Source organism: Antrihabitans stalactiti, assembly GCF_012932915.1.
GTDB classification, from domain to species: Bacteria; Actinomycetota; Actinomycetes; order Mycobacteriales; family Mycobacteriaceae; genus Antrihabitans; species Antrihabitans stalactiti.
In genome coordinates this window covers 1023584-1080094 of record NZ_VCQU01000001.1, presented here as the reverse complement: position 1 = coordinate 1080094, position 56511 = coordinate 1023584, and the positions used below count along the sequence as shown (strand labels likewise).

Here is a 56511-nt window from a genome sequence, read left to right as displayed (position 1 = left end):
TCGTCATCACGTCGTCGAGGGAGCCCGCTGTCAGTGCCTGCCGCAACGGTCCGTCGGTGGTGAGCGTCGCGTCGCGCAATGCGCCGAGCGTTCGAGGGGCCATCAGGTCGTCGCAGATTCCGGCGAGCACTCGCACACTCGGGTCGAGACCGGCCAAAAAAGCGCGCACCAGCGTCGTTTTACCGATGCCTGCTTCACCGCTGATCAGGACGACGTTTCCACGCTTGGCCTGGGCTTCCGCGAACGCAGCGGCGATTTCGGCGAGCTGACCGTCCCGTTCGAGTGCCCGCAAAGCCATACCCAATCGTGCCACGGCGGTTGTGCGCCTCCGGCCCTCGTGCGCGAATTTCACCCCTAGGGGGGTCAAACTCGCACACCGTCGCCGGAGGCGCAAAATTGGCGCGTGGCAGCAAAAGGCGAGGTCCCGATCGACCCCGCGCGCAGTCTCTCGTTGCTCTGGGGCACGCACGGAAAAGTGGGCAGATCGGGCCTGACTGTGGACGCGATCGTCGACGCTGCGATCGATATCGCCGACCGTGACGGGGTCGACGCGGTGTCGATGCGTCGGATCGCCGAGCAACTCGGCGTCGGCGCGATGTCGCTCTACACACATGTTCCGGGCAAGTCCGACCTGATCGACCTCATGACCGACCGGGTCGTCGGTGAGCTGTACGACGATGTCGATGAACCGAGTCGAGTCCACGGTGGCTGGCGCGGTGCGCTGACCTATATCGCGGAGCGCAATTGGGAGCTGTACCAACGGCATTCCTGGTTGCCGCACCTGGATCACCACAGACCGGTCCTCGGCCCGAACACCACGGGCAACTACGAAGCCGAGCTTCGACCGCTCGACGGACTCGGGCTCACCGACGTGGAAATGGATTCGGCCTTGAGTCTCGTTCTCACCCACGTCGCAGGTACCGCGAAGGCTCTGACGACGGTCAAACAGACGACTGCCGAGTCCGGGATGACGGACGCGCAATGGTGGAGCGTGACCGGTCCGATTCTCGCCGAACTCGTCGACCCAGAGCGGTATCCGGTCTCGTCACGCGTCGGGACCGCGACGGGCGTCGAATTCGACGCGCCGAGCAGCCCCGCCCACGCGATGCAATTCGGGCTGGACCGAATTCTCGACGGGATCGGTGTGCTGATCGACCAAAGACGCTCTAGCTGACCGGCACTCGGGCGAGAGGTCTCGGCAGCCCTTCGATCCCGACGTCGGCGAACAGCACCGCGCCGATGGTGGTGACGAACAACCCGCCACTCCCGAAGGCAACGGACGACACGAATGCTTCTGGGATATCTAGGACTTCGCTGAGCTGCCCATCAGGGGTGAACCTCGCAACACCGGCACCACTGCCGAGCGCGACCCACACGCCACCCTCGGCGTCGACGGCGAGCCCGTCGCATTCGCCGCGTGGGGCACTGGCGAAGATGTCGCTTCGCGACCCACGGACCGCGCGAATGCGCGATGCGGCGTATTCGGCCACGTACAGGGTTTCGCCATCCGGCGAGAAGCCCATGCCATTGGGCCACAACAGATCTGACGCAACTGTGGTCACGTCGCCGGCAGCGTCGAGCCGCAGCACCTCGGTCGGGCCTGCCGGTTCGCCTTTGGTGGGGTAGTGGCGAAGTACGCCGACGACGACGGAACCGTCTGACGCGACCGTCAAGTCGTTGAGCCCGGCCGCGCCGTCCGGCGCGAGCAGTGAGTGCACATCGGTGTCGCGTGCGTAGGCCAGGTCACGCCCGGAAACCACGAAACCGCCTGCTTCGTGGACGGCGATTCCACCGATTCCGCGCCTTCGGGGGACGACGAGTTCGGCGGTGTCGCCGGTCAATCGGTAAACGCCACCCATCGTCGTGTTCGCGAACACGAGTGAGCCGTCAGGCATCGGCGTGGGTGCCTCCAGGAGGCCCTCTGATCGGTACAGGGTCCGAAAAAGAGTCACTCGCTATTTCTAGCCCAGAACGGTGGCGACGATGCCCGCGAGGTAGCCCAGTCGGAGAACTTCGGAGGGTCGGAAGTCCGGGCCGCCGGGGCGCCCGAGGACGAGCACTTTGCCGGTTCTGCCGAGCGGCGCTGCTGCGAGCTTCGTGTTCATGTCGCGCCAGATCTGGGGGACCCAGTCGGCGTCGCCGTCGAGGATCGTCGGCGATTCGAGCGGCATCCACGGGATTTGGGTCGCGTGGGTTTCGGGCGCGCCCGCACTGCCGACCAGGCGGTATGCGCCCTGTGAGCCCATTCCGATCACGGTGCTCCAGCCGACTCGCAGGATTCGGGGGGCGCCGTCGACCAGCACCTGCAGGCGATCGTCGTGAGCCGTCGCGACCTGATCGATCAGCTCGAGTTCGCGATGAGTATCGAGAATCCCCGAGTACGGCCGGATCGAATCGACGCGCACGCCTTCGAGCGCTTCGGCGGCGGTGAGCAGCGTGTCCGGCAGCGAACCGGGCTCGACGTCGACCACGAGATCGTCGACGGCGTAACCGTCGACACGGTCGACGACGTCGAGGGACAAGATGTCCGCACCGACTGAGCCGAGCGCGAGTGCGAGCTGTCCAAGGCTGCCGGGACGGTCGGGGAGCTGGACGCGAAGCAGGTAAGACACGTGCGTCCTTTCTAGGGGCCTGCCCACTGTCGGGCACGCAGATTCGGCAATCCTTACACTTCGAGCCCCGGACCGCTCGGTCGGAACCAGTGACGTGATCCAACAGACAAGAGCTGGTCACGGGTCCGATACAAACTGCCGATCGCTAGGCTGTGCGGTGACTCTCCCACGAAAGGGGCTAATCGCGGTGCCTGCCATTTCCCGTGACGAGGTCGCTCACCTCGCGCGGCTTTCCCGGCTCGCCCTCAGCGACTCCGAGCTCGACCAGTTCGCTGGCCAGCTGGATTCGATACTGAATCACGTCAAAACGGTCGCTGAGGTTGCGGCTGACGATGTGCCACCCACCGCGAACCCGAACCCGGTCACCAACGTCACGCGACCTGACGTCATTGTGCCGTCGTTGACGCCCGAACAGGCGTTGTCGGGCGCGCCCGCTGCCGAAGAGGGCCGTTTCCAGGTGCCGCAGATTCTGGGGGAGGAGCAGTGACCGGAGTCGATCTGACGCAGCTGGACGCATCCGACCTCGCTGCCCGCATTCATTCCCGCGAACTGTCCTCGGTCGAGGTCACGCGGGCGCATCTGAGCCGGATCGCCGCCACCGACTCCGAATACAACGCCTTCCTGTACGTCGGTCGTGAGCAGGCACTCGCCGCTGCGGCAGACGTCGACAAGGCGCTCGCCAACGGTGAGCCGGTCTCGGCGCTTGCCGGTGTTCCGTTGGCGCTGAAGGACGTCTTCACGACGACGGACATGCCGACCACCTGCGGCTCGAAGATCCTCGAGGGCTGGGTATCGCCGTACGACGCGACGGTCACCTCGCGCTTGCGTGCCGCCGGAATTCCGGTCCTCGGCAAGACGAACATGGACGAGTTCGCGATGGGGTCGTCGACGGAGAATTCCGCCTACGGGCCGACGAAGAATCCCTGGGATACCACTCGCATCCCCGGTGGCTCGGGCGGTGGCTCGGCGGCTGCGCTGGCGTCGTTCCAGGCACCGCTGGCGATCGGCACCGACACCGGTGGCTCGATTCGGCAGCCAGCAGCAGTGACCGCAACGGTCGGGACGAAGCCGACCTACGGAACAGTGTCTCGCTACGGACTTGTCGCGTGCGCATCGTCGCTGGACCAAGGCGGTCCGTGCGGTCGCACAGTGCTCGACACCGCATTGCTGCACGAAGTCATCGCAGGCCACGATCCGCGCGATTCGACGTCCCTCGGCGCTCCGGTTCCGCCGGTGGTCGCCGCCGCGCGCGAAGGCGCGCGTGGTGATCTGAAGGGCGTGCGCGTCGGCGTCGTCAAGGAACTGCACTCCGACAGCTACCAGCCGGGCGTCATCGCGTCGTTCGACGCCGCGGTCGCGGTGCTGACGGATCTCGGTGCCGAAGTCGTCGAAGTCTCTTGTCCTCATTTCGAATACGCGCTCGCGGCGTACTACTTGATCCTACCGAGCGAGGTGTCGTCGAACCTTGCGCGTTTCGACGCGATGCGTTACGGCCTGCGCGTCGACGACGGAAACATGAGCGCAGAAGAAGTCATGGCAGCCACCCGCGCGGCTGGATTCGGTCCAGAAGTCAAGCGGCGCATCATGATCGGCACCTACGCGCTGTCCGCTGGATACTACGACGCCTACTACGGTCAGGCGCTGAAGGTCCGTACGCTTATCGCCCGCGATTTCGACAAGGCCTACGAACAGGCCGACGTCCTCATCTCGCCGACCAGCCCGTTCACGCCATGGAAGCTCGGCGAGAAGGTCGACGACCCGCTGGCCATGTACCTCTCGGATCTCTGCACCCTCCCGACCAACCTCGCCGGCCACTGCGCGATGTCGGTGCCCTCGGGCCTGAGCGCGGACGACGGACTGCCCGTCGGTCTCCAGATCATGGCTCCCGCACTCGCCGACGACCGCCTATACCGTGTCGGCGCCGCGTACGAGCTCGCCCGCGGTCCGGTGGTGCGGGGCTAGGTCGCTTCCACCCCTCGTGAGTCTTTTTGGAGTCCAGGGACTCCAAAAAGACTCACGAGGGTGTGATCAACACCCGGGCATCGCGGTGCCCTGGTCCACCGCGTACCGGTGGCCATGGCCGGCCGGGGCGTCGAGGGCGGCGAGCAGGTCGACCGCGGTCTGGAGGAAGCTCACCACCGGAAGCCATTGCGGTGCCGGGGCGTCGGGCCTGGCTCCGGACAGGTCCGGCGGTGCGTACAGCAGTCGCGGCGACCAACGAATCACCGGGTCCGAGCTGTTGGCCAGCACGGTCGCCGACCCACGCTCGACGGCTCCCGCAGGCGGACCGGCCCACAGCGTTCCGCAGGTCGCGACGCCACGGACCGCGTGGCTTCCCCCGATCGCGCCAAGGCTCTGCCCGTAGACGTACAGATTCGGGGGGTGCGGCAACGACGCAATTCGTTCGGCGACCGCCTGCACCACTGCACTGGCCGAATCCTGTGCTGCCCGACGCCCGAAAAGGAACGTCGCCCAACTCGGCGCGTACGAATATTGCACGCCGACGATTGCCACGTCGTCGTGGAAGCGACGCTCGAACCCGGTGACAGCGTTGGCGTCGATCCAGCCGGACCCGGTGGGTATCGCCACGACGATGTTGGACCGCGTCAACCCGCCGGACTGCTCGAGCTCTCGAATCGCCAGTGCGACTCGGCTGGCGAGGTCCGGAGCCGAGGAGATTCCCGCGTACACGCGCACGCTGGAACGAGTAGGCCTGCCGCCCAAGAACTTTCGCCCCTCCGCGCCGAGTCGCTCCCACGCGGCTGGGGCAACCGACAGCGGTCGATGCACGTCGGGATCGACGAACGAGTTGGCAGCGCCGTACGAACTGGTCCGCCAGTCCACCAGCGCCGGGACACCGACAGCTGTTGCGGCGACCGTCACCGCAACCAGCAATGCGGGTCCGAGGGTCCGCGCGGTCGCACCGAGCAGCTTCACAACTCCGTACAGCGCCAGGACGACGACGCCCGCGCCCGCCCACACCTGGACCCAATAGCCCGGACCCAACAAAGGCGCACCCATCGCCGCCCGCAGACCGTCCTGCCACCGATCGGCGGCGACGAATGCCCAACTGACACCGAGCAGCCCGACAACGACGCCGACCAGGCGGACCGCATCGCTTCCTCGAACCACTCGCCCGACACTCAGACCGAGTGCGACGAACACGCCGGTCACGACCGCTTGCATGGTTGCGGTCCGCGGTAGCAAACCAGGGGCCAGCGACGCCATCGTCATCGCCGATACCGCGGCAGACGTCCCCACTCGTGGCAGCGCGACCGTTCGGGCAAGTGCAAATGGCCGCGATGAGGTCTCGACAACTGCGCTCATGCCACTGCTTCTCGAAGTAGTTGTCCCAGAGCGAATGTGCGCGGCCGCCAATGCAGCATGCCGACACCGATCAGCAGGATGCCCACGAACAACGCCGCTGCACAATAGATTCCGACCGGCTCGGGTCCGGGCGTGACGTACCCCTGCCGCCACGAGTTGGCATCGACGAAGCCGATTGCGATGTCGGCCATCGTCGAGCACCCGGCGCGCGCGACGGAGTCGGATCGCGAGCCACACGCGTCGTGCATCCGGGTGCCCAGTTGCGCGTCGATCGCCTGCCGTGCCCACGGACCGAGCGGCTCGCCTGCACGGTCGGCGTATCGCAGCACGTCGTAGCCCAAATCGTGTGCTTTGCAGGCCGAATCGAACTCGGCAGGCAGGGTGACGGGGGAGGAGCAGTCGCCGTCGGGGTTGGCGAGGAAGCCGTCGACCACGGTTGGCCGATACCCGATCACGGACTCGAAATCAGCTGGGATCACAGGTGCCGCGTCCGTCGTCAACGCCGCGATCATGTTCCGCGCCTGCGCACTTTCCGGCCCGGTCCCTGCTGCACTCGCTGCAGGCGCGAGCGCGGCAGACGCGACGGTCAGAATGGCCGCTGCCGCGACCGCACGATTCGTCCACACAGTTCTTCGCATAGCCGACGACGTTAGAAATGCGGCGCACGCGCTCACATCACTCTGCGGTGCCGCGCGCATTTCACTCCCAGGTATGACGACACCGCGCGTCTGGGTTCATAGTGTCGTGTCATGTTGACAATTGGCCGCGTGCGGCGTGTGAATTGGAGCCGAGGGCTGGACTGGCTGATCGTTCTGGTCACCGGGATCTTCTTCGCGATCGCCTGGCCCACCTTGCACGTCACGCACTCGGTGTCGGCGCCGATTCAACCGGTCGTGGCGGCGCTCGCAGCTGGACCGTTCATTCTGATCAGGGCGAATCCAGCACTGGGGTGGGCAATTTCAGCTATCTCGGCGTTGGTGATCCCGATTGCGTTCGCGTCGACGCCGGGCAACGAGATCCCATGGCAAGTCGTCCACATTCTCGTTCTGTTGCCGTTGCTGTTCGCGGTCAGCTTGCGGACCGCATTGCCCATCGTCGGTGTCGCATGGGTTTCGACTGTCCTGCTGTTCGTCGCGAACATGGGTCCTGGTGCACGAGCGGGCTGGACCGTGTTACTCACTGCCACGGTCGTTGTCGCGCTGCTGGTGCGATGGCTCGTCCTGTCTCGTCGCCAGCTCGCCGAACAGGAGGAAGTCAGCGAGCTCGAGCGCGCCCGCCGGACCGTGTTGGAAGAAAAAGCGCGCATCGCCCGCGATCTGCACGACGTCGTCGCACACCACATGTCGCTGGTCGTCGTCCAAGCGCAGACTGCCGCCTACCGCGTACCTGATGTATCGCCTTCTGCTAGAGCCGAATTCGAATCGATCGGCGCGACCGCGCGTGAGGCGCTGAACGAGATCAGGGGCATCCTCGGCGTGCTGCGCAGCGACGGCGTGGGGCCGGAGCATGCGCCTCAGCCTGGCACCGCTCAGGTCGAAGAACTGCTGGAAGGCAGTCTGCGGGCTGGAGTTCCATTGTCCTGGAACATCAATGGCGATCGCAGCGCGATCTCGGAGACGACCGGTCTCGCGGTGTACCGCATCTTGCAGGAGTCGTTGTCGAACGCATCGCGCCATGCGCCGGGCGCACCGGTCCGAGTGACGATCGAATACGGTTTGGCCCTGGTGTCTTTGAGCGTCGTCAACGAGGCGGCCACTGCGCCGCAGCAGGTTTCCCACGATGCGACCGGCGGCAGCGGAATCGGCGGAATGCGCGACCGCGCACTGGCCGTCGGCGGACTTCTCACGGCCACGCCGAGGGCAGAGGGTGGGTTCGAGGTGATGGCACAGTTGCCCGTCGGAGTGGTCGCGGGGTTCGCGCACCACTCGGCATAGGGTGACGGGGTGGCCATAACGGTTTTGATCGCCGACGACCAGGCGATGGTGCGCCAGGGTTTCGGGGCACTCCTGGCCGCGCAACCGGACATCAGCGTCGTCGGAGATGCCGCGGACGGCAAAGTCGCCGTCGCCGAATGCAGGCGACTCCGTCCCGACGTCGTACTCATGGACGTCCGGATGCCGGAGATGAACGGACTCGAGGCAGCACGGGTCATCTTGTCCGCGGGCTTCGATCCGCCTGTCCGGGTGCTGATGCTCACGACGTTCGATATCGACGACTACGTGTACGAAGCGCTCAGCATCGGCGCCAGCGGATTCATGCTCAAAGACGCCCCCGCCGAAGAGTTGGTCCGGGCGGTCCGGGTGGTGGCAGACGGCGAGGCGTTGCTGGCGCCGACCGTCACGCGCAGGCTGATCGCCGACGTCACCAAACGCCGCGCAGTGCCACGGATCAAGTCGACAGCGTTGCAGTCGCTCACACCGCGTGAACGTGAAGTGCTCGAGTTGATCGCAAAAGGCCTGTCGAACACCGAGATCGCCACTGCGCTGTTCGTCGCGGAGCAAACCGTGAAAACCCACGTCGGCAAGGTGTTGTCGAAACTGAGCCTGCGAGATCGAGCGCAGGCGGTCGTGCTTGCGTACGAGAGCGGCCTGGTTACCCCCGGGTAGTGAGCGGACGCCCCCGCGAGGATGCAAGATAAGGGGACGAGCAGAACCTTTCTTCCACGATGGGGTCGGCAATTGCGAATCGGAACACTCACGGGTGGCGGCGACTGTCCAGGTCTGAATGCGGTGATCCGAGCGGTCGTGCGCACAGCGAACGGGCGCTACGGCGACACCATCGTCGGATTTCGGGACGGGTGGCGTGGTCTGCTCGAAGACCGAAAGATCATCATCCAGAACGACGATCGCACCGACCGGCTCCTCACCAAGGGCGGGACGATCCTCGGCACCGCCCGGACCAACCCGGACAAGCTCAAAGCCGGCATCGAGCAGATAAAGCAGACGTTGGACGACAACGGCATCGACGTGCTCATCCCGATCGGCGGTGAGGGAACGCTGACCGCCGCGCACTGGCTGTCGGAGGAAGGCGTGCCCGTCGTCGGGGTGCCGAAGACGATCGACAACGACATCGACTGCACCGACGTCACGTTCGGTCACGACACGGCGCTCAGCATCGCGACCGACGCCATCGACCGGCTGCACACCACCGCCGAGTCACATCAGCGCGTGATGCTCGTCGAGGTGATGGGCCGGCATGCCGGCTGGATCGCGTTGAATGCCGGGTTGGCGTCCGGCGCGCACCTGATCCTGGTGCCCGAGGAGCCGTTCGACGTCGCGGAAGTCTGTGCGACGGTGAAGAAACGCTTTCAGCGCGGCGATTCGCACTTCATTTGCGTTGTCGCAGAAGGCGCAGAGCCCGACCCGAAGTCGATGACGTTGCGCGAGGGCGGAATCGACGAGTTCGGCCACAAGCGGTTCACCGGCGTCGCGCAACAACTCGGAAACGAAATCGAGCGCCGACTCGGCAAAGAGGTCCGGACCACGGTGCTCGGCCACGTTCAGCGCGGCGGAACACCCACGCCGTACGACCGCGTCCTCGCCACCCGATTCGGTCTGCACGCTGCGGAGGCCGCCCATCGAGGCGAATTCGGCAATATGGTCGCGCTGCACGGCACGCGCATCGAGTTGGTCCCGCTCGCCGACGCCGTCAAGCAGTTGAAAACCGTTCCCGCCTATCGCTATCAAGAAGCAGCAGCTTTCTTCGGTTAACCCCACCCCGTGCGCGCGTCTCACCCCTCCAGGGGTGAAATTCGCTCACAGTCGACGGCTGCGGTGTATCGCCTGCCAAGAGTGCGAATGTGCTCGACCAACTCCGGGGGATCGTCGACGCGGAAGTCCATCATCAGCATGCTGAGGTAGATCGCGATGGTTTCCATTGCGTCAGCACCGGTTACGAGGATGCAGGTGTTCGCGTCGACGGCCTCCACGACGCCGACCGCCGGGTTGATCCGGGCGATGACCGTGTCGGCAGGCGCGAGGACCGTGACCCTTGCGTGCACTTTCCACGCCGTCGACGCAATCTCGCGCAGGACGAATGCCACGAGGTCTTCGTTGGGGAGGCTGCGCGGGCGGAAGCGTCGAGTGCCGATGCCGGCCCGCTCGATCAGGGCGACGGGAAGCGCTCGCCAGCGATGTGTCCCGAGGTCGTAGGCGACGAGATACCAACGTCGCTGCCAATTGACCAGGCGATAGGGCTCGACCTCGTCCAGCTCCGAGATTCGTACGGTCGTGTTGTCGCGAATCGCGCCGGCGATCGTGGCGAGAATGTTTGCGGATACGGGCGCGTCAGGCTCGCGCGAGCCGGTCGTGGCCGGACCGATGTCGGTCGCTCGCCGCAACGCAGTGACCTTGCGCTGCAGCCGCTTCGGCAGAATCTGCTCCAACTTCGCCAACGCGCGTGCCGAACTTTCGGTGATGTCGGCGATCCCCGTCGATCCGTCCTCGGCGAGACCGATCGCGACAGCGACGGCGACCGCTTCGTCGTCGTCGAGCAGCAGCGGCGGCATGGTGGAGCCGTGACCGAGTCGATAGCCGCCGACCGAGCCACGCGTGGCATCGATGGGGTAGCCGAGTTCGCGCAACCGCTGGATGTCGTTGCGCAGTGTGCGACCGCTGATGCCGAGACGGTCGGCGAGTTCGGTGCCTGTGCGCACGTTGCGGTCCTGCAGCAGCGACAGCAGTCGAAGGACCCGAGTTGCTGTTTCTGCCATCTTTTTTCGGTCTCCGTTGGTATTAGGAACGAATCTAGCCTAATAGACAAATAGGCTTCAGATATAACGAAAACGACGACCGAAAGGCCTTCTCATGACGAACAACACCTGGCGCGACGTTCTTGCCGCTTCGCACCGCGCACTTGAGACGACAGTCGCTGCAGTGCAGGCCGACCAGTGGAACCTCCCGACGCCGTGCTCGGAGTGGACCGTCACGCAGGTCGTCCAGCACGCCGCAGGCGACCAGCTGGCCTACGCGTCGGCGCTCGGTGTGGGTTCCGGTCCGGACTTCGACCCCTTCTCGCCGTCGGGAACCATCGCGGGCGACCCGGTTGCCTTGGTCGGAGCGGCCATCGAAGAGACCGCGAAGGCGTGGGCTGCCGTCGCCGACGACCGCGAATCTGCCCCGACGCCGTTGCCGCACGGCGAGCTGCCGATCTCGATCGCCTCGGGAGCGTGCGCAATGGATGCGGCCGTCCATGCGTGGGACATCGCGATCGGGACGGGGCAGCCGTCGCCGCTGGGCGACGAACTGGCCGCCCAGCTGCTGGTTGTCGCCCACGCGATCGTCGAACCGTTGCGCAACTACGGCGTCTTCGCCGCGATCGTCGAAGGTGACAACGGCGGTGCCGAGGCAGAGCTGCTGCGTTACTTGGGCCGCAAGCCCTGACCCGAACCGTGCGCGAGTTTCACCCCTTCGAGGGTGAGACTCGCGCACAGGGATAATGGCCACATGACCGCCGCAACCGTCGAGCTGCTCGACTACTCCGACGTCCTCGCAAAGTTCGAGCCGGTACTCGGCATGGAAGTGCACGTCGAGCTCGGGACCGTGACGAAGATGTTCTGCGGTTGCCCGACCGCGTTCGGCGCCGAACCGAACACCCAGGTCTGCCCCGTCTGCCTCGGACTTCCGGGCTCGCTTCCCGTGGTGAACCAGTTGGCGGTCGAGTCCGCGATCCGGATCGGATTGGCGCTGAACTGCGACATCACGCCTTGGGGCCGGTTCGCGCGAAAGAACTACTTCTACCCGGACCAGCCCAAGAACTACCAGATCAGCCAGTACGACGAGCCCATTGCGACCAACGGTTACCTCGACGTCGTCCTCGACGACGGCAGCACCTGGCGGGTCGAGATCGAGCGCGCGCACATGGAGGAAGACACGGGTAAGTCGCTGCACGTCGGCGGTGCGACCGGACGCATCCACGGTGCCAGCCACTCGCTCCTGGATTACAACCGCGCCGGAGTTCCGCTCGTCGAAATCGTCACGAAGACCATCTCGGGCGCGGGGGAGCGGGCGCCCGAGGTGGCGCGCGCATACGTCACCGCGCTGCGCGACCTGCTGAAGGCGCTCGGCGTCTCCGACGTCCGCATGGACCAGGGTTCCCTGCGGTGCGACGCGAACGTCTCGCTGATGCCGATCGGCGCAACGGAATTGGGCACCCGCACGGAGACGAAGAACGTCAACTCGCTCAAGAGCGTCGAGATCGCGGTCCGTTACGAAATGCGCAGGCAGGCGGCTGTTCTGGCCAGCGGCGGCGAGGTCGTTCAGGAAACCCGTCACTTCCAGGAGGCGGACGGTACGACTTCCCCGGGTCGCCGCAAGGAGACCGCCGAGGACTACCGCTACTTCCCAGAGCCTGACCTCGAACCCGTTGCGCCCGACGCGGAGTGGATCGAAACGCTGCGTGCGACCTTGCCCGAGTTGCCCTGGTTGCGGCGGGCCCGCATTCAGCAGGAGTGGGCCATCTCGGACGCCGAGATGCGCGACCTCGTCAACTCCGGAGCTGTCGACCTCGTCATCGCGACCGTCGAAGCCGGTGCACCGGCCGATGCAGCGCGGTCGTGGTGGGTGTCTTACCTTGCGCAGCAGGCGAACACGCGCGGCGTCGAGCTCACCGAGCTGCCGATCACGCCTGCGCAGTTGGCGAAAGTCATATCGCTGGTGACGGCGAAGACGCTGAACAACACGGTCGCCAAGCAGGTCGTGGATTTCGTCCTCGACGGCGAAGGCGACCCCGACGAGATCGTCGCTGCCCGCGGGCTCGGCGTCGTCAGGGACGAAGGGCTGCTCAAGGCGGCCGTCGACGAAGCGATTGCAGCCAATCCCGGTGTCGCCGAAAAGATTCGCGGCGGCAAAGTCCAGGCTGCAGGCGCCATCGTCGGTGCGGTCATGAAGGCGACCAAGGGTCAGGCCGATCCGGCTCGCGTGCGCGAGCTCGTGATCGAGGCCTGCTCCTAGTCCGGTCCGCCTCCGCCACCTGCGGGGAGCGGCACGAGGACCACGCGGTCGTCGAACTGACCGGGCTCGCCTGCGGTCTTGTTGACCGTCGCGGCCCAGAGGAACCCCTGCGGTCCGGCCGCAAGCCCGCCGATCTGGCCGAATTCGTTTTGCACGGTCAGCGTCGGGGGAGCGGTTATCGCTCCGGTCGTGGCGTCGACGGTCAGGAAGCCGACGGCCTTGCCGTTGGTCATCGCGACTGCGACGGTGGTGCCCAGGGCTACGCAGCCCGCGACGCCAGGACGGTCCGGCCAGGTCCATGCCGGTGTCGCACCGGGGACGCCGTCGGTCACCTTCTGCAGGCGATCTTCAGTGGCGGTCCGGTCCGTGACCCAGATCGTGGTGGCTGACTCGACACAGACGTCACCGGCTACCCCGATACCCGACAACAAGATCTTCGGTGGCGCGGTCGGCGCGACGGTCGACGGTTTGGTGATGCTGAACAGCTTGCCCGCCAGCGACGCCGGATCGGCTGCCGCGGAGGGATTCCCGGCGTCGCCGGTCACGACCACCATCGTGTTGGCGTCCGAAAAGTCGATCGCACCGGCATTTCCGGTCGACCCCTTCGGGATACCGGTGAACACGTCCTTCGGCGAATCATCGAGCGCGAATCGAACGATGCGGTTGTCGCTCGGGGTCGTGATGTAGGCGTAGATCAGCCGATCTTCTTGGTAATTAGGGGAGAGCGCGAGATCGAGCAGGCCGCCGTCGCCAGAGCCGTCGACGGCGATGCGCGCGACCTCGACCGGAAGCTGACCAGTTTCCTGCTGACCGACGGTGACCTGCATGATGCGGCCGGTCCGTCGTTCGGCGACGAGCGCAGACTGACCGTCCGGCATCCCGATGATGCCGCCGGTGGTGTCGAGGCAGGTGCCGACCACTCGCGGGTCCGGATCGATGCAGGGCAGGTTCGGCCGCTTACGCGGGGTCGTCGTTGTCGGGTCTGGCTTCTTGGGATTTTGGTTGTCTTGCCCAAGCGAGGGCTCCGGACTGAATGGGCTGGACCCGGAGTCGTCGAAGCGGGCGCACCCGGTAAGTGCGAGTGCGAGCGCAACCACCGCGATCGTGATTCGGCGCAGCGTGCGAGTGCGCTTGCGTCGCACCCGCAATACAGCCAACGTCATAGCTACTCACGTTACGCAAAACCTGGCGATGGGCGTTCGGACGGGGTCGCGCCGTGCAGCCGACTCGGCGCGTCGGCCACGATATTCACCGGCTCGTAACTGGGTGGCCCTACCCTGTGTGCGTGACCGAGACGCCGCAGAACAAGTCGGGTACGAGCGATGAGACGACGACCGGTCGTGCGGCGTCCAGCCCGTTCGATGGGCCGACCGAGCGACTGCCGATCGCTTATCCCCAGATGCCACAGACCGACGAGGACCTCGACATCGACGCAACTTCGCAGCTGCCGCCATACCGATCCGACTTCGAAGAGCCTGCGCAGAAGTACGCGTTCGAGCCGGAAACGCCCCCGCCTCCGCCGGCAGTTCCGCTGACGAAGGCGAAGCGGGCACCGGCACGAACGTTCGGGGACGAAGCGAAAACCAATCGCGGCACACTCGATCTCGGCTTGCTCATTCTGCGGCTCACCGTCGGCGGGATTTTCGTCTATCACGGGTTGCAGAAACTCACCGGCTGGTGGGGCGGTCCGGGCCTCGACGGCATGGAGCGCGGACTTGCGTCAGGCGGCTGGTCGCAGCCACGACTGTCCGCGATCATGGTCACGATCGGCGAACTAGCCGGTGGTTCGCTGCTGATCATCGGGTTGGCGACGCCGTTGGCCGGTGGCGCGGTCCTTGCTGTGATCATCGATGCTTGGCTGGTCAAGCAGAACATGCAGCACGGCTTGCAGTTCACGACCACTGGTGCCGACGGTAAGACGATCACGCCGTCACCCGAGTACGAGACGGTCCTGATGTTGGCGGCCGCGGCAATCATCCTGACCGGGCCAGGCAAGTACGCATTCGACGGCGGTCGAGGCTGGGCGACGAGACCCTACATCGGCTCGCTGTTGGCCTTGCTCGCCGCAATCGCCGCCGCTGCATGCACGTGGATCTTCCTGCACGGCGGAAATCCGTTCATCTAGACCACCAAGACGAGCTTTCCGCGCACGCGCCCCGCCTCGCCCACGCGGTGTGCCTCGGCGACCTCGGCAAGTGGAAAGGTCTGGATTGCCGGGAGTGTGAAGCGCCCGGAGTCGATCAACTCGCCGATCTCATCGAGTACGTGGACCGCGCGGCCGGTGTCGCCTCTGCTGAACGTCACCCCGTACTTCTGCGCTCCCGCGAAATCGGCGAGAGTCACGACGTTCGCGGGGTCGCCGGCGAGTTCGATCAGCTCGGGCAGGATGCCATTGCCAGCCACGTCGAGCGCGAGGTCGACGCCGTCAGGCGCGACTGCGTGGACTCGTTCGACGAGCCCCTCGCCGTAGACCACCGGTTCGGCGGCCAGCGATCGCAGGTACTCCTGGTTTGCCGCACCGGCAGTGCCGATCACGCGTGCACCCCGCAACACGGCGAGTTGAACGGCAGCGCTACCGATACTTCCCGACGCGCCGTTGACCAGCACGGTCGTGCCGCGTCGGACTCCGAGTTGATCCAGCGCACGCGTGGCGGTCTCGATCGCTGCAGGCAACGCCGCTGCACCAGGAAAGTCGATGGACGCGGGGATCACTGCGTAGTAGGAGAGCACAGCCGATTCGGCCTGGGCCACAGCCTCTTCAGCGAACCCGAATACGCGATCGCCGACAGCCACATCCGCGACACCGAGCCCAAGCTCATCGACGACGCCCGCCGCCTCGTAGCCCAGCGTCTGCGGAAGCTCCTCGTCGATCAGACCCTGACGCTTCTTCCAGTCGCTCGCATTGATGCCCGCCGCCCGCACCGCAATACGCACCTGGCCCGGACCTGGATGCGGATCGGGAAGATCCACGATTTCGAGTACCTCCGGACCCCCGAACCGGCTGAAACGGACTGCCTTCATCGATGCTCCGATCTCGATGTCGAGAATGTGCTGACGGCTCCGTCCCAGGGACACTACGACAGGAAGGAACACCATGATCGAACGAATGGACAACGTAGGCATCGTCTTCGACGACCTCGAGGCCGCTATCGAGTTCTTCACCGCACTGGGGCTGGAGCTGGAGGGCAAGGGAACCATCGAGGCCGATTGGGCCGATCGCATCGTCGCGATCGAAGGCCAGCGCGTCGACGTCGCGATGATGCGGACTCCAGACGGTCACGGCAAGGTCGAGTTGATGCAGTACTTGACGCCGAAAGCAGTCGGCGGGAATCCGAACGCACCGGTGAATACGCGCGGCTACTTGCGCGTCATGTTCGCCGTAGACGACATCGACGACACCGTTGCCCGTGTGCAAGCCCTCGGCGCGACCCTGGTCGGCGAGTTGGCGCAGATCGGCGACGACTGGCGCATGTGCTACGTCCGCGGTCCCGAAGGCGTCATGGTCGGCCTCGCCCAGCAACTCAACCGATGAACTGACCGCTGAACGCTCATTCCTGACGATTCGCCACGGATTCCCGTCTCGATCTGCAAGGAATGTGCGCTCAGCGTCTATGGCACCCGGCGGACCGCGCCTTTGTCGGCCGAGGTGGCCAGTGCGGCGTAGGCGCGCAGGGCGGTTGTGACCACACGTTCACGGGCGACGGGTTGCCAGGGTCGCTCGGAGGCTTCCATCTTGGCGCGTCGTTCGGCCAAGACTTCGTCGTCGATCAACAACTCCAACTTCCGCGTCACCACGTCGATCAGGATCTGGTCGCCGTCTTCGATCAAGCCGATGGCGCCGCCGTGTGCGGCTTCGGGGGAGATGTGGCCGACCGAGATGCCCGACGATCCACCGGAGAAGCGACCGTCGGTGATCAACGCGCATTTGCGGCCGAGGCCGGAGCCTTTGAGGAATGCAGTGGGGTGCAGCATTTCCTGCATTCCCGGACCACCTGCCGGACCCTCGTAGCGCACGACCAGCACCTCACCCGGCTGGATGACCTTGCCGAGAATTGCGGAAACCGCTTCTTCCTGCGATTCGACGACGCGTGCGGGCCCTTGGAAGTTCCAGAGTTCTTCGTCGATGCCTGCGGTCTTGATGATGGCGCCGTCCGGTGCGATGTTGCCGCGCAGAACGGCGAGCCCACCCTCGACTGTGTATTTGTGCTCGAAGTCCCGGATGCAGCCGCCGGCCGCGTCGGTGTCGAGCGAGGACCACCGGTTGTTCGTGGAAAACGGCTCGACCGTGCGGACACCGCCGGGCGCGGCATGGAACAGCTCGATCGCTTCGTCGGATGCCTTGCCGGAGCGGATATCCCAGGTGTCGAGCCAGTCGTCGAACGACCGCGTATGGACCGTCGAGACGTCGGTTTCCAGCAAACCCGCGCGACGCAACTCACCCAGGATCGCGGGGATTCCGCCCGCTCGGTGCACGTCTTCCATGTGGTAATCCGAGTTGGGGGAGACCTTCGACAAGCAGGGGACGGCGCGACTGATCGAATCGATCTCGGCGAGGTCGAAGTCGAAGACCTCGCCTTCCTGCGCTGCGGCGAGGACATGCAGCACTGTGTTGGTCGACCCGCCCATCGCGACGTCCAAGGCCATCGCGTTGCGGAATGCCTTCGGAGAGGCGATGTTCCGCGGCAGGACGCTTTCGTCTTCGTCGCGGTAGTACCGAAGCGCTGCTTCGACGACCGCGGTGCCCGCTCGTTCGAACAGTGCACGCCGAGCGACGTGGGTGGCCAGCGTGGAACCGTTGCCGGGCAACGCAAGTCCGAGCGCTTCGGTCAGGCAGTTCATGGAGTTCGCGGTGAACATGCCCGAGCACGACCCGCACGTCGGGCACGCGCTGCGCTCGACCTCGGTGAGGCCCTCGTCACTGACGTCGCTGTTCGCGGACGCCGAGATCGCCGTGATCAAGTCTGTCGGGGCTTGTGCCACACCACCGACGACGACAGCTTTACCGGCTTCCATCGGTCCGCCAGACACGAACACGGTCGGGATGTTCAGCCGTAGAGCGGCATTGAGCATGCCGGGAGTGATCTTGTCGCAGTTGGAGATGCAGACGAGTGCGTCGGCGGTGTGCGCGTTGACCATGTATTCGACCGAGTCGGCGATGATTTCGCGGCTCGGCAGGGAGTACAGCATGCCGCCGTGGCCCATAGCGATTCCGTCGTCGACGGCGATCGTATGGAATTCGCGCGGCACTCCGCCTGCAGCCCGGACCGCGTCGGCGACGATGTCGCCCACGTTCTTCAGATGTACGTGTCCGGGCACGAACTGCGTGTAGGAGTTCGCAATTGCGACGATCGGCTTACCGAAATCCGAATCCGTCATTCCGGTCGCGCGCCAGAGTGCGCGGGCGCCAGCGGCATTGCGTCCAGCAGTGGTAACCCGTGATTTGAGCGGAGGCATGGGGCAACGCTACGTTTCGTGGCCGTCGTCGGGCGAATCGTTTTCCTCGGTCCCCGGACCGAACGGGTCCGGGATATGACCGCCGGACGCCGCAGCGAGTTCCTGCAGACGATCGAACCCGACAGCGGGTAGCGCAACTTCGCCGCCGCGCACGAGGTCCGCTCGGACCCAGCCGCGCTTCGGGATGCGGACGCCCTTGATGTCGGACCACTGCAGGGTCCGGAAGCCGAACACGGTCTGCAATGCGAGCCCCTCGGCCGAGACCGTCGTTTGGGTTCGCAGCACCCAGACCACTACGGCGATCGGCAGCAAGAACAACCAACCGAGGACTGCGGGCCACGAGAGTGCAGGAAAGCTCACGCAGACCAGCAACATGAAGGCCGCGAGCAGGGCCAACCGTTGTATGCGGATGACGTGACGAATCGGCTGTCTCGACGCCCCGTCGGTTCGCTCACCCTTTTCGGTATGGGACGATTGGTCTGGTGGCACGGACTTATGCGGTGATGACACACCAACATCTTCGCATTACCTCTTTCAATCCCACATAATGGGACGACCTGGTCACGAGTTTGACTCGTCTGCTCACGCGCGCATACCGTCGAACGCGTGAAACCAACTGAGTTGCTCGTAATCGGCCGGCGCGTCTGCACCTGAGCCGATTATTTTCAACTCAGCAAGACGCGCCACCCTCGCACAGCGAACGCTGTCGAGGGTCTTTTTTTGTTGTTAGGCGCCGTTGTTGTCTTGACCAACCAAGCGATCCGTAAGAAGGAAGCGAAAGTGAGCGCACCCACCGCACGGCCGGGGCCAGCCACCCGCAGGCCGACGCCCCCCGCAGGTCAGCCGTCTGTCGCGGCTCCCGCCACGCCCCCTACGACGCCTCGTCGTCAGCTTGCCCCTGAGCGGGTAACGGGCGCGCAGTCGGTGGTCCGTGCGCTCGAGGAACTCGACGTCGACATCGTCTTCGGCATTCCGGGCGGCGCAGTTCTTCCGGTCTACGATCCGCTTTTCGATTCGCACAAGGTTCGCCACGTCCTCGTCCGCCATGAGCAGGGCGCGGGTCATGCCGCGACCGGCTATGCGCAGGCGACAGGACGGGTCGGCGTGTGCATGGCGACGTCCGGACCAGGTGCAACTAACCTCGTCACCCCGATCGCCGACGCGCACATGGATTCGGTGCCGATCGTCGCGATCACCGGTCAGGTGCCGCGCCCGTCCATCGGCACGGACGCGTTCCAGGAAGCCGACATCTCAGGCATCACGATGCCGATCACGAAGCACAACTTCCTGATCACCGACGGTATCGACATCCCACGGATCATGGCGGAGGCGTTCTACCTGGCGTCGAGCGGTCGGCCCGGACCTGTCCTGGTCGACATCCCGAAGGACGTGCTCCAGGCGCAGACGACGTTCTCGTGGCCGCCGGAGATGCGACTGCCCGGCTACCGTCCGGTGACCAAGCCGCATGGCAAGCAGGTTCGTGAAGCAGCGCGACTGATCATGGATGCCAAGTCGCCCGTGCTCTACGTCGGTGGCGGCGTCATCAAGTCCGATTCGTCGCGCGAGCTGCTCGCACTGGCCGAGCTCACTGGAATTCCCGTGGTCACGACGCTGATGGCGCGGGGCAGCTTCCCGGACAGCCACTCGCTGAACTTCGGCATGCCCGGCATGCATGGCACGGTCGCCGCGGTGGCCGCGCTGCAGCGCAGCGACCTGCTGATCACGCTCGGAGCCCGCTTCGACGACCGTGTGACCGGCAAGCTCGACTCGTTCGCACCCAATGCCAAGGTGATCCACGCGGATATCGACCCCGCCGAGATCGGCAAGAACCGGTACGCGGACGTGCCGATCGTCGGCGACTGCAAAGAGGTCATCGTCGAGCTGATCGAGGCCATCCGGGCCGACCTCGCAACCGGCTCGCGAATCGAAATCGCCAAGTGGATGACCTACTTGGAGGGCGTTCGCAAGCAGTACCCCCTGGGCTGGGACGAGCCGACAGACGGCATGTTGTCGCCCGAATACGTCATCGACGCCGTCGGCAGGCTTGCCGGTCCGGACGCGATCTACTGTGCCGGCGTCGGCCAGCACCAGATGTGGGCTGCACAGTTCGTTCGCTACGAGAAGCCGCGTACGTGGCTCAACTCGGGTGGTCTGGGCACGATGGGTTACGCGGTCCCGGCCGCGATGGGCGCCAAGATGGGCCGTCCCGATGCCGAGGTCTGGGCGATCGACGGCGACGGCTGCTTCCAGATGACCAACCAGGAACTTGCGACGTGCGCCGTCGAAGGTATTCCGATCAAGGTTGCGCTCATCAACAACGGCAACCTCGGCATGGTCCGCCAGTGGCAGACGCTGTTCTACGGCGAGCGCTACAGCCAGACGAACCTCGGCACTCACACGCTCCGCATCCCGGACTTCGTCAAGCTCGCAGAAGCCTTGGGCTGCCACGGTATTCGGGTGGAGAAGCAAGAAGACGTCGAAGCGGCAATCCGTGAGGCGCAGGCAATCAACGACAAGCCGGTGGTGATCGACTTCATCGTGAGCACGGATGCTCAGGTGTGGCCGATGGTCGCCGCAGGCACCAGCAACGACGAAATCCAGGCAGCGCGTGGCATTCGCCCGTTCTTCGACGACGACGAGACCGTCGCCGAACCAGCGGTCATCCATGCAGCAATGGACAACGCCATCGGACAGGACGCGGCCGAATGAGGACCAGCCATACCCTGAGCGTGCTCGTCGAGGACAAGCCTGGCGTGCTCGCGCGAGTTGCGGCACTCTTCTCTCGCCGTGGGTTCAACATCGAATCGCTCGCGGTCGGCGGCACTGAGCTTCCCGACATCTCCCGCATGACCATCGTCGTCACCGTCGAGGACTCGCCGTTGGAACAGGTCACCAAGCAGCTCAACAAGCTGGTCAACGTGATCAAGATCGTCGAGCAGGATGCCGATGCGTCGGTCGCGCGCGAGCTGATCTTGGTCAAGGTCCGCGCTGACGCAAGCGTGCGCACCCAGGTGATCGAGGCGGCTACGCTTTTCCGCGCGAAGGTCATCGACGTGTCGCCCGATGCGTTGACCGTCGAGGCGACCGGAACTCGGTCCAAGCTCGACGCACTGTTGCGAATGCTGGAGCCGTACGGAATTCGGGAGATTGTGCAATCCGGAGTGGTCGCGGTCGGGCGCGGTCCGAAGTCGATCACAGCAACTCGCTAGTACTCATCAGATAGAGAAGGGAACCAACCAAGTGGCAGTCGAGATGTTCTACGACGACGATGCCGATTTGTCGATCATCCAGGGCCGCAAGGTCGCGGTGATCGGCTACGGAAGCCAGGGCCACGCGCATTCGCTGAGCCTGCGCGATTCCGGTGTCGAGGTCCGCGTCGGCCTGAAAGAGGGCTCGAAGTCGCGCGCCAAGGCCGAAGAGCAGGGTCTCGGCGTCGGCACGCCGGCGGAGGTCGCCGAATGGGCCGACGTCATCATGGTGCTCGCGCCCGACACCGCGCAGGCCGCCATCTTCAAGGAAGACATCGAGCCCAACCTGAAGGACGGCGACGCACTCTTCTTCGGACACGGCCTCAACATCCACTTCAAGCTGATCGAGGCTCCGGCCAACGTCACCGTCGCCATGGTCGCACCGAAGGGCCCCGGCCACCTCGTCCGTCGTCAGTTCGTCGACGGCAAGGGTGTTCCCGCGCTCATCGCGGTCCACCAGGACCCCAAGGGTGAGGGGCAGGCACTTGCCCTTTCCTGGGCCAAGGGCATCGGCGGCACCCGCGCGGGCGTCATCAAGACCTCGTTCAAGGAAGAGACCGAGACGGACCTCTTCGGCGAGCAGGCCGTGCTCTGTGGTGGTACCGAAGAGCTGGTCAAGACCGGTTTCGAGGTCATGGTCGAGGCTGGCTACGCGCCGGAGATGGCCTACTTCGAGGTCCTGCACGAGCTGAAGCTGATCGTCGACCTCATGTACGAGGGCGGCATCGCGCGCATGAACTACTCCGTCTCCGACACCGCCGAATTCGGTGGCTACCTGTCGGGCCCGCGCGTCATCGACGCAGGCACGAAGGAGCGCATGAAGGCGATCCTCGCCGACATCCAGGACGGCACCTTCGTCAAGCGTCTCGTCGCCAATGTCGAAGGCGGCAACAAGGAGCTCGAGCAGCTCCGCAAGGAAAACGCCGAGCATCCCATCGAGGTCGTCGGCAAGCAGCTGCGTGACCTCATGAGCTGGGTCGATCGTCCGATCACCGAAACTGCCTAACCCTTGTGAGTCTTTTCGGAGTCCGGAGAAGCTCCAACAGATTGACTCCGAAAAGACTCACAAGGACCCGGGCCACTAAGCTGTGGACCGGAAATTGCCATGCCTACCTGACCGGGGAGTCATACACGTGAGCCAGCCAGGCCGTCCCATTGTTCTGATCGCCGACAAGCTCGCTCAATCCACTGTTGAAGCGCTGGGCGACGGCGTCGAAGTCCGCTGGGTCGACGGCCCGGACCGTCCGGCTCTGCTGGCGGCAGTTCCCGAGGCTGACGCGTTGCTGGTTCGTTCCGCAACGACCGTAGACGCCGAGGTGCTTGCAGCGGGAACGAATCTCAAGATCGTCGCGCGCGCCGGCGTCGGACTCGACAATGTCGACGTCCCTGCTGCGACCGAGCGTGGCGTGATGGTCGTCAACGCGCCGACCTCCAACATCCACACTGCCGCCGAGCACGCGGTCACGCTGCTGCTCGCGGCTGCCCGCCAGATTCCCGCAGCGGACGCGACGCTGCGTGAGCACACCTGGAAGCGCAGCAAGTTCAACGGCGTCGAGATCTTCGGCAAGACGGTCGGTGTCGTCGGCCTCGGCCGGATCGGGCAGCTTTTCGCGGCACGCCTCGCGGCATTCGAGACGCACGTCATCGCATACGACCCCTACGTATCAGCCGCTCGCGCAGCGCAACTCGGCATCGAGCTCATCTCGCTCGACGAGTTGCTTTCCCGCGCGGACCTGATTTCGGTCCACTTGCCGAAGACCCCGGAAACCAAGGGCATCATCGGCAAGGAGAACCTGGCTAAGACGAAGCCTGGCGTCATCATCGTCAACGCAGCCCGCGGTGGCCTGGTCGACGAGGCCGCACTGGCCGAGGCGATCAAGTCAGGGCATGTTCGCGCTGCCGGCCTGGACGTGTTCGAGACCGAGCCCTGCACCGACAGCCCGCTCTTCGAGCTGCCCGAGGTCGTCGTGACCCCACACTTGGGCGCCTCCACATCGGAAGCCCAGGATCGCGCCGGAACCGACGTCGCCAAGTCCGTATTGCTGGCGCTCGCAGGAGAATTCGTTCCCGACGCGGTCAACGTGTCCGGGGGAGCGGTCGGCGAGGAAGTCGCACCGTGGCTGGAGATCGTTCGCAAGCAGGGCGTTCTCGTCGGTGCACTCTCGGGTGAATTGCCGGTGAGCCTGTCCGTCGATGTGCTCGGCGAGCTTGCGTCCGAAGATGTCGAGGTGCTGAAGCTGTCCGCCCTGCGCGGCGTGTTCTCGGCCGTCATCGAAGACGCGGTCACGTTCGTCAACGCACCTGCGCTTGCAGAGGAGCGTGGCGTCAGCGCGACGGTCACCAAGGCACCGGAGAGCCCGAATCACCGCAGCGTCGTCGACCTGCGCGCAGTCCACGCTGACGGCTCGATCACTAACGTGTCCGGCACGCTCTCGGGGCCGAAGCAGGTCCAGAAGATCGTCAACATCAACGGCCGCAACTTCGATCTGCGCGCCGAAGGTTTCAACCTCGTCGTGCACTACGAGGACCGTCCGGGCGCGCTCGGCAAGATCGGCACCCTGCTCGGCGAAGCAAATGTCGACATTCAGGCTGCTCAGCTGAGCCAGGATGCCGAAGGCCCGCAGGCGATCATCCTGCTCCGCGTCGACCAAGAGGTTCCCGAATCGGTCAAGACCGCGATTACCGAGGCGGTCGGCGCCAGCAAGATCGAAACCGTGAATCTGTCATGACGGGGCCATTGGTCGCTCCGCAGGCTCCGCTCCGGCTTGCAGTAATCGCAGGCGACGGTATCGGGCCGGAGGTCATCACCGAAGCCCTCAAAGCTTTGCGTGTTGTTGTCCCCGACGTGGCGACCACCGAGTACGACCTCGGTGCCCGCCGCTACAACGCGACCGGTGAGTTGCTGCCCGATTCGGTGCTTGCCGAACTGAAGGAGCACGACGCGATTCTGCTCGGCGCGATCGGTGATCCGTCGGTCCAGAGCGGAATCCTCGAACGAGGTCTGTTGCTGGCAGCCAGGTTTGCGCTCGACCATCACGTGAACCTGCGTCCGTCGCGGCTGTTTCCCGGCGTTGTCGGTCCGTTGGCGGGCAATCCGCCGATCGACTTCGTCGTCGTCCGCGAAGGGACAGAAGGTCCGTACACGGGCACCGGCGGCGCAATTCGTGTCGGTACGCCGCACGAGGTCGCGACCGAGGTGAGCACGAACACCCGATTCGGCGTGGAACGCGTTGTGCGCTATGCCTTTGCGAAGGCGCAGACACGGCGCAAGCACGTCACCTTGGTGCACAAGACCAACGTCCTGACGTTCGCCGGTTCGCTGTGGCAGCGCACGGTCGACGCAGTCGGTGCTGAATTCCCCGACGTCGAGGTCGCCTACCAGCACATCGACGCCGCGACGATCCACATGGTGACCGACCCCGCGCGCTTCGATGTGATCGTCACCGACAACCTTTTCGGCGACATCATCACCGACCTCGCCGCAGCGGTCACGGGCGGAATCGGCTTGGCCGCAAGCGGAAACATCGACGCGACAGGCACCAATCCGAGCATGTTCGAGCCGGTCCACGGCAGTGCACCGGACATCGCGGGCCAGGGCAAAGCAGACCCGACGGCGGCAATCCTGTCGCTCTCGCTTCTGCTCAACCACCTCGGGAACGCCGAAGGCGCCGCTCGAGTCGAGGCCGCGGTTGCCCACGACCTCGAATCCCGCACTCCCGGTGCGGCAGTCACCACCAGCGCCGTCGGCGACCGGATCGCAGCCGCTTTGTAAAGAGCCACCAACAACTGTGCGCGAGTCTTACCCCTCCAGGGGTGAAATTCGCTCACAGTTGGTTGGCGATTCTTGATGCCGCAAGGCATTTTGTTCGCCGCAGACGCAATTGCGCTTGCGTCGAACAAATCGCTCTGCGGGGGAACACTGGCTCACGCACAGTGACATCGGCTCGCTACGCGGTCGGGCTTTGCGCGCGCTCACTGGGAACCAGGGGAACGGCGACGGCGGCGATGACTGCTGTGACGGCGAACATCGCCGGGAATCCGGTCGACGCGATCAACGCACCGAACAGCGGCGGGATTGCCGAGGCGGCGAGGTTCTGGCCGGTGTTCTGGATGCCGAGGCCACGTCCGCTCCAGTACGGACCGGCGATTTCGGCGACGGCGGTGAATGCCAAGCCGTTGTCCGCGACCGTAACCACCGATGCCACAACGAGAATCGGGATGGCAATCGACCAACCGACGACGTCGGTGAAGGCCAAAGCGCCCATGGTTGCGGCAGCGGCGATGGCGACGTAGCGCAACGGTCGCATCCGGCTACCGAGCATGTCCGACCACGCTCCTGCCGCGATCCTGCCAACTGCGCCGAGCAGTTGCGTCACGGTGATCAGCGCACCGGCGGCACCGATCGACCAACCGCGGTCATGGGTCAGCCACACGAGACCGAAGGTCCACACGGTCGCCTGGGGTATGACCAGAAGCACGGACACGGCATGGATGCGCGCCAAAGTCGAACTTGTTTTGTACGGATTTTCGAGCAATCCGCTGGCTGCTGCCTCTTTGACGGGTGGCCGAGGTGGATCGATGATCCCGACCAAACAGGCGACCGCGGCAATTCCGGACAACACAGCAGGCACTGCCAGCGCAGCCGCAATGCCATGTGCCGCAGCAACAGTGGGGATCACGAAAGCTCCGATCGCGACACCGAGCGGCTGTGCCATCTGCCTGATGCCCATCGCGAAACCGCGCCGGTGGGCGGGGAACCAGCCGACGACGACGCGACCGCTCGCCGAGTTGGTGCTCGCTGCGGCCATACCGCCGAGCAGCAGGAACGCGCCGAGAGCAAGGTACGACGACGTCGTCGCGGCGATCGCCGCCGACACGCTCGCGCCACCGAGGCCCATGACCAGCACACGACGCTCGCCGATTCGGTCCACGACCCAACCCCAGGCAATCAGCGTCAACACAATGCCCACTGTGGGCATCGCGACGAGCAGACCGGCACGGGCGTAACTCAGCCCGTCGTCGTGCAACGCGGGAATCAAGAAGGCCGTGCCGTGGACGAACAGCGCACTCGACGACTGGGCAAGGACGCCGAGACCGAGCATGGACCATCTGCGGGCTGTGCCGACCTCCTGCGTCATCACCATCGTCCGTCTCGTCTCACTATTTGGGAACCGTATTCCACTGTGTGGATTCAGAGTCGAGAGTACACCGCCGGACCGCCGTCCTCTACCGGATAAAGGGCGCCAGCGCCCGCTGGCTAGACTCCCTTTCATGCGCCTTGGTCGAATTGCCAGTCCTGACGGTGTCGCTTTCGTCAGCATTGAAGGCGACGGTGACGAACGAATCGCCAAGGAGATTGCCGAGCATCCGTTCGGCACTCCTACGTTCACCGGCCGGAGTTGGCCACTCGCCGACGTTCGGTTGCTCGCTCCGATCCTGGCCAGCAAAGTGATCTGCATCGGAAAGAACTACGCGGCGCACGTCGCCGAAATGGGCGGCGAAGCGCCGGAGGATCCGGTGATTTTCCTCAAGCCCAATACTTCGATCATCGGACCGAACGCCGCGATCGTCCTGCCGCCGAATTCGAACAACGTGCACTACGAAGGCGAGCTGGCCGTCGTGATCGGTCGGCCCTGCAAGGACGTCCCTGCCGCGAAGGCGCTCGACGTCGTACTCGGCTACACCGTCGCCAACGACGTGACAGCTCGCGACCATCAGCGCCACGACGGTCAGTGGACCCGCGGCAAGAGCTACGACACCTTCTGCCCGCTCGGGCCGTGGATCGAAACACAGCTCGACCCATCGGATCTCGAAATCACCACGGAGCTCGACGGCGAGGTCAAGCAGCACAGTCGCACTTCGCTTCTGCTGCACGATATTCCGAAGATCATCGAGTGGATCTCCGCTGTAATGACCTTACTCCCAGGCGATGTCATTCTCACGGGCACGCCTGAAGGTGTCGGCCCGATCGTCGCCGGTCAGACCGTCTCCGTCACCATCGAAGGAATCGGCACGTTGTCGAATCCCGCCGCTCCCAAGAAAGTTCAGTGATGACCGACAGTTCGGTACGTGTCCGTTTCTGCCCATCGCCGACCGGCACTCCGCACGTCGGCCTCGTCCGGACCGCTCTCTTCAACTGGGCTTTTGCGCGACACCACGGCGGCACCTTCGTGTTTCGCATCGAAGACACCGATGCAGCACGCGATTCCGAAGAGTCGTTCGCGGCGCTGCTCGTTGCGTTGCGCTGGCTCGGACTGACGTGGGACGAGGGTCCGGAGGTAGGCGGACCGTACGAGCCATACCGGCAGTCGCAGCGTCGCGACCTCCACCTCGACGTGGTGGCGAAGTTGCTTGCGGCGGGAGAGGCGTACGAATCCTTCTCCACCCCTGAGGAAGTCGAGGCGCGGCACAAGGCGCTCGGGCGTGATCCGAAGCTCGGGTACGACAACTTCGACCGCGATCTCACCGACGAACAGCGCCAGGCTTATCGCGATGCAGGCCGCCCAGCGGTGGTCCGGTTGCGCATGCCCGATCACGACCTCACGTGGAACGACCTCGTCCGCGGCGAGACCACGTTCAGGGCGGGCACGGTTCCCGACTTCGCGTTGACGCGCGGGTCGGGAGATCCGTTGTACACCTTGGTGAATCCGCTCGACGACGCGACGATGAAGATTACGCACGTGCTCCGCGGTGAGGACCTGCTGTCGTCGACGCCCCGGCAGCTCGCGCTGTACGAAGCGCTGATTCGCATTGGTGTGGCCGAGTTCACGCCAGAATTCGGGCACCTGCCGTTCGTGATGGGCCAAGGCAACAAAAAGCTGTCGAAGCGTGATCCCGAGTCGAGCCTGTTCGTCCACCGCGATCGCGGTTTCATCCCCGAGGGCTTGCTGAATTACCTTGCGCTGCTGGGCTGGAGCATCGCCGACGACCACGACGTCTTCTCGCTCGCCGAGATGGTCGAGGCATTCGACATCTCGAAGGTCAATTCGAACCCCGCACGGTTCGACCAGAAGAAGGCAGACGCGATCAATGCCGAGCACATTCGGCTGCTCGAGCCTGCCGACTTCGCCGCGCGCCTGCGTGCCTATCTCACTGAGCGCGGCGATCTCCCGGCAGATGTCGACGACGCGACCTTCACGACGGCCGCCGAGTTGGTCCAGACGCGGATTGTCGTCCTTGCCGACGCGTGGGATCTGCTGAAGTTCCTCTTCGTATCCGACGACGAATTCGCGATCGACCCCGCGGCAGCGGCGAAGAATCTCGGTCCGGATGCGACGCCCGTTCTCGAAGCGACCATCGCGGCGCTGGAGGCGGTCCAGGAGTGGACGCCGGAACCGCTGGAAACGGCCCTGAAGGCCACGCTGATCGACGAACTGGGCCTGAAGCCTCGCAAGGCATTTGCGCCCGTCCGCGTCGCCGTGACCGGCAGCCACATCAGCCCGCCGCTGTACGAGTCGCTCGAATTGCTCGGCCGGGAGCGCACTCTCGCGCGGTTGCGGGCGGCACTGACCGCACAAAAGTAGCTCTGAACTGCTGGTTTGCGGTTTCCGGGGTGCTGTTTGGTACCCTCTTCTTCGGCCCGAAACAGGGCCTTTGGGGTATGGTGTAATTGGCAACACAGCGGTTTCTGGTACCGCCATTCTAGGTTCGAGTCCTGGTACCCCAGCAAGTTCAACGGATTTGGTTGCCGAATCACTGGCAGCTAAGCTTGCTGAGCTTCATGGAAAAAGTTCTTGGCCCCGTCGTCTAGCGGCCTAGGACGCCGCCCTCTCAAGGCGGTAGCGCGGGTTCGAATCCCGTCGGGGCTACAACGAAAGCTCCCTGACCGATCTCGGTCAGGGAGCTTTTCCTTTTGCGCCACATCGGCGCCCGCCCACATTTTGCCCACATTCAATCGAACGGTATCCAGGGCGATGAACGCCCTTCACCGACGCGCCTGCTGAGACAGCCAACGACGCCGCGGTATGCCGCAGCTCGTGCGGCGTGAAGTCTTCAGGACAGCCCGCGTCGATGACGGCCTGGTCGAACCACTGCTCGCGGGCCACCCTCGACCGCAACGGCTTTCCCGCTCGATCGCCGGCGAGGAAACGGGAGTGGAAGGCCCGTGTAGGCGAGAAAGAGCACCAGTACGCCCCAGCTGTCGGCTTTCGTCGCGAGCTCTTCCACCTGGGCCGCGGTGAGGTATCGGCCCTTCTTGTGCGCGACGCGGGGCAGGCTCGCTTTGTGGGCCGGATTACTTGGGACCCGTTTGTCGCGCACGGCGAGGTCGAGGATCCGCGACATGACGCGATGAATCCTCGTGACCGATGCTGTGGATTGTGTCTCAGCGAGTTCGGTCAGCCATGCCTGCACGTCGACGAACTCGACGGCGCCGATTGTGACCGACTCCCAGCGGCCGACGATGTGTTTGTCGACAATCCCTTGATAGCGGTACCGGGTCGACGGCGTGTGGCTCAACTTCCCGTCGAGCCAAGCTTGCGCCCACTCGCCTTCTCTTTGCTGTCGGTGCGATGCCAGTACGTCTGCTCGAATACAACACTTCCTGAGCGCAACGATTGGACGAATTGCTTTGTGCTGCTTCTGATGTGCCTCTACGCGCTCCGCAAGCCGCAGCACCCCCGAGTGGGAACACCGGCGGATCGTCGCGGTCAATCCAAACAATCGAAGAGCATTTCATTGGGAGCTCGATCTTCCGCGCACAAACCGAGCGCGGTCGGCCGGTCCCCGGCGTACCGTTCCTGACAAGTCGGGAATATCACCCAAAGGGGACACTGGGATGAATTCTTCACGGCATCAGTTGACGTTCGGCCGAAGGTTGGGTACCTGTGCTGCTGCAACGGCTTTCGTTGTCACGGGTGTCGGATGTTCGGACGATTCCGGCAGTGAAGCCAAGCCGGTGTCCCCGTCCACCACAGTTGTCGCCGGGTCCGACTTCTCGGGCACCTACTCCGTGCAGGGGGTGAATCGCCTGATCGATGGCAAGCCGCCGGCCGAACAGCCGGAAACCTTCTCCCTAACCTGGATCGTGCAATCGAAGTGCCCAGGAAACAACGCAAACGAGTGTGTCGCGGTGGCGCAATCGAGCACGCCCGATAATAAGACGAACCTCAACCGAGATCACATGGAGTTTGTGTTCACCGACGGCGCCTGGCTCCGCTCGGTTACCGCAGCAGATGTCGGCTGCACGCTCAACACCACCGGTAAACCGGCCGACGAAAAGTGGGCTGCCATCCACACAACTCGATTGACACCCGACGACCCCGCAGCCGGTCCGGTCGCGAAACTGTCCGGCACCATTGACGTTCTGCGTGGCGGGACCTGCCAACGGAAGTTACAGTCGGACATCACGCTCACTCGTACCGGCGATGTTCCAGCCGGAACTGCACCCTTGACGGTGACTGATACAGCTGCGGCGGTGACAGACTCGCCTGCGTTGCAGTGGCATGGGCGATACGAAGAAACCCGGGTGGTTGCCAGCGGACCGGGACAGCCGATCGGGAAACGCAGCACCCTCGAAATTCGTGTGACGACACAATGCACACGAGATGGATCGTTGTGCCTGGCCACTGTCGACCGGGGCGATGCCGGATACGGGGTGTTCGCATACCGAGACGGCACCTTCGAACGAAAATACAGTGCCGAACGTCAGAATTGCCCAGTCGCAGGAACCGTCGACAGCATTATCACCATCGAAGTCACCCCTGACGCTGGCTCACCAACCCCCTCCTTGCACGGGCTATCAACCACCGACTACCAGGGCGATTGCCCCGGAATGACGACCGCCGACCTCACCTACAAACGGATCGGTGACTAACTTCTTACTGGTTCCGACGTTCGACTAGTCGAAGTACGTCGCCGAGCCGGAACAAGGGCGGATCGTTGCGGTGTATCCATGTCGTCGTAATCGACCGAACCCTGCGCATGAATTGCCTCCAAAGTACGAATTTCCCGGCCGAGCGCAAGTATTGGGGCTCATCCCAATCGAGGGTGTAGGTGGCGTCTGAAGCCGCCGGTGACGAGGATCGAGCGCAAGGGGACTGCCGCCGGCCGCGGCATCGCCGACCGGGCGCAGCGCGGATCGGGTAGGTCAGCCGCCCCCGGCGATGTTGACCAGCCACGAGGTCCCGAACCGGTCGACGCACATCCCGAACTCGTCGCCCCAAGGCTGGGTGGCCAGCTCGACCGTCACGGTCCCTCCGTCCGACAGCGCCTGCCAGTAGCCGCGCAGCACCTCGGTGTCGTCCCCGCCGAGGCTGACCGCGAGGTTGTTCCCGGGCCGCAACGTCTCGCCCGGCAGCATGTCGGCGGCCATCAGCGTGAGGCCAGACGCTGTTTCCAGCTGGCCGTGCATGACCTTGTCGCCCATGCCGTGGTCGTCGGTGCCGAAGTCGCCGAAGTGGTTGATCGTGAGATCGCCGCCGAACACGTCCTGGTAGAACGCCAGAGCGGCCGAGGCATCACCCGCGAAGCTGAGGTAGGGGTTCAGTCGAGTGGTCATGGACCGACGATAGAGGGCTCATCCCACTTGAGGGGTGTAGTTGCGGCCTGAACCCGCCGGACTCGAGGAGTGATCTGGCGATGTAGTTCGTCAGGTTGCGGAACCCGAGGGCGGAGCCGCGGAGGTGCTCGAGCCGGCCGTTGATCGCCTCGGTCGGGCCGTTGGAGGTGCCGGGCCGGTCGAAGTAGGCCAGTACGTCGGCTCCTCGCTTCTTCAATGTGCGGCCCAGGTGATGATCTCGGTGAGGGCCTTCGGCACGCCAGCGCTGACAGACCCGATGAGCTTGACCATCAACTCTCGTCCCTTCGCCCGGTCGGGCTCACGGTAGGCGGCGATCATCCGCTGATAGATGCCCCAGGTGGCTTCGACCTCGACAAGGTGGTCGTCGGCGAACAGCGCGGAGAGGCGGGTCTTCTGTTTCTCGGTGAGCAGATCAGCACCGGTGTGCAGCGTGCGCCGCGACTTGTAGAGCGGGTCGTCCTTGCGTCCCCGGTGGCCGTGGCCGGCCTGCTGAACCAGACGCCGGCACTGGTCCAGCGCGTCGCCGGCCAAGCGCACCCCATGGAATGGATCCATCACCGCGACCACCTCGACCGCGTCGCGCCAGGCCTCGGGGCGGTCGGCGAGCCAGGTCTTGAGCGCCTGCTTGGACCGTCCCTTGACCATGTCCAGCAGGCGTGCGGGTCCGGTGCCGTCGCGGATGATCCCGGTGAGGTCGGTGATCACCGTGACGTACTTGTCCCCAGGTGAATCCGAATACGAAGCGGATAGCATGCAGGCCAGCATGGTTTTGAGGGCTCTGCCAGCACCTTTGGACGCCCTCTCAAGGCGGTAGCGCGGGTTCGAATCCCGTCGGGGCTACAACGAAAGCTCCCTGACCGATCTCGGTCAGGGAGCTTCTTTTTGTGCTGTCGCTCAGCACTCTCCGTCAGCGGCGGCACGAATACCGGCGATTGTGTCGCGCTGGTCGGTTGCGCTTGTATTGGGCCATTCAGGACGCGTTTGAACGTGAACGACAAATTCCTCGATCGTGCCGGCGATATCAGAGCCAGGGATTTCGCTCAGCTGCTTGATGAACGGCAGGACCTCGTTGCAGGCCTGCAAGAATTTCGCGGACTTTCCCGAAGCGTCCGGGATCGCGCTCGTTGTTGTACCGGCCTGCGGCGTTTCAGTGGTCGACACGGCAGTGGTCGAGACGGCATCTGGAGCCGATGTCGAGGACGCCGGTGCCAACGTCGAGGACGCCGTTGCCGGCGTCGAGACCGACTGGCTCGGCGGGATTGGGTCCGCATCTTTTGCGTCTCCACTGCTTCCACACGCAGCCGAACTCAACGCCGATGCGGCCAAAACAAAGATCATTACGCGCTTTCCCATACATTCCCCTCGCAGTAGTGCGCTCTGACCAATCGGTCAGGCAGCCTTTCTCATTATTCGGCCTTCTGAATCGCGGTAAGCACCTTCGCAGTGGCCGGGAAGGCGTCGATCCCTTCTTCGAATGTGGCATACGTGCCGTTGAGGGCGTAGAACGCCACGACTACCTCCTTGCCGCTAGCGGTGGTCATGTAACCAGCTTGACCGGCGGCGACGAACATCGAGTGCATCGCTCCGACGTTGGGACGCGCACTCAATCCGCTCTTGACCAGAATCTTGCCGTCATGGTTGATGTCCGGGAGTCCTTCTTTGAGCTTCGCTCCCCACGGCTGGTTCTGGATCCAGGTGAGCCACCGAACCATCGCCGCGGGGGTGGCCGACGCCGGGTCCGAGCCTTCGCCGTCGTAGATCTCGACGGTTCCGGGCTCGATGTCGGCGTTGGCGAACTTGCCGATGATGGTCGTCAGCCCGTCGTCGCAGTCGCGTGAGCCCGCCTTTTTCGCGAGGAGGCACAGCAGCGTCTCCGCGCCTCGGTTGTGACTGATCTTGGTCACGAGTTTGACGAGGGTGCTGGTCGGTGGGGACGTGAGCGACGCGACCTTGTCGGTGTAAGCGCTGTCCGAGGGGAGGGTGCCGGTGGTTTTGTCCAAAGGGGTATTCACAGCCAATCCGGCGCGACGGAGCGCCTCGATGAACAGAGCTCGGGCATAGGCCGCGGGATCGGGCGCGTAGACCGTCAGGTCGAGCTGCTTGGAGCCGATCGGCATGTTGCCACTCACGACGACGCGGTTTCCTGCTCCGAGTGTGGCGGTCGCCGTGAATTCGCTTCCGGCCGCGCTCGTTACGGCCTGGTTGACCACGTCGTAGAACCCGGTCTGCGGGCGCGTGGTCATCGTGATCGGATCGCCCGCCTTCGCACCCGGATCGACGAGGATGTCGAGGGGGTTGTCGTTGACCATGATCGACGTCAGCACGCCTTCTTTGGTCTCATCCGGCTCCCAGAGCTTGTCGTTGACGAGTACATCGCCCTCGATCGAGGTAATGCCTTTCGCAACAACTTCTTTGGCGAGCTTGTCTAGTCCGGCGAGTGGGTCGGCTTTCACGGGTTGCGAGGTCGGGATTGCGTAGGCATAGATGTGATCGTCAGGATCGATGTACTGCAGATCCCCATCGAGCACACCTCGGCTGCCGAGGATGAAATCGCCCGCCCCGACAAGGACCAGGTCACCTTGCAGCGTCGCACCGTTGCGCGCGCCGACGGCAAAGACGGGGGTCTCGAGCGTCGAATCTGCACCGAACTCGTCGAAATATGTTCCGGCCGTGAACAACTTCGTCGTCGAGCCGAGGAAGTTGAGTTCGTTCTCATCCTTCGCATAGAGGATCTTGCCGCTGCCTAGTTCTACGGCATCCCACTGCCACGACCCGTGCGCGAACGGCGCAGAGTTCACCACCGTGAGCGCGTCTGCGGGCAAGTCGCCGGGCGACGCCGACTCGTCCGACCCGCAGGCTACGAGGACCGCGACGCTGGACATGGCGATCGAACCGATCAGCCGCGAAGACATGGTCAACCTTCCATTCGGATGGATGTCGACGCTACGCGAAAGACCCCCCGACCATGAGCGTGGTCGGGGGGTCTTGGCTGCGTGTCGGTTACCCGCTCTTGCGCCTGAATTCGCGCTTGTGCTCGACCGGACCGTGGGCGCCGTGGATCTTGGAGCGACCGTCTTTGTGGTCCGCAGTAGGAGCGTTCTTGGTGTTCTTCTTCTCGAGGGCCTCGCGGAACTTTCGCTTTACGTCGTCATTCTCGGAATCCGTCATGGTCCGCCCTTCCGTCGCGACTTATATCTGAAGAACGTAGCGTGACCGGTTCGAAAGGTCACGACAATTTCGGTTGTTCGATGTACTGAGCTGTCGTTCCGCTCACCGGCATGTCGGGGTAGCCCAGCTTCCGGTGATCCCAGGACCGTACCCGGTGCGGGCGCACTCGAACTGCCACCCGTTTGCTGATCATTGCTTCGACGGCAGGGCGCATCTCCTCGGTGTAGGGCCCGGTGTAGCGCTCCCACACACCTTTTCCGACTTCGAAGATGAGGTCCTGATCTTCGATCACCTCGGCGTGCCCTTCGATCGACACGCCTCGGAGTTGGTCGTAGCTGTAGCCGGCCTCGACGTGGCAGGTGATGCGGTCGTCGCGTCGCAAGTTCACGACCTTCTGCGATTTCGCCTTGGTTTCGAACCAGATCTCACCGTCGATGAGGGCGTACCACATGGCAACCAGATGCGGAGTGCCGCTCGGACCGTTGGTGGCGATGGTGACGACGCGGCTCTGTTCGAGAAATTCGCGAACCTCGTCGTCCGACATGACGATCTGTGCACGCTGATTGACGCCCATCGCGCCACCCTACAACCGCTTGTGGAGCGCCTCCGCCGCAGCCAACAGGTCTGCCGCCCACCGTGCGCCGGGCCGCCGGCCCATCCGGTCGATCGGTCCCGAAACCGACACGGCAGCAATGACGTTCCCGCTCGAATCGCGCACCGGGGCCGACACGCTCGCGACGCCGGGCTCACGCTCACCCGCGCTCTGTGCCCAGCCGCGGCGGCGGATCTCCAACAGCGTGCGTTCGCTGAAGGTGGTTTCGGGCAGAATCATCCGTTGGGTCGCTGTATCCGCCCACGCGAGTAAGACTTTGGCGCCGGAGCCGGCGGTCATGGGAAGACGGGCCCCGACCAGGACTGTGTCGCGCAGCCCCGTTGGCGGCTCCATCGACGCGACGCAGACCCGAATAGACCCCTCGCGGCGGTACAACTGCACGCTCTCGCCGGTGATTTCGCGGAGTCGGGGGAGTACCGCTCCAGCGGCGTCGACGAGGGTGTCGTTCGCGCTTGCCGCAAGCTCGGACAGCGCCGGACCCGGTCGCCACAGACCGTCGGCGTCGCGCGCAAGGAGGCGGTGCACCTCGAGGCCCACCGCCAGGCGATGCGCAGTTGCGCGCGGCATCCCCGTCTTGTTGCAGAGCTCACTCAGATTGCATGGCCCCTCGGCGACCGCGTGCAGGACCGCGACGGCTTTGTCCAAGACTCCGATGCCGCTATGCTGTCTCATGTACCGATACTAGCGTCTCGCATACTGGGATCGTAGCAAACAGACTCGATGAGGTGGAGAAGATGGCTGACAAGCCCCGCACACTGGCGGAAAAGGTTTGGGACTCACACGTTGTTGCCAAAGGTTCGGGTACCGGCGACGCGCAGGAGCCGGACCTCATCTACATCGACCTGCACCTCGTGCACGAGGTGACAAGTCCGCAGGCGTTCGACGGTCTCCGGCTTGCCGGCCGCCCGGTGCGCCGGCCGGACCTCACCATCGCGACCGAGGACCACAACGTCCCGACGATCGATATCGACAAGCCGATCGCGGACCCGGTCTCGCGAACTCAGGTCGAAACGCTTCGTCGTAATTGCGAGGAGTTCGGTGTCAGGCTGCATCCGATGGGCGATCTCGATCAGGGCATCGTGCACGTCGTCGGCCCGCAACTGGGGCTGACGCAGCCGGGGACGACGGTCGTCTGCGGCGACAGTCACACCTCGACGCACGGCGCATTCGGTGCTCTGGCGATGGGAATCGGCACGAGCGAGGTCGAGCATGTGCTGGCGACGCAGACATTGTCATTGCGCCCGTTCAAAACAATGGCGATCACTGTGGACGGCGAATTAGGTCCGGGCGTGACGAGTAAAGATCTGATTCTTGCCGTAATTGCGAAGATTGGGACCGGTGGTGGGCAGGGCTACGTCCTCGAATACCGCGGATCGGCAATTCGCAATATGTCGATGGAAGCGCGGATGACGATCTGCAACATGTCGATCGAGGCGGGTGCCCGCGCCGGAATGATTGCGCCGGACGAGACGACGTACGCCTTCCTGAAGGGCAGGCCGCATGCCCCGGCAGGTGCGGAATGGGATGCGGCAGTGGCGGCTTGGAGCGAATTGGTGACCGACGAGGACGCCGTTTTCGACGCCGAAGTCCACATCGACGCCGCCGCCTTGACCCCGTTCGTGACGTGGGGAACCAACCCCGGACAGGGTGCACCGCTTGCCGACTCGGTTCCTGACCCGGAGCTGATCGTCGACGAGGGCGAGCGCTCGGCGACCGAAAAGGCCTTGCGGTACATGGACTTGCAGCCGGGAACGCCGCTGCGCGACATCGCGGTCGACACCGTCTTCGTAGGTTCGTGCACCAACGGCCGGATCGAAGATCTGCGCGCCGTTGCGAGCGTCTTGAAGGGTCGACGCGTCGCCGACGGTGTTCGCATGCTGGTGGTACCAGGCTCGATGCGCGTGCGCGCGCAGGCCGAGAAAGAGGGTCTCGGTGCGATATTCACCGGGGCGGGGGCGGAATGGCGCCAGGCCGGCTGCTCGATGTGCCTCGGCATGAACCCGGACCAGCTGTCCCCAGGCCAACGGTGTGCATCGACTTCGAATCGAAACTTCGAAGGCCGCCAAGGCAAAGGCGGGCGCACGCACCTGGTTTCGCCGCTCGTTGCTGCCGCGACCGCAGTGCGCGGAACGCTCTCTTCGCCCGCCGATCTCGACTGACCAACGCCCTGGACTGATAGGAGTTACCGATGGAATCCTTTACCTTGCATAGGGGAATTGGTGTCCCGCTGCGCCGTTCGAACGTCGACACCGACCAGATCATCCCCGCTGTATTCCTAAAGCGGGTGAGCCGTACGGGTTTCGAGGACGGCCTGTTCGCCGCCTGGCGCAACGACTCGAACTTCATTCTCAACGTCCCGCCGTACGACAAAGGCAGCGTTCTGGTCGCTGGTCCAGACTTCGGCACCGGATCCTCACGGGAGCACGCAGTTTGGGCGCTGTCGGACTTCGGATTTCGGGTCGTCATCTCGTCTCGATTCGGCGACATCTTCCGCGGCAACGCGGGCAAAGCGGGCCTTCTGGCGGCGTTGATGGAGCAATCCGACGTCGAACTGCTCTGGAAACTCCTCGAAAGTCAGCCCGGTCTGGAATTAGTTGTGGACCTTCGTGAGCGAACAGTTTCGGCCGGAACAACGGTGCTGCCCTTTGACATTGACGACTACACGCGATGGCGTCTGCTGGAGGGTTTGGACGACATCGGATTGACGTTTCGGCAGGTAGAAGCCATTTCTGAGTTCGAAAAGTCAAGGCCGTCTTGGAAACCCACGACACTTCCGGCGCGAGTTTCGACACCTGAGAGCACCGACTTCGAAGGCTGAATCGTTTGATCGGTAGCTTTGCGAAACAGGTCATTTTTAATGAAAAATGCCCTGGCACATAGACTCTTGTGGTTTTGTTGTTTACCGTATAACCAGTCGGTCCAACGATGGACCCATTAGTTTGCGGAGGAATTTCAATGAACAAGGCGGAACTCATCGACGTTCTGACCGAGAAGCTTGGGGCGGATCGGCGTACGGCAACCGAGGCAGTCGAGAACGTTGTGGACATCATTGTGCGCGCAGTGCACAAGGGTCAGAGCGTCACGATCACCGGATTCGGCGTATTCGAACAACGCAAGCGCGCGGCCAGAGTTGCTCGTAATCCCCGGACGGGCGAGACCGTAAAGGTAAAGCCCACTTCGGTTCCCGCGTTCCGTCCCGGCGCGCAATTCAAGGCCGTAATTGCCGGAAAGCAGAAGCTGCCGTCCAGCGGCCCTGCCGTCAAGCGCGGAGCGGCGTCCGTGCCGGCAACGAGGGGTGCAGCCAAGAAGGCCCCCGCGAAGACCACGGCCCGTAAGACGACCGCAGCCAAGGCTGCGCCTGCCAAGGCCGCTACGAAGGCCACAGCGGCCAAGAAGACCGCTGCCAAGGCGCCTGCCAAGACTGCAGCCAAGACGACTGCCGCAAAGAAGGCGCCCGCAAAGACCACTGCTCGCAAGGCAACTCCAGCCAAGGCGCCTGCGAAGGCCACAGCGGCCAAGAAGACCGTCGCCGCCAAGGCACCGGCCAAGACGACGGCCGCCAAGAAGACAGCCGCGCCCGCCAAGAAGGCTCCGGCAAAGCGCGCAGCAAAGAAGTAGCCCCCAAAAGGGTTCCGAATACGGCAATACGCCCTCCCTGCAATTGCAGGGAGGGCGTATTCCTGTTCGACGGCTAGGTAAGTTTCGGTGGGAGTGGCGTGTCGATGTGGTCGACGGCTACGAGGCGACCATCGTGCAACGACAGGACCCACATACTGGCTTTCCGATTTCGGGCCGGCGGCAATCGCACGCCGTCCTGGTCGGCCCACCACTTCAACAAATCGGGTATTACCTTGCCCTGACTGCAAATTACACGGATGCCATTCTTTCCGGCGATCTTGCGCGCGCGGTTTCGCCCCGCGCCAGGATCGGACGCATAACTCTCTTCCGACAAGGTCGGCTCGAGTCGAATATTCGCATCGAGCATGTGCGCCAGCGGTTCGACCGTTTGTGTGCATCGGACGCGGTCTGCCGAATGTATATGCGTCGCGCCGAAAGCGAGCATTTGCGGCACAAGTGCGAGCGCTTGGAGTTCGCCCGACTTGTCGAGCGGTCGCAGCGTGTCGTCGCCCTTGTAGCGCGAGCTGCGCCCGGCTTTGGCGTGCCGAACAACGAGGACCGTCTTGGTATCCACCGGCCGCGCCATGAACCTACGCATCACCCTGCGATCGATGGGATACGAAATATTGTCGAGCACCTGCGAAACCGGAACCCAGCGCAGCACATCGACTTCTCGGTTCGGCTCGAATTCGCCACCGATCGATTCGGCCGCCCAATAGTCGACCCGCTTGCGCCGTCGACTACCCGGTACCGGATAGGCCACTCGGTCGAGATGGCGACCCAGCAGGCACGTCATCCCCGTCTCCTCGGCGACCTCGCGGACCGCGGCGACGATCGTCGTCTCACCCTGTTCGACTTTGCCTTTGGGAAACGACCAATCGTTGTACCGCGGGCGATGAATGAGTGCGATCTCGAGCTCGGTGCCCTTCTGCGGACGTCGCCACAGAATGGCGCCGGCCGCTAATATCGCGGTCTTGCTGGGACTTTCGAGCGCTGAACTCACAGACTTCCTCCCCGAGCCTATAACCTACGACGCGGTCGATCGCCTCTGCTGCATCATCGCTTCCTGATGCTCACGGACCTGCTCACCCCTGGCCGGTGAGGCAACCCAGCTCCCGTCGCTCTGGAGCACCCAGCACCGCGTCGTCGGGTCGAGCGCCGAATCGAAGATCTCGCCCAGTTGCGTGGCGAGTCTCGGATCCTTCACCTGGGCCATCACTTCCACTCGGCGGTCGAGGTTGCGGTGCATCATGTCCGCACTGCCGATCCAGTATTCGTCGGAACCCTGGAAGTGCAGTACTCGCGAATGCTCCAGGAATCGGCCGAGAATGGAACGGACTTCGATGCGCTCGCTCAGCCCCTCGACGCCGGGTTTGAGTGCGCAGATGCCGCGCACGACGACCTGGACCTCGACCCCGGCTTGCGACGCCCGGTACAGCGCGTCGATAACCTGCTCGTCGACGAGTGCGTTGGCCTTCAACCGAATACGGGCGTCGCGGCCCGCCTTCTTGTGCTCGATCTCGCCATGGATCCGCTCGATGATGCCGCGCCGAACACCGTACGGCGCAACGAGAAGGTTGCGGTATTGCTCCTTGCGCGAATATCCGGTCAGCGAGTTGAACAGGTCGGTGAGGTCCGCGCCGATTTCCGGTGCGGCGCTGAACAACCCGACGTCCTCGTAGAGTCGCGCAGTTTTCGGGTTGTAGTTGCCGGTGCCGATGTGGCAGTACCGGCGGATTGTCGCGCCCTCACGCCGTACGACAAGACAGGTCTTGCAGTGCGTCTTGAGGCCGACGAGGCCGTAGACGACGTGCACGCCTGCTTGCTCGAGTGCTCTGGCCCACTTGATGTTTGCCTGCTCGTCGAATCGTGCCTTGATCTCGACGAGCGCGACCACCTGCTTGCCCGCCTCGGCGGCGTCGATGAGCGCGTTGACGATCGGGGAGTCACCGGAGGTGCGGTAGAGGGTCTGCTTGATAGCGAGCACCTGCGGGTCGGCGGCGGCCTGTTCGATGAATCGCTGCACGCTGGTGGAGAACGAATCGTATGGATGGTGAACGAGCACATCGCCTTCGCGCAGCATGGCGAAGATGCTCTTCGGCGTCTCGCGCTCGCCGAATGCGGGATGCGTTGCAGGCACGAAGGGCTTGTCTTTGAGCGAAGGTCGGTCGACGCCGTAGACCTGCCACAGGCATGAGAGGTCGAGCAGTCCGCTGACCTGGATGACGTCGCCCGGATCGACATCGAGTTCGCGCAGCAGGACTTCGAGCATGTGCTCGGTCATGTCGTCAGCGATCTCGAGCCGCACGGGCGAGCCGAACCGGCGGCGCGCGAGCTCACGTTCCAGTGCCTGCAAGAGATCCTCGTCGCGATCTTCTTCGACTTCGAAGTCGGCGTTACGCGTGATCCGGAAAGCATGGCTCTCAGCGATTTCCATGCCCGGAAAGAGGACATTGAGGTGAGCGGAGATCAACTCTTCCATCGGCAGGAACGCGGCGATGGCGGTCGGCCCTTCGCCGCGCTTGACGCGGACGAATCGTTCGACGTTGTCGGGGACCTTGACGCGCGCGAAGTGCTCACCGCCGGTGTTGTAGTCCTTCACGGTGACTGCGAGGTTGAGGCTCAGTCCGCTGATGTAGGGGAACGGGTGCGCTGGATCGACCGCAAGCGGGGTCAATACCGGGAAGACCTGCTCGTGGAAGTACGCCGACAACCGTTCGCGCTCTTGATCGTTCAGATCCGACCAGCGGATGATCGCGATTCCCTCGGCAGCCAATTCGGGAAGGATCTGTTCCATGAACACGCGCGCGTGTTTGTTCGAGATCTCCTGGGTCCGACTGTTGATGATCTTCAATTGCTCTCGCGGAGACAGCCCGTCGGCAGACCGCACCGACAGTCCGGTCTCGTCGCGGCGCTTGAGGCCTGCCACACGGACCATGTAGAACTCGTCCAGATTCGAGGCGAAAATGGCGAGAAATTTCGCGCGTTCCAACAGCGGAAGCGACGCATCTTCGGCGAGCGCGAGGACGCGCGAATTGAAGTCCAGCCAACTCAATTCACGATTGAGGTAGCGATCTTCAGGTAGGCCGACGGTGTTGACGTCGATTGCCTGCGTGGCGGCAGGCGGCGCTGTCGGGATCGACGGTGGCGCGTCCCCTGTCCGGCCGTTTTCCAGTTGCTGACCGATTTTCTCCGGAGTGCTCACGTCACGATCATCCACCACTTCACCCACGTGGGAGAAGTTTGTCGGATCGAATCAAGATGAACTTTCTCGAGAATCGGGATCGGGCCAGCCGAGTTCGGTCAACAATTCCCGCGTTGCGACGCCGAGGCCTAGCTTGGCTGCCAGTCGCAGGTCTTCGACGGTGTCGACGTCGAGGCGTAGCCCTGGCCAGTCTCCCGCGAGCGGGTGGGCGCCGGTTTCGGCGTGCCGCAGCGCTGACGCGGCACCGAACTTCGGCTCCAGCGCGGTGGTGGGATCGTGCAGCAACAACGCCGACGTACCAGTGCCGTGATGATCGACGATGTAGGAGCGGGAATACTCGTGCGCCGCCTCGATTGCCGCAGTCAGCTCGCTCGGCCGCAACGCGGGGAGGTCCGCTTGCAACGCGAGGAGATCCACCGCTCCGAGCCGCTCTCGTAAATTTGCCGCTGCGTGCGACAGAGCGTCGTTCAACCGCTGCGCGTCGTCGGTCGAATCGGCAGGCGGCTCCGGATAGACGTCTGCCCCGAATTCGTGTGCCGACTGTGCGACTGTCGAATCCGGGGTCACGACCGTGAGGGAGGCGATCGGTTCGACCTGACGGGCCGCGGCCAGCGAATCGTGCAACATCGCAAGGACGAGCCGTTCGCGGTCGGCAGGTGTGAACGCACCGGCAAGTCGGCTCTTTGCCCGCGCCAAATCCTTGACGGCAATAAGAGCGTGAACCGAGTGCATATACCCAATCCTGCCAGTAGCGATACTGTGGTCCGGCAATCGCGTTCAAAGTCGAATGGAGCGAGCGGCATGACGAAGGTGGCTGTACTCGGCGCGGGTTCCTGGGGGACCGCCTTTACCAAAGTGCTGGCGGAGGCCGGTACCGACGTCACGATGTGGGCTCGCCGTGGCGAGGTTGCCGACACGATCACCAACGAGCACGAAAACCCTTTCTACCTGCGCGGCTTCGGGCTGCCCGCGACAGTTACTGCGACCACCGATCCACTCGTTGCGCTGGCCGACTCGTCGATCGTGGTTCTGGCCGTGCCGTCGCAGACGCTGCGGCAGAACCTCGCTGAGTGGAAGGACTCCATCCCCAAAGACGCGACCCTGCTCAGCCTCGCCAAGGGTGTCGAGAGCGGCACGCTGCTTCGGATGAGCCAGGTGATCGCCGCGGTCTCGGGGGCCGAGCCCGAGCGCATCGCCGTGCTGTCCGGTCCGAACCTCGCCAGAGAGATCGCGGCCCGCCAGCCCGCCGCAACGGTGATCGCGTGCAGCGATTCCGCGCGCGCTATCGCAGTTCAAAAGGCCTGTGCGACAAAATACTTCCGCCCTTACACCAACTCCGACGTGATCGGCTGTGAAGTCGGGGGCGCCTGCAAGAACGTGATTGCCATCGCCTGTGGAATCGCGTCGGGAATGGGAATGGGCGACAACACGATTGCGAGCATGATCACTCGCGGGCTGGCCGAGATCACCAGGCTCGGCGTCGCGCTCGGCGCCAAGCCTGCCACCTTGGCCGGTCTCGCCGGGGTCGGCGACCTCGTCGCCACCTGTATGTCGCCTTTGTCACGCAACAGGTCCTTCGGTCACGTGCTCGGCGAGGGCGGCTCGATGGAGCGAGCACAGAAAGCGGCGCACGGCCAAGTCGCCGAAGGCGTGAAGTCCTGCACGTCGGTGCGGGCATTGTCGGAGAGCTACGACGTCGAGATGCCGCTGACAGAGGCTGTGCACCGCATCTGTCACGAAGGCATGGAAGTCGAAGAAGCGATCGGCATGCTGTTGGGCCGACGCATCAAGCCGGAGTAGCGCGGCGTCGAGTCGTTGCTCCACCGCCCCCGGCGGTACCGTTTGTGTCGTGACCAACCGGATCAAGGTAGCCGTGCTGTTCGGCGGCCGAAGCAACGAGAACGCCGTTTCCTGCGTTTCTGCAGGCAGTGTGCTGCGGCATTTGGATCCGGAGCGATTCGAGGCTGTGCCGATCGGCATCACCAAGGAAGGCGCGTGGGTGGTCGGCGATGCAGATCCGCACTCGCTTGCCATCCGGGACCGCAAGTTGCCCAGCGTCGACTCCTCTGGTCCTGCGCTTGCGTTGACCGCGGACCCCGCACTGCTCGCCGAGTCCGTCGACGTCGTCTTCCCGATCCTGCACGGTGCGTATGGCGAGGATGGCACCGTCCAGGGGCTGCTCGAACTTGCCGACGTCCCCTATGTCGGTCCGGGCGTGCTGGCGAGCGCTGCGGGCATGGACAAGGAATTCACGAAGAAACTGCTTGCCGCCGAGGGGCTTCCGATCGGCGATCAGGTGGTGCTCCGGCGCAATACGCCGACGTTGACGGAACAGGAAAAGGACCGACTCGGCCTTCCGGTGTTCGTCAAACCTGCTCGGGGTGGCTCGTCCATCGGCATCTCGCGGGTGGCGTCCTGGTCCGACTTGGATGCTGCGATTGCCGAAGCGCGTAAGCACGACCCCAAGGTGATAGTCGAAGCAGCAATTCACGGGCGCGAAGTCGAATGCGGCGTGCTCGAATTTCCCGACGGTCGCGTCGAGGCGAGCGTCGTAGCCGAGATCCGGATGCCTGATTCGTCAGGTGACGACGGCGCCTTCTACGACTTCGACACGAAATATCTCGATGACGTCTGCGAGTTCGACGTGCCAGCGAAGCTCGACGATGCGGTCAGCGAGGAAGTCCGCGCGCTCGCAGTGCGCGCCTTCGCAGCGCTCGACTGCCAGGGGCTCGCACGAGTCGACTTCTTCGTCACCGCCGACGGACCGGTGATCAACGAGATCAACACGATGCCAGGATTCACGTCGATCAGCATGTATCCGCAGATGTGGGAAGCCGCAGGCATCGACTACTCGACGCTGGTCTCCACGCTCATCGACACTGCGCTGGCGCGCGGTACCGGCCTTCGCTGATACCGCGACTGGGGCCCCGCAGACCCTTTTGTTCGACGCAGGCGCAATTGCGTCTGCGTCGAACAATGTGCCTTGCGGCGCGAGCGGCCTAGGAGCGGGACGTCAGTTCGGCAGGGGAGCGGGGTCGGGAGTGACCGCCGGCAACGCCTTTTTGATCGCCTCGGATACCAGTTGGACCGGTGTCGGGCCCGTGCCGTTGGGCAGAGTGAGCGCAACATAGACGGCACGGTCGACGGCGAACCACGTGCTGGCATTCAGCTGTTGAGCTGCGCCGTCGATTTTGAACCAGGTCACCATGTTGACGTCCTGCAATGCCGCGCCCACGGTGAATTCCAGCGGACGGTCGAGGCCGCAGCGAGCGACGATCGGTTCGCCTCCGTCCGCCGATTGCCACGCTTTGGTGGCTGGCGGTGCATCCGCTGACAGCTCAGCATTCGAATAGTCGCCGAGCTCGTTCGGGAGCGCGGCGATCAGGGCCTGGCATTCCTGGCTGGTGGCCTTCGGCGCAGGCACGGTGCCGAGGACGACGGGCTCTTTGGCTGGGGACTTGTTCGCAATCACCGCAGCGACGACGACGCCGACCACCAAGGCGACCGGCAACGCGACGGCCGAGGCGATCAACGCGGGTGGATAGCGGTGCTTGGCTCGCTTCTCGTCTTCGTCGGCGGTCTCGGTCACGAACCCGCCACCGTGCAGTTCAGTGTGCGCGTGATCCCGTCGATCGCTTGCACAGCCGTGACGACTTCGGCGAGGGCAGAATCGGAATCCGCGCTGGCACGAGCGATGACGTCATAGGGACCGACCACGTCTTCCGCAGTCCGGATACCCGGCAACAGCGCGATTTTGCCGGCGACCTGACTCGCCTTGCCGACGTCGGTTTGGACCAATATGAATGCCTCGACCACTGGTAGACGGTACCGCAGCAGCAACTATCCTTCCCAAGCATGCGAGACGAGACGGTCGGCGAAGCGGGTGAATTCACCGTGATCGACCGCGCGACCCAGGGCAGGGTCCAGCCGGCGACCACGCTCGTCGGTCCGGGCGACGACGCTGCTGTGGTGGCGGCGCCGGACGGCCGCGTCGTTGCAACGACCGATATGTTGGTGGAGGGCAAGCACTTTCGGCTCGAGTGGTCGACACCTGAGCAGATCGGTCGAAAAGCCATCGCGCAGAACGGTGCCGATATCGCGGCGATGGGTGCCCGCCCGACGGCATATCTCGTCGCATTGGGCTGCCCACCATCCACGCCGTTGACGGTGACTGACGGGCTCACCGAGGGCCTGTGGGCCGAAGCGGCCGTGGTCGGTGCCGCGATTGTCGGCGGCGACCTGGTCGAATCGGATCAGTTGGTGATTTCGGTCATGGCACTCGGCGATCTGGAGGGACGCTCGCCGGTCTTGCTGTCGGGTGCACGCGTCGGCGACGTCGTCGCAGTGTGTGGGCGGCTGGGTCGTTCGGCCGGCGGCTTGGCGCTGCTGGCTGCCGATCGCGACGGTGCACCGGAATTGCTTGCTGCCCATCGTGTTCCGATGCCGCCGTACTCGCAAGGCCCCGTCGCTGCCGGTGCTGGCGCGACCGCCATGACGGATGTGTCGGACGGCTTGCTCGCCGATCTGGGCCACATCGCAAGCGCCTCAGGTGTTTCGATCGATGTCTCGTCGGCAGCCCTCACCGGAGATGCTGTATTGAATTCTGCTGCAGTGGATCTCGGTGTCGACGAGCTGGCATGGCTCCTGACCGGCGGTGAAGATCATGCGCTCGCGGCCACGTTCCCCGGCGACGCCGTCGTCCCCGAGGGCTGGGTTGCGATCGGTACGGTCGGCGAGGGCGGCGGCGTCACCGTCGACGGCAAGGAGTGGCAGGGGAGCGTGGGTTGGCGGAGCTTCGGGAAGTGACGTTCGACGTGGCAGATCTCGACGACCCGACGGTTGTCGAGCTGAACACAGAGCTGCAGGCCGAATATCAGCGCCGCTACGGCGGACCGGACGAGACGCCTTTGGTCGCCGGCCAGTTCCGCGCCCCGGCGGGGGTGTTCCTGGTTGCCAAGATCGGGGAGACCGCCGTCGGCATGGGTGGTTGGCGGTCCCGTGGCGAGGATGCCGAGCTCAAGCGGATGTATGTACGGCCGCCCCATCAGCGCCGCGGCGTCGCTCGGCGGCTGTTGGCTGAGTTGGAGGCGACCGCACGCGCGGCCGGGCGGGCGCGGCTAGTGCTCGAGACGGGCAGTGCGCAGCCGGAGGCGTTGGCGCTCTATCGGTCGGCCGGGTACGTCGAGATCGAGAAGTTCGGCTATTACAGTCACACCGGATCGTCCCATTGCTTAGGTAAAGCGCTCGCGTGAGAGGGAACTGCATGGCTTTCAACACAGGTGGACTCGGCTGATGCCGGGCAAGCCACTCGATCAGGTCGTCGAGGCAGGGTGGGCGAGGGCGCTGGCTCCGGTCGCCGATCAGATCAGCGCCATGGGTGAGTTCCTTCGGGCCGAGAACGCTTCCGGTCGCGGCTATCTCCCCGCGGGAGGGAACGTCTTGCGCGCGTTCACCCAGCCGTTCGACGACGTGCGCGTCCTGATCGTCGGGCAAGATCCGTATCCAACACCGGGACATGCTGTCGGGCTGAGCTTTTCGGTCGCGCCAGAGGTGCGGCCGCTGCCGCGGAGTCTGGAGAACATCTATTCCGAGTACATCAAGGACCTCGGTTTCCCGCGACCGTCGAACGGCGACCTCACGACATGGGCGCAACGCGGTGTTCTCCTGCTCAACCGAGTGCTGACCGTTCAGCCCGGGACGCCCGCGTCGCACCGAGGTAAAGGCTGGGAGGCCGTCACCGAACAAGCGATCCGTGCACTCGTCGATCGGCCGGATCCGCTCGTCGCAATCCTATGGGGGCGCGACGCGTCGACGCTCAAGTCATTGCTCGGCGACGTTCCTTCGATCGAGTCGGCGCACCCGTCACCGCTGTCGGCGTCGCGGGGCTTCTTCGGGTCGCGGCCGTTCTCGCGGGCCAACGAATTGTTGGACGAACTCGGCGCCGAACCGATCGATTGGCAGCTGCCCTAGCGTTGTTATACGCCGTATGACATGCTCGATTGATGAGCGTAGGCAACGATGTCGCAACGCCGGTCCGTGTGACGTTCCGCGGTACGGGTGGGATCGAGCTGGTCGGCGACGCGTGGGGCGCTACCGACGCACCGCTGGTGCTCATGCTGCACGGCGGTGGTCAGACGCGTCATTCCTGGAAATCGACCGGCGCTGCGCTGGCCGCGAACGGTCTGCGAGTCGTTGCTCTCGACGCGCGAGGGCACGGCGAAAGCGAGTGGGCGCCCGACGGCGACTACCGGCGCGCGACGTTGGCGGCCGACGTCGAAGCGGTCCTCGACCAGCTCGGCGCACCTGCCATCGTGGTCGGTGCCAGCATGGGCGGCTTGACCTCTCTCATCATGTCGACTCGCGTCGGCCCGGACCGGCTCACCGGAATCGTGCTCGTCGACGTCGTCCCGCGACCGGAAGAAGCGGGAGTCTCCCGGGTGATCGATTTTCTTCGCGCCCACCACGAGGGCTTCGCCACGCTCGATGAGGCAGCCGATGCGATCGCCGCCTACCTACCGCATCGACCCCGCCCCTCCGCTACGGATGGATTGGCGCGAAACCTTCGTCGGCGCGAAGACGGCCGTTGGTACTGGCATTGGGATCCCGAAATGATCGCCGACCGCGGCGAGATCATGGAAGACGCCGTGCTCGAGTTGGAGGCGGCGGCGAGGGAGCTGACGATTCCCGTATTGCTTGTGCGCGGAAAGCTTTCCGACGTCGTGAGCGAAAGCAATGTCGACGAATTCCGGGCGCTCGTGCCGCATGCGGAGTTCGTCGAATTGTCCGGCGCGGCCCATACTGCGGCCGCCGATGACAACGACGCTTTCACCGACGCCGTGTGCGACTTCGTGTTGGCTAACGCGGCACGCGCTCGGTAGTGTCGGACACCCGGGTGGGTGGACGCACATGGAGATGACATGACGCAAGGGGAGCAGCCGCATTCTGCCGTTCCGTCGCAGGACGCTACGCAGTTCTATGGGTCGAACTCGCAAACCGAGATTCACCAATCTCCGCCGAGCGGCTGGCAACCGCAAATCGAGCAACAGCCGCAGCAATACCCGCCCCAGCAGCAGTTCGGGCCGCCATCGCAGCAGTTCGGGCCGCCGCAGCAGTTTGCGCAGCAGCCATACCCGCAGGTACCGCAGGGTCCGAGTGCGTGGCCGTTGCATCGCATCGCCGCAGTCGCTGTGGCGGTAGCTGGCATTCTGGGACTGGTCGCGTCGTTGTTCTCGCTCTATACGACCACCGTGACGCCGTCGAAAATCAGTGACTCCGAAGACATTCCGAGCGGCTCGGTCAAAATCGGGATGGGTTTCTACGACACCATTCCGTTCAATGCGCCCACGATTGCCGTTGCGATTCCGATCCTGTTGTTGCTCGCGGGGTTGTCCGCAATTCCGGTGATCAGCAATGTGCGTACGCGCCCCACGGGATTGCCTGCCTTACTGGCGCTTTCCGCGACGTTGATTTCGTTGGCACTGATGTTCAGCGATCCGCTCCCGGGAATCGAGCTCACCGGCGGGCTGGCACGCGAATTCGAAGACTCAACGGACGGAAAGAGTCTGGACAGCCTGATCGGCTCGGTCCTGTCGATCTCGCCCGGCATCGGGCTGATCCTGTCGTTCGTGCTCGGCATCATCGCCGCTGCCGGTGGTGTGGTCTTGTTCCTCGCACAGGACAAACCTCCGAAGCCTGCTCCGTTCCAGCAACCGCCTGCACAGCAGCCGCCGTTCACTCCTGCGCAGCAGTTTTCACCCGAACAGCAGTGGCAGCAGGGTCCGCCGCAACAGCCGCGGTGGTAACCGATGACCTATTCGATTGCGCCTCCACGGTCGACGGTGCCGGTCTTGCGCATCCTCGCGATCGCGCTCGCCGTCGTGGGCATCCTCGGGTTCTTCTCGACGCTGCTGCCGATCTTCACGTCGACGATCGATGGCGCGGACATCGGTAGCAGTTTCGACTCCGATTTCAGCGACGACGACATAGACATGCTCAAGGCGTCCGAGCTGACGATCTCGCTCGGGTTCTACGACTGGAATTCTGCCGGGCTGCTCGCTGCGGCGGCAGCACCGTTCGCCTTGGTGCTGTCCGGCGTTCTCGGTGCGGCGCAAGCGATTCGCGGCGGAACGAAGAAGCTGATGGGTGGCGCGGCCGCGGTGTCGGTCGTCGCGCTCGCCTTGGCGCTGGTCACTGCGTTGCGGTCACCGGTGACGTCGGTGGAATTCGACATGCCCGACATGTCCGACGAGCTGTCGGACGCCTCGAATGTCGGCGGTCTGGACGTAGGCCTCGGCCTCATCTTCGTCCTCATCGCCCTGGCATTCTCCTCGGCGATATCGATCTGGGGATACTTCGTCGCACCCGAAGCGCCACAACCCTCGTGAGTCTTTTTGGAGTCTATAGACTCCAAAAAGACTCACGAGGGGTGAGTTAGGCCTCCAGCAGCTCGAAGACGAAAGTTGTGCTGCCGATTTCGATTTCGTCGCCGTTGTTGAGCATCGCGCTTTCGAAGACCTGGTTGCCGCGGACGTACACGCCGTTGGACGACCACAGGTCGCGGATCAAGATGCCTGCAGGGCTTTGGACGATCGCGGCGTGGTAGCGGCTGACCTGGTCGTCGCGGAGAACGACGTTGTTGTCCGGTGCGCGGCCGATGCGGAGAGTGCCGTCGCCGATCGGTGTCACTTGGCCTGAACGGTCCCGAAGCTGTGCCCGACGGGTGTTTCGGTGCTTCACAACGGTCTTGCCGAGGTCCTGCGACGTCGATGGCGCCTTACTCTCCAGCGGCTCTTGGCGAAGGATTCGCAACTCGAGGTCTTGGATCGCGGGGCTCGGGTCGACTGCGAGTTCGTCGTCGAGGGCCCGGCGCAGTCGACGGCAGGCTTCCAGCGCGTCGGACGGTCTATTGGCAAGGTAGAGCGCAGCGATCAACTGCTGCCACAGCGGTTCGTGCAGCGGGTGTATGCCTGCGAGCGACGAAAGCTCGTTGAGCACCAACGTCGGCCGTCCACAAGCGATTTCGGCTTCGGCGCGCACGATCTGCGTCGCGAGTCGCTCGTCGTCGATGGGTGCGGCGTAGTCGTCGGCGAAACGAAGACCGCGTAGGTCCGCCAGCGCCGGACCCTTCCACTCGGCGAGCGCGGCGCTGAACGCCGCACTAGCGTCCTCGTAACGTCCTGCGGCGGCGTGCTGATGACCGGTGTTCTTCAGCGCCGCAAACCGCGCAGCGTCGCATTGCTGTTCCTCGACGACGAGGCGGTACCCGGGCGGCGCAGTAGCGAGCACGCGCATCGGGTCGAACCCCGCCGTCTGTAACACCTTGCGCAGCTTGGCAATCGCCACCTGCAAGTGGTTGCGAAACATGGCAGGCGGGTTGCCGTCCCATGCGGCGTCCGCGAGCGCTTCCGCCGACACGACCTGGTTGCGCTGAGTGATGAGCTTCGCCAGCACGGCACGGGGCTTGACGCCTCCGAGGTTCTGCGGGACGTCGTCGATCGTGACCTGCACGGGCCCGAGTACTTCGAACCCCAGGCGTTGGGGGGTCAACTCAGTTGCCAATGTGGCTCACGCTTTTCGACGAATGCATCGACTCCCTCGCGCCCGGTCGGGCTGTCGGCGGACCGTGAAATAGCCTCCGCCTCGAGGTCGAGTTGCTCGGACAATGTGCTGTCGGGCGACGCCGCGAGCAGCGTTCTGATGCCGGCATACGCGGACCGTGGCCCCGCACTGATAGCACGCGCAACCTTGGCAGCCTCCGCACCGACTTCTGCGTCTTCGACGATCCGGCTCAGGATGCCGAGCTGCACGGCTTCCTCGCCGGTCACGGTCGCGTTCGTCAGGATGATCTCTTTTGCCCGGGACACGCCGACGATGCGTGGCAAGGTCCACGACATACCGCCGTCCGGTGTGAACCCGATTCCGGTGTACGCCGGCTTCAAGCGAGTGCCTGGACCGCCGATCGCGATATCGGCGGCGCAGACCAGGCTCATGCCGGCACCGGCGGCCCAGCCGTGGACTCCGACGACGACCGGCACCGGTGCGGCCTCCAAAGCGCGAACGAAGGCGTGCAGGTCGGCCGCTAATCCGCCGACATACGCCCCCCGCTCCGGCGCCTGGGAGAACGCACGGACGTCACCGCCTGCACAGAAATTGCCACCTGCCCCCACCAGCAACACCGCACCGATGCTGGCGTCGATCGCCTGCAGCGCCGCCGTGCCTTGGTTGATTCCCGCGAAATCGAGCGAGGTGCCTTTGGCAGCCGTCGAGATGGTGATCTGCAAGATTCCGTCGGAGATCTGCACGTACTCTCGGGTTTCGGTGGTCGTCACTGCTCAAGCTTATCGTCGTCGTTGAATCGGACCATTCGGATCTCCATAGCTCCGCTGAACGGCTCTATCTTCCGCTCCCCAGCGGGTACGAATCCGTGTTTCCGATAGAACGCTTGCGCGCGCGGATTGGCCTCGAACACCCACAACGAACACGGTCGAGCACCGATCGCGGCACCGATCAATTCATCCGCGACGCCGGAACCGTGCCGATAGCGGCGGACATACAACGCATGCAATTCGTGCGGACTGGCAGTGGCGAAACCGATGACTGCGCCATCTTCGACCGCAACCTGTGTTGCGTGGGGATGGTCGGCAAGTCGGCGCTCCCACATCGCGGCGCGTTCGTCGATGTCGAATGCGTCGAGAACGTGGTCCGGGACTATGCCGCGATAGGACTCCTGCCACGATGCGATGTGGCATTCGGCGGCGCTTCTGATGAGGTCGGCGGTCAGTTCGCGGATCTGCCACATGGGACAACTATGGACCGAAGACAACTATGGCCTGACGCGAAAGCGTCAGGCCACAGGGATCGAGCGAAAAGAACGGGTCAGCCGCGAACGACCTTGCCCGCCTTCAAGCAGGATGTGCACACATTCAGTCGCTTGGTGTTGCCTGGGGCAACCTGGGCGCGAACAGTCTGAATGTTCGGGTTCCAGCGACGGTTTGTGCGCCGGTGCGAGTGCGAGACCGACTTACCGAAGCCGGGGCCCTTGGCGCAAACGTCACAGACGGCAGCCATAGTCGCGAACTCCTCATATCTTGGATGGATCTAGCGTGTCTTGGATCGAGCCTAGGTGGCCTGCGAGCACCGGGGAACCAACTCCCACCCTGCGCGAGGCAACCCTGCAAGAGTAGCCGCACGCCGCCGGATCCACCAAACCGGCGAACGCACGCGGCGGCCGTCGGTCGGCTTCGTTAATGTGGCGAGGTGGTCGAGGCCCTGAATGCGCTGGACGGTGCCGCCGTCACACGATGGGCACACGCATGTGTGGACGGGCTCGTCGCGCACTGCGAGGAGATCAACGACCTCAACGTGTTCCCGATCCCCGATTCCGACACGGGTACCAACCTCCTGTTCACCATGCGCTCCGCGGTCGCGGCTGTCGAGGCACTCACACCGGACGCGACGAGCGCTCATGATGTTGCGACGGCAATGGCCAGAGGCGCGACCACGGGCGCGCGCGGCAATTCCGGAATCATTCTTTCGCAGGTCATGCGCGGTATCGCCGACTCGACTGTGAACGGTCCGCTCGACGCCACCGCGCTGCGGGACGCCCTCGATGCTGCCGCCGTCCTTGTGCGCAGCGCCGTCAGTGTGCCGGTCGAAGGAACGATCGTCACCGTGCTCGACCAGGCGGGCGCAGCCGCGCGTCGATGCGAGGCCGACGCCTCGATTGCCGAAATCGCCACTGCCGCCGCGGACGCTGCTGTCGACGCCCTGGAGCGGACGCCCGGCCAGCTCGCAGTGCTCGCGGAGGCGGGCGCGGTCGATGCGGGCGGTCTCGGGCTGGTCGTTCTGCTCGACGCACTCGTGACGGTGATCACGGGCGAGGCGCCGCACCGGCCACGCTTCGTTCGGTCGCACGACGCCGCTCCCGTCGACGACGCTCGAAGTCTGGACCCGACGGTCGTGCAGGACTACGAAGTGATGTATCTGCTCAGCGACACCGACGAGCTGCGGATATCGGCTCTGCGCAAGCGGCTCGGCGAAATCGGCGACTCGGTGATCATCGTCAGCGACGGCGGCGCGTGCTGGTCCGCACACGTCCACTGCCGCGATGCAGGTGCTGCGATCGAGGCGGGAATTGCGTCCGGTCGCATTCATCAAGTTCGCGTCAACTGCTTCGCACTCGACCGCGCCGACGCCCAGCGGTCCCTCCCGAAGCCACTGGCCGGGTTGGCCGACCGCGGCCTCCTCGCGGTTGTCGAGGGCGACGGCGCAGCGCAGTTGTACGAAAGCGAAGGCGTGACCGTCCTGCGCTGCGATCAACCGATCAGCGCGCCCACGCTGCTTGCCGCAATCCGAGCGATGGACAACCGTGAGGTCCTCGTGTTGCCGAACGGCGCGTTGTCCGCCCAGGAGTTGGTGGCGGTCGGTGTCGCCGCACGTGATGCGTCCAAGGACGTGTTGCTGCTTCCGACGTCATCGATGGTGCAAGGCCTCGCGGCGGTCGCCGTGCACGACTCGATGCGGATCGCCGTCGATGATGCATTCGCCATGTCGGAAGCGGCGTCGAGCACGCGCTGGGGCTCGCTGCGAGTCGCCCCCGGTCGCGCTCTCACGCTCGTCGGCACGTGTGAGGCGGGCGACGGTCTCGGTTTGATCGGTCACGAGGTCGTTGTGATCGAGCGCGATGTTCAACTTGCCGGGACCCAGCTGCTAGACCGTGTTCTCGGCCTCGGCGGCGAGCTCGTGACGATGCTGGTCGGGGCGCACGCGACCGTCGAGCTCGTGAATCATCTTGCCGCGCATGTGGAAAAGAACCACCAGGGCGTCGAAGTCATGATCTATTCCGGAGATCAGCAGGGTGATCTCCTTCAACTCGGCGTCGAGTAGGGGTTGGGATGGCTGTGCTGGCTGATCGTCTGGACCTGCTCCTCGGCGCCAAAGCGGCGACACCGCTCGCCGAAGCATTCGGCATCACAACGGTCGAGGACTTGTTGCGGCATTACCCGAATCGCTATGCGACGCAGGGGCAACCGCTGACCGAGAGCGACCCGCCGGACGGTCAGCACATCACCATCGTCGGCGACATCGTCAAAGCCGACATGGTGAAAATGAAGAATCGGCCCGGTTGGATGCTGAAGGTCGTGCTGCAGTCGGAATCGCAGAAGGTCGACGCGACGTTCTTCAACGCCCACAAGGTCAAACATGCGGTCCAAGCCGGTAGGCGTGCAATGTTCTCCGGCACGGTGAAGTACTTCCGGGAACGATGGTCGCTGAATCACCCGAGCTATCTGATCTTGCCCGACGTCGCCGACCACACGGCGGTCCAGATCGACCGCGTCCGCGGCGGTGGCGACCTCGCTGGAATCGCTCGCAGCGCGCTCGCGCCCGGCCAGGGCGTCGACATGTCGATCTTCGACCGCAAGCTCCTCCCGGTGTATCCGGCGACGAGCAAGATCGAGAGCTGGGACATCGCGCATTGCGTCCGGCAGATCTTCGACCAGCTCGATACCGTCGAAGATCCGCTGCCGTCGCGGATTCGCAACGAGCACAGCCTGATCGGGCTGGACGAAGCGCTGCACCTGATCCACTTTCCGGAGTCCGAGGCCGATGTCGAGAAGGCGCGCAGCCGGCTGCGTTTCGACGAGGCGGCGGCGCTCCAACTGGTGCTCGCGCAGCGGCGCAACGAGATGTCGGCGCGCGCGGCCAAGTCGTGCCCACCGCGGTCCGATGGCATTGCCGCGGCGTTCGAGGATCGGCTGCCGTTCGAGCTCACGGAAGGCCAGCACGAAGTGGCCGACG

Annotated in this window: 58 protein-coding genes, 2 tRNA genes and 1 pseudogene (2 of these 61 only partly in view); 34 read left to right on the top strand and 27 right to left on the bottom strand. The window is 64.4% G+C overall.

Going from position 1 to position 56511, the window contains the following annotated elements; translation table 11 throughout:
* On the bottom strand, positions 1-298 hold the 5' portion of the coding sequence (locus tag FGL95_RS05220; RefSeq protein ID WP_169585080.1) for an ATP-binding protein. Its footprint begins 2300 nt before the window's first position; only the first 298 of its 2598 coding nucleotides appear in the window; its start codon is at positions 296-298; the stop codon falls past the left edge of the window.
* Positions 299-403: 105 nt separating this feature from the next.
* Between FGL95_RS05220 and FGL95_RS05215 the strand changes: the two genes are divergently transcribed.
* Positions 404-1174, top strand: coding sequence for a TetR/AcrR family transcriptional regulator C-terminal domain-containing protein (locus tag FGL95_RS05215; RefSeq protein ID WP_169585079.1), 771 nt, complete (start codon positions 404-406; stop codon positions 1172-1174).
* On the opposite strand, the gene FGL95_RS05210 is transcribed toward FGL95_RS05215, so the two are convergent.
* Positions 1167-1952 (bottom strand): SMP-30/gluconolactonase/LRE family protein, encoded by a 786-nt coding sequence (locus tag FGL95_RS05210; RefSeq protein WP_338079712.1) that lies wholly within the window; start codon positions 1950-1952, stop codon positions 1167-1169. The genes FGL95_RS05215 and FGL95_RS05210 overlap by 8 nt on opposite strands.
* A 9-nt stretch (positions 1953-1961) precedes the next feature.
* On the bottom strand, positions 1962-2612 hold the full coding sequence (locus FGL95_RS05205; RefSeq protein ID WP_169585077.1) for an ACT domain-containing protein: 651 nt from the start codon (positions 2610-2612) through the stop codon (positions 1962-1964).
* 187 nt (positions 2613-2799) lie between these two features.
* On the opposite strand from FGL95_RS05205, the gene gatC reads away from it, so the two are divergent.
* Both gatC and gatA read left to right on the top strand, forming a co-directional pair.
* Complete coding sequence (gatC, locus tag FGL95_RS32195; RefSeq protein WP_169585076.1) at positions 2800-3099, top strand: Asp-tRNA(Asn)/Glu-tRNA(Gln) amidotransferase subunit GatC; 300 nt, start codon at positions 2800-2802, stop codon at positions 3097-3099.
* The gene (gatA, locus tag FGL95_RS05195; protein WP_169585075.1) at positions 3096-4574 is read left to right on the top strand and encodes an Asp-tRNA(Asn)/Glu-tRNA(Gln) amidotransferase subunit GatA; all 1479 of its coding nucleotides are present in this window, start codon (positions 3096-3098) and stop codon (positions 4572-4574) included. Before gatC ends, gatA begins: the two co-directional genes overlap by 4 nt.
* Positions 4575-4640: 66 nt before the next feature.
* Here the strand turns inward: gatA and FGL95_RS05190 are convergent, their stop codons facing one another.
* Together FGL95_RS05190 and FGL95_RS05185 are read right to left on the bottom strand one after the other, a co-directional pair.
* Positions 4641-5939: an alpha/beta-hydrolase family protein gene (locus FGL95_RS05190; RefSeq protein WP_169585074.1), complete on the bottom strand. Its 1299-nt coding sequence runs from the start codon at positions 5937-5939 to the stop codon at positions 4641-4643.
* A complete protein-coding gene (locus FGL95_RS05185) occupies positions 5936-6577 on the bottom strand; it encodes a hypothetical protein (protein WP_169585073.1) in 642 nt (213 codons plus the stop codon). The genes FGL95_RS05190 and FGL95_RS05185 overlap by 4 nt, the downstream gene beginning before the upstream one ends.
* A gap of 111 nt (positions 6578-6688) precedes the next feature.
* Here FGL95_RS05185 and FGL95_RS05180 point away from each other — a divergent pair, with 111 nt between their 5' ends.
* From FGL95_RS05180 to FGL95_RS05170, 3 genes are all read left to right on the top strand, one after another.
* On the top strand, positions 6689-7873 hold the full coding sequence (locus FGL95_RS05180; protein ID WP_169585072.1) for a sensor histidine kinase: 1185 nt from the start codon (positions 6689-6691) through the stop codon (positions 7871-7873).
* Positions 7874-7882: 9 nt separating this feature from the next.
* The gene (locus FGL95_RS05175; protein ID WP_169585071.1) at positions 7883-8545 is read left to right on the top strand and encodes a response regulator; all 663 of its coding nucleotides are present in this window, start codon (positions 7883-7885) and stop codon (positions 8543-8545) included.
* Positions 8546-8617: 72 nt separating this feature from the next.
* Positions 8618-9649, top strand: a complete 1032-nt coding sequence (locus FGL95_RS05170) for an ATP-dependent 6-phosphofructokinase (protein ID WP_169585070.1) — start codon at positions 8618-8620, stop codon at positions 9647-9649.
* Positions 9650-9669: 20 nt separating this feature from the next.
* On the opposite strand, the gene FGL95_RS05165 is transcribed toward FGL95_RS05170, so the two are convergent.
* Entirely contained in the window at positions 9670-10650 is a 981-nt protein-coding gene (locus FGL95_RS05165) for a helix-turn-helix transcriptional regulator (protein ID WP_169585069.1), read from the bottom strand.
* A gap of 94 nt (positions 10651-10744) precedes the next feature.
* On the opposite strand from FGL95_RS05165, the gene FGL95_RS05160 reads away from it, so the two are divergent.
* Together FGL95_RS05160 and gatB are read left to right on the top strand one after the other, a co-directional pair.
* Positions 10745-11320, top strand: coding sequence for a TIGR03086 family metal-binding protein (locus FGL95_RS05160; RefSeq protein WP_169585068.1), 576 nt, complete (start codon positions 10745-10747; stop codon positions 11318-11320).
* A gap of 63 nt (positions 11321-11383) precedes the next feature.
* Positions 11384-12889, top strand: coding sequence for an Asp-tRNA(Asn)/Glu-tRNA(Gln) amidotransferase subunit GatB (gene gatB / locus FGL95_RS05155; RefSeq protein ID WP_169585067.1), 1506 nt, complete (start codon positions 11384-11386; stop codon positions 12887-12889).
* Here gatB and FGL95_RS05150 read toward each other — a convergent pair.
* Positions 12886-14052 carry a PQQ-dependent sugar dehydrogenase gene (locus FGL95_RS05150; RefSeq protein ID WP_169585066.1) on the bottom strand — a complete coding sequence of 389 codons (1167 nt, stop codon included), beginning with the start codon at positions 14050-14052 and terminating at the stop codon, positions 12886-12888. The genes gatB and FGL95_RS05150 overlap by 4 nt on opposite strands.
* Before the next feature lie 122 nt (positions 14053-14174).
* On the opposite strand from FGL95_RS05150, the gene FGL95_RS05145 reads away from it, so the two are divergent.
* The gene (locus tag FGL95_RS05145; RefSeq protein ID WP_338079711.1) at positions 14175-15014 is read left to right on the top strand and encodes a DoxX family protein; all 840 of its coding nucleotides are present in this window, start codon (positions 14175-14177) and stop codon (positions 15012-15014) included.
* On the opposite strand, the gene FGL95_RS05140 is transcribed toward FGL95_RS05145, so the two are convergent.
* The gene (locus FGL95_RS05140; protein ID WP_169585256.1) at positions 15011-15910 is read right to left on the bottom strand and encodes an NADP-dependent oxidoreductase; all 900 of its coding nucleotides are present in this window, start codon (positions 15908-15910) and stop codon (positions 15011-15013) included. The two genes, FGL95_RS05145 and FGL95_RS05140, sit on opposite strands and share 4 nt — an antisense overlap.
* A gap of 85 nt (positions 15911-15995) precedes the next feature.
* Between FGL95_RS05140 and FGL95_RS05135 the strand changes: the two genes are divergently transcribed.
* Positions 15996-16421 (top strand): VOC family protein, encoded by a 426-nt coding sequence (locus FGL95_RS05135; RefSeq protein ID WP_169585065.1) that lies wholly within the window; start codon positions 15996-15998, stop codon positions 16419-16421.
* 77 nt (positions 16422-16498) lie between these two features.
* Here FGL95_RS05135 and ilvD read toward each other — a convergent pair whose 3' ends face one another.
* Positions 16499-18343 (bottom strand): dihydroxy-acid dehydratase, encoded by a 1845-nt coding sequence (gene ilvD, locus FGL95_RS05130; RefSeq protein ID WP_169585064.1) that lies wholly within the window; start codon positions 18341-18343, stop codon positions 16499-16501.
* 9 nt (positions 18344-18352) lie between these two features.
* Positions 18353-18853 carry a PH domain-containing protein gene (locus FGL95_RS05125; RefSeq protein WP_206071439.1) on the bottom strand — a complete coding sequence of 167 codons (501 nt, stop codon included), beginning with the start codon at positions 18851-18853 and terminating at the stop codon, positions 18353-18355.
* Between the two features lie 270 nt (positions 18854-19123).
* Between FGL95_RS05125 and FGL95_RS05120 the strand changes: the two genes are divergently transcribed.
* From FGL95_RS05120 to FGL95_RS05100, 5 genes are all read left to right on the top strand, one after another.
* On the top strand, positions 19124-21052 hold the full coding sequence (locus FGL95_RS05120) for an acetolactate synthase large subunit (RefSeq protein WP_169585063.1): 1929 nt from the start codon (positions 19124-19126) through the stop codon (positions 21050-21052).
* Entirely contained in the window at positions 21049-21552 is a 504-nt protein-coding gene (ilvN, locus tag FGL95_RS05115; RefSeq protein WP_169585062.1) for an acetolactate synthase small subunit, read from the top strand. Before FGL95_RS05120 ends, ilvN begins: the two co-directional genes overlap by 4 nt.
* 43 nt (positions 21553-21595) lie before the next feature.
* Positions 21596-22597, top strand: coding sequence for a ketol-acid reductoisomerase (gene ilvC / locus FGL95_RS05110; protein WP_240962789.1), 1002 nt, complete (start codon positions 21596-21598; stop codon positions 22595-22597).
* Between the two features lie 127 nt (positions 22598-22724).
* A complete protein-coding gene (serA, locus tag FGL95_RS05105; RefSeq protein WP_169585060.1) occupies positions 22725-24320 on the top strand; it encodes a phosphoglycerate dehydrogenase in 1596 nt (531 codons plus the stop codon).
* Positions 24317-25363 (top strand): 3-isopropylmalate dehydrogenase, encoded by a 1047-nt coding sequence (locus FGL95_RS05100; protein ID WP_169585059.1) that lies wholly within the window; start codon positions 24317-24319, stop codon positions 25361-25363. Before serA ends, FGL95_RS05100 begins: the two co-directional genes overlap by 4 nt.
* A 175-nt stretch (positions 25364-25538) precedes the next feature.
* Here the strand turns inward: FGL95_RS05100 and FGL95_RS05095 are convergent, their stop codons facing one another.
* Entirely contained in the window at positions 25539-26735 is a 1197-nt protein-coding gene (locus tag FGL95_RS05095) for an MFS transporter (protein ID WP_206071436.1), read from the bottom strand.
* Between the two features lie 127 nt (positions 26736-26862).
* Here FGL95_RS05095 and FGL95_RS05090 point away from each other — a divergent pair, with 127 nt between their 5' ends.
* The 4 genes from FGL95_RS05090 to FGL95_RS05075 all read left to right on the top strand — a co-directional run bounded on the left by FGL95_RS05090 (position 26863) and on the right by FGL95_RS05075 (position 29399).
* Positions 26863-27642: a fumarylacetoacetate hydrolase family protein gene (locus FGL95_RS05090; RefSeq protein WP_169585058.1), complete on the top strand. Its 780-nt coding sequence runs from the start codon at positions 26863-26865 to the stop codon at positions 27640-27642.
* Positions 27642-29114, top strand: coding sequence for a glutamate--tRNA ligase (gene gltX / locus FGL95_RS05085; protein ID WP_169585057.1), 1473 nt, complete (start codon positions 27642-27644; stop codon positions 29112-29114). The genes FGL95_RS05090 and gltX overlap by 1 nt, the downstream gene beginning before the upstream one ends.
* Positions 29115-29185: 71 nt before the next feature.
* Positions 29186-29257 (top strand) — tRNA-Gln (locus FGL95_RS05080).
* A 69-nt stretch (positions 29258-29326) separates the two neighbouring features.
* Positions 29327-29399, top strand: a tRNA-Glu gene (locus FGL95_RS05075).
* 184 nt (positions 29400-29583) lie between these two features.
* On the opposite strand, the gene FGL95_RS05070 is transcribed toward FGL95_RS05075, so the two are convergent.
* Entirely contained in the window at positions 29584-30048 is a 465-nt protein-coding gene (locus FGL95_RS05070) for a hypothetical protein (protein WP_169585056.1), read from the bottom strand.
* Positions 30049-30367: 319 nt separating this feature from the next.
* On the opposite strand from FGL95_RS05070, the gene FGL95_RS05065 reads away from it, so the two are divergent.
* On the top strand, positions 30368-31405 hold the full coding sequence (locus tag FGL95_RS05065; RefSeq protein WP_169585055.1) for a hypothetical protein: 1038 nt from the start codon (positions 30368-30370) through the stop codon (positions 31403-31405).
* A 273-nt stretch (positions 31406-31678) separates the two neighbouring features.
* Here FGL95_RS05065 and FGL95_RS05060 read toward each other — a convergent pair whose 3' ends face one another.
* Together FGL95_RS05060 and FGL95_RS05055 are read right to left on the bottom strand one after the other, a co-directional pair.
* Positions 31679-32089: a VOC family protein gene (locus FGL95_RS05060; RefSeq protein ID WP_169585054.1), complete on the bottom strand. Its 411-nt coding sequence runs from the start codon at positions 32087-32089 to the stop codon at positions 31679-31681.
* A 25-nt stretch (positions 32090-32114) separates the two neighbouring features.
* Positions 32115-32833: pseudogene (locus tag FGL95_RS05055) on the bottom strand (transposase); the annotation flags it as partial.
* A gap of 328 nt (positions 32834-33161) precedes the next feature.
* Here FGL95_RS05055 and FGL95_RS05050 point away from each other — a divergent pair.
* Positions 33162-33491, top strand: a complete 330-nt coding sequence (locus tag FGL95_RS05050) for a hypothetical protein (protein WP_169585053.1) — start codon at positions 33162-33164, stop codon at positions 33489-33491.
* Between the two features lie 25 nt (positions 33492-33516).
* Here FGL95_RS05050 and dacB read toward each other — a convergent pair whose 3' ends face one another.
* The 4 genes from dacB to FGL95_RS05030 all read right to left on the bottom strand — a co-directional run bounded on the left by dacB (position 33517) and on the right by FGL95_RS05030 (position 36563).
* Positions 33517-35022, bottom strand: coding sequence for a D-alanyl-D-alanine carboxypeptidase/D-alanyl-D-alanine endopeptidase (dacB, locus tag FGL95_RS05045; protein ID WP_169585052.1), 1506 nt, complete (start codon positions 35020-35022; stop codon positions 33517-33519).
* An 88-nt stretch (positions 35023-35110) separates the two neighbouring features.
* Positions 35111-35278, bottom strand: a complete 168-nt coding sequence (locus tag FGL95_RS05040; protein ID WP_169585051.1) for a DUF5302 domain-containing protein — start codon at positions 35276-35278, stop codon at positions 35111-35113.
* Positions 35279-35336: 58 nt separating this feature from the next.
* Complete coding sequence (locus FGL95_RS05035) at positions 35337-35852, bottom strand: pyridoxamine 5'-phosphate oxidase family protein (RefSeq protein WP_169585050.1); 516 nt, start codon at positions 35850-35852, stop codon at positions 35337-35339.
* 9 nt (positions 35853-35861) lie between these two features.
* Positions 35862-36563, bottom strand: a complete 702-nt coding sequence (locus tag FGL95_RS05030) for an IclR family transcriptional regulator (protein ID WP_169585049.1) — start codon at positions 36561-36563, stop codon at positions 35862-35864.
* Positions 36564-36625: 62 nt separating this feature from the next.
* Here FGL95_RS05030 and leuC point away from each other — a divergent pair, with 62 nt between their 5' ends.
* From leuC to FGL95_RS05015, 3 genes are all read left to right on the top strand, one after another.
* The gene (gene leuC / locus FGL95_RS05025; protein WP_206071435.1) at positions 36626-38050 is read left to right on the top strand and encodes a 3-isopropylmalate dehydratase large subunit; all 1425 of its coding nucleotides are present in this window, start codon (positions 36626-36628) and stop codon (positions 38048-38050) included.
* A 29-nt stretch (positions 38051-38079) separates the two neighbouring features.
* Positions 38080-38709, top strand: coding sequence for a 3-isopropylmalate dehydratase small subunit (leuD, locus tag FGL95_RS05020; protein WP_169585047.1), 630 nt, complete (start codon positions 38080-38082; stop codon positions 38707-38709).
* A 137-nt stretch (positions 38710-38846) separates the two neighbouring features.
* On the top strand, positions 38847-39509 hold the full coding sequence (locus FGL95_RS05015; protein ID WP_169585046.1) for an HU family DNA-binding protein: 663 nt from the start codon (positions 38847-38849) through the stop codon (positions 39507-39509).
* 73 nt (positions 39510-39582) lie between these two features.
* On the opposite strand, the gene FGL95_RS05010 is transcribed toward FGL95_RS05015, so the two are convergent.
* The 3 genes from FGL95_RS05010 to cofC are packed head-to-tail and all read right to left on the bottom strand — an operon-like array spanning position 39583 to position 43446.
* Positions 39583-40512, bottom strand: a complete 930-nt coding sequence (locus FGL95_RS05010; RefSeq protein WP_169585045.1) for an NUDIX domain-containing protein — start codon at positions 40510-40512, stop codon at positions 39583-39585.
* Positions 40513-40536: 24 nt separating this feature from the next.
* Positions 40537-42714, bottom strand: a complete 2178-nt coding sequence (locus tag FGL95_RS05005; protein ID WP_169585044.1) for an RNA degradosome polyphosphate kinase — start codon at positions 42712-42714, stop codon at positions 40537-40539.
* Positions 42715-42765: 51 nt separating this feature from the next.
* Entirely contained in the window at positions 42766-43446 is a 681-nt protein-coding gene (gene cofC, locus FGL95_RS05000; RefSeq protein WP_169585043.1) for a 2-phospho-L-lactate guanylyltransferase, read from the bottom strand.
* Between the two features lie 69 nt (positions 43447-43515).
* Here cofC and FGL95_RS04995 point away from each other — a divergent pair, with 69 nt between their 5' ends.
* Positions 43516-44514, top strand: coding sequence for an NAD(P)H-dependent glycerol-3-phosphate dehydrogenase (locus tag FGL95_RS04995; protein ID WP_169585042.1), 999 nt, complete (start codon positions 43516-43518; stop codon positions 44512-44514).
* 49 nt (positions 44515-44563) lie between these two features.
* Positions 44564-45625 carry a D-alanine--D-alanine ligase gene (locus FGL95_RS04990; RefSeq protein WP_169585041.1) on the top strand — a complete coding sequence of 354 codons (1062 nt, stop codon included), beginning with the start codon at positions 44564-44566 and terminating at the stop codon, positions 45623-45625.
* Positions 45626-45727: 102 nt separating this feature from the next.
* On the opposite strand, the gene FGL95_RS04985 is transcribed toward FGL95_RS04990, so the two are convergent.
* Together FGL95_RS04985 and FGL95_RS04980 are read right to left on the bottom strand one after the other, a co-directional pair.
* Complete coding sequence (locus FGL95_RS04985) at positions 45728-46303, bottom strand: DUF3515 family protein (RefSeq protein ID WP_169585040.1); 576 nt, start codon at positions 46301-46303, stop codon at positions 45728-45730.
* Positions 46300-46530 (bottom strand): Lrp/AsnC ligand binding domain-containing protein, encoded by a 231-nt coding sequence (locus FGL95_RS04980; RefSeq protein ID WP_169585039.1) that lies wholly within the window; start codon positions 46528-46530, stop codon positions 46300-46302. The genes FGL95_RS04985 and FGL95_RS04980 overlap by 4 nt, the downstream gene beginning before the upstream one ends.
* 39 nt (positions 46531-46569) lie before the next feature.
* On the opposite strand from FGL95_RS04980, the gene FGL95_RS04975 reads away from it, so the two are divergent.
* From FGL95_RS04975 to FGL95_RS04950, 6 genes are read left to right on the top strand one after another with little or no spacing between them, the layout of a single operon-like run.
* On the top strand, positions 46570-47520 hold the full coding sequence (locus FGL95_RS04975; protein ID WP_169585038.1) for a thiamine-phosphate kinase: 951 nt from the start codon (positions 46570-46572) through the stop codon (positions 47518-47520).
* A complete protein-coding gene (locus FGL95_RS04970) occupies positions 47517-47966 on the top strand; it encodes a GNAT family N-acetyltransferase (RefSeq protein WP_169585037.1) in 450 nt (149 codons plus the stop codon). Before FGL95_RS04975 ends, FGL95_RS04970 begins: the two co-directional genes overlap by 4 nt.
* A gap of 40 nt (positions 47967-48006) precedes the next feature.
* A complete protein-coding gene (locus FGL95_RS04965) occupies positions 48007-48684 on the top strand; it encodes a uracil-DNA glycosylase (RefSeq protein ID WP_169585036.1) in 678 nt (225 codons plus the stop codon).
* A gap of 32 nt (positions 48685-48716) precedes the next feature.
* Complete coding sequence (locus tag FGL95_RS04960; RefSeq protein ID WP_169585035.1) at positions 48717-49592, top strand: alpha/beta fold hydrolase; 876 nt, start codon at positions 48717-48719, stop codon at positions 49590-49592.
* 39 nt (positions 49593-49631) lie between these two features.
* Complete coding sequence (locus tag FGL95_RS04955; RefSeq protein ID WP_169585034.1) at positions 49632-50516, top strand: DUF5336 domain-containing protein; 885 nt, start codon at positions 49632-49634, stop codon at positions 50514-50516.
* Between the two features lie 3 nt (positions 50517-50519).
* Positions 50520-51098, top strand: a complete 579-nt coding sequence (locus tag FGL95_RS04950; protein WP_169585033.1) for a hypothetical protein — start codon at positions 50520-50522, stop codon at positions 51096-51098.
* A gap of 46 nt (positions 51099-51144) precedes the next feature.
* Here FGL95_RS04950 and FGL95_RS04945 read toward each other — a convergent pair whose 3' ends face one another.
* The 4 genes from FGL95_RS04945 to rpmB form a co-directional block, all read right to left on the bottom strand.
* Positions 51145-52272, bottom strand: coding sequence for a BTAD domain-containing putative transcriptional regulator (locus tag FGL95_RS04945; protein ID WP_169585032.1), 1128 nt, complete (start codon positions 52270-52272; stop codon positions 51145-51147).
* The gene (locus FGL95_RS04940) at positions 52257-53042 is read right to left on the bottom strand and encodes an enoyl-CoA hydratase-related protein (RefSeq protein WP_169585031.1); all 786 of its coding nucleotides are present in this window, start codon (positions 53040-53042) and stop codon (positions 52257-52259) included. The genes FGL95_RS04945 and FGL95_RS04940 overlap by 16 nt, the downstream gene beginning before the upstream one ends.
* Entirely contained in the window at positions 53039-53512 is a 474-nt protein-coding gene (locus FGL95_RS04935; protein WP_169585030.1) for a GNAT family N-acetyltransferase, read from the bottom strand. The genes FGL95_RS04940 and FGL95_RS04935 overlap by 4 nt, the downstream gene beginning before the upstream one ends.
* Positions 53513-53589: 77 nt before the next feature.
* On the bottom strand, positions 53590-53781 hold the full coding sequence (gene rpmB / locus FGL95_RS04930; protein WP_137724282.1) for a 50S ribosomal protein L28: 192 nt from the start codon (positions 53779-53781) through the stop codon (positions 53590-53592).
* A 189-nt stretch (positions 53782-53970) separates the two neighbouring features.
* On the opposite strand from rpmB, the gene FGL95_RS04925 reads away from it, so the two are divergent.
* Together FGL95_RS04925 and recG are read left to right on the top strand one after the other, a co-directional pair.
* Positions 53971-55599: a DAK2 domain-containing protein gene (locus tag FGL95_RS04925; RefSeq protein ID WP_169585029.1), complete on the top strand. Its 1629-nt coding sequence runs from the start codon at positions 53971-53973 to the stop codon at positions 55597-55599.
* A gap of 8 nt (positions 55600-55607) precedes the next feature.
* A protein-coding gene (gene recG / locus FGL95_RS04920) for an ATP-dependent DNA helicase RecG (RefSeq protein ID WP_169585028.1) crosses the window boundary here: on the top strand, positions 55608-56511 show its beginning. It continues 1328 nt past the right edge of the window; only the first 904 of its 2232 coding nucleotides appear in the window; its start codon is at positions 55608-55610; the stop codon falls past the right edge of the window.

Bases quoted from the DNA above. Each gene is read 5' to 3' on its own strand.
- gltX (WP_169585057.1), top strand. From the start codon at position 27,642: ATGACCGACAGTTCGGTACGTGTCCGTTTCTGCCCATCGCCGACCGGC.
- FGL95_RS05090 (WP_169585058.1), top strand. From the start codon at position 26,863: ATGCGCCTTGGTCGAATTGCCAGTCCTGACGGTGTCGCTTTCGTCAGC.
- FGL95_RS04950 (WP_169585033.1), top strand. From the start codon at position 50,520: ATGACCTATTCGATTGCGCCTCCACGGTCGACGGTGCCGGTCTTGCGC.
- cofC (WP_169585043.1), bottom strand. From the start codon at position 43,446: ATGCACTCGGTTCACGCTCTTATTGCCGTCAAGGATTTGGCGCGGGCA.
- FGL95_RS04955 (WP_169585034.1), top strand. From the start codon at position 49,632: ATGACGCAAGGGGAGCAGCCGCATTCTGCCGTTCCGTCGCAGGACGCT.
- gatB (WP_169585067.1), top strand. From the start codon at position 11,384: ATGACCGCCGCAACCGTCGAGCTGCTCGACTACTCCGACGTCCTCGCA.
- dacB (WP_169585052.1), bottom strand. From the start codon at position 35,022: ATGTCTTCGCGGCTGATCGGTTCGATCGCCATGTCCAGCGTCGCGGTC.
- rpmB (WP_137724282.1), bottom strand. From the start codon at position 53,781: ATGGCTGCCGTCTGTGACGTTTGCGCCAAGGGCCCCGGCTTCGGTAAG.
- FGL95_RS05060 (WP_169585054.1), bottom strand. From the start codon at position 32,089: ATGACCACTCGACTGAACCCCTACCTCAGCTTCGCGGGTGATGCCTCG.
- FGL95_RS04965 (WP_169585036.1), top strand. From the start codon at position 48,007: ATGCCGGGCAAGCCACTCGATCAGGTCGTCGAGGCAGGGTGGGCGAGG.
- FGL95_RS05140 (WP_169585256.1), bottom strand. From the start codon at position 15,910: ATGAAGGCAGTCCGTTTCAGCCGGTTCGGGGGTCCGGAGGTACTCGAA.
- FGL95_RS05165 (WP_169585069.1), bottom strand. From the start codon at position 10,650: ATGGCAGAAACAGCAACTCGGGTCCTTCGACTGCTGTCGCTGCTGCAG.
- FGL95_RS05135 (WP_169585065.1), top strand. From the start codon at position 15,996: ATGGACAACGTAGGCATCGTCTTCGACGACCTCGAGGCCGCTATCGAG.
- ilvN (WP_169585062.1), top strand. From the start codon at position 21,049: ATGAGGACCAGCCATACCCTGAGCGTGCTCGTCGAGGACAAGCCTGGC.
- FGL95_RS05150 (WP_169585066.1), bottom strand. From the start codon at position 14,052: ATGACGTTGGCTGTATTGCGGGTGCGACGCAAGCGCACTCGCACGCTG.
- ilvC (WP_240962789.1), top strand. From the start codon at position 21,596: ATGTTCTACGACGACGATGCCGATTTGTCGATCATCCAGGGCCGCAAG.
- FGL95_RS05065 (WP_169585055.1), top strand. From the start codon at position 30,368: ATGAATTCTTCACGGCATCAGTTGACGTTCGGCCGAAGGTTGGGTACC.
- FGL95_RS05050 (WP_169585053.1), top strand. From the start codon at position 33,162: ATGAACGGCAGGACCTCGTTGCAGGCCTGCAAGAATTTCGCGGACTTT.
- leuC (WP_206071435.1), top strand. From the start codon at position 36,626: ATGGCTGACAAGCCCCGCACACTGGCGGAAAAGGTTTGGGACTCACAC.
- FGL95_RS05015 (WP_169585046.1), top strand. From the start codon at position 38,847: ATGAACAAGGCGGAACTCATCGACGTTCTGACCGAGAAGCTTGGGGCG.
- FGL95_RS05190 (WP_169585074.1), bottom strand. From the start codon at position 5,939: ATGAGCGCAGTTGTCGAGACCTCATCGCGGCCATTTGCACTTGCCCGA.
- FGL95_RS04975 (WP_169585038.1), top strand. From the start codon at position 46,570: ATGCGAGACGAGACGGTCGGCGAAGCGGGTGAATTCACCGTGATCGAC.
- FGL95_RS05180 (WP_169585072.1), top strand. From the start codon at position 6,689: ATGTTGACAATTGGCCGCGTGCGGCGTGTGAATTGGAGCCGAGGGCTG.
- FGL95_RS05100 (WP_169585059.1), top strand. From the start codon at position 24,317: ATGACGGGGCCATTGGTCGCTCCGCAGGCTCCGCTCCGGCTTGCAGTA.
- FGL95_RS05030 (WP_169585049.1), bottom strand. From the start codon at position 36,563: ATGAGACAGCATAGCGGCATCGGAGTCTTGGACAAAGCCGTCGCGGTC.
- FGL95_RS04935 (WP_169585030.1), bottom strand. From the start codon at position 53,512: ATGTGGCAGATCCGCGAACTGACCGCCGACCTCATCAGAAGCGCCGCC.
- FGL95_RS05160 (WP_169585068.1), top strand. From the start codon at position 10,745: ATGACGAACAACACCTGGCGCGACGTTCTTGCCGCTTCGCACCGCGCA.
- FGL95_RS05095 (WP_206071436.1), bottom strand. From the start codon at position 26,735: ATGGTGATGACGCAGGAGGTCGGCACAGCCCGCAGATGGTCCATGCTC.
- FGL95_RS04960 (WP_169585035.1), top strand. From the start codon at position 48,717: ATGAGCGTAGGCAACGATGTCGCAACGCCGGTCCGTGTGACGTTCCGC.
- FGL95_RS05035 (WP_169585050.1), bottom strand. From the start codon at position 35,852: ATGGGCGTCAATCAGCGTGCACAGATCGTCATGTCGGACGACGAGGTT.
- leuD (WP_169585047.1), top strand. From the start codon at position 38,080: ATGGAATCCTTTACCTTGCATAGGGGAATTGGTGTCCCGCTGCGCCGT.
- FGL95_RS05040 (WP_169585051.1), bottom strand. From the start codon at position 35,278: ATGACGGATTCCGAGAATGACGACGTAAAGCGAAAGTTCCGCGAGGCC.
- FGL95_RS05185 (WP_169585073.1), bottom strand. From the start codon at position 6,577: ATGCGAAGAACTGTGTGGACGAATCGTGCGGTCGCGGCAGCGGCCATT.
- ilvD (WP_169585064.1), bottom strand. From the start codon at position 18,343: ATGCCTCCGCTCAAATCACGGGTTACCACTGCTGGACGCAATGCCGCT.
- FGL95_RS04995 (WP_169585042.1), top strand. From the start codon at position 43,516: ATGACGAAGGTGGCTGTACTCGGCGCGGGTTCCTGGGGGACCGCCTTT.